Source organism: Allotabrizicola aquatica (SeqCode), assembly GCF_965194375.1.
Classification (GTDB): Bacteria; Pseudomonadota; Alphaproteobacteria; order Rhodobacterales; family Rhodobacteraceae; genus Tabrizicola_A; species Tabrizicola_A aquatica.
Genome location: NZ_CBDAEL010000012.1, coordinates 1 through 55,421, shown reverse-complemented (window position 1 = coordinate 55,421; position 55,421 = coordinate 1). Strand labels below are relative to the sequence as shown.

General features: G+C 62.8%; 57 protein-coding genes (1 of these 57 running past the window's edge). 33 read left to right on the top strand and 24 right to left on the bottom strand.

Annotated features, from left to right (window positions below):
* From AC72UB_RS12555 to AC72UB_RS12495, 13 genes are all read left to right on the top strand, one after another.
* On the top strand, positions 1 to 23 hold the end of the coding sequence (locus tag AC72UB_RS12555; RefSeq protein WP_463289629.1) for a Flp family type IVb pilin. It extends 175 nt beyond the left edge of the window; only the last 23 of its 198 coding nucleotides appear in the window; its start codon lies off the left edge, out of view; it ends in the stop codon at positions 21 to 23.
* Positions 24 to 200: 177 nt separating this feature from the next.
* On the top strand, positions 201 to 389 hold the full coding sequence (locus AC72UB_RS12550) for a hypothetical protein (RefSeq protein ID WP_463289628.1): 189 nt from the start codon (positions 201 to 203) through the stop codon (positions 387 to 389).
* A gap of 43 nt (positions 390 to 432) precedes the next feature.
* Entirely contained in the window at positions 433 to 1,269 is an 837-nt protein-coding gene (gene cpaB, locus AC72UB_RS12545) for a Flp pilus assembly protein CpaB (RefSeq protein WP_505190090.1), read from the top strand.
* Between the two features lie 203 nt (positions 1,270 to 1,472).
* The gene (locus tag AC72UB_RS12540) at positions 1,473 to 2,879 is read left to right on the top strand and encodes a type II and III secretion system protein family protein (protein ID WP_505190089.1); all 1,407 of its coding nucleotides are present in this window, start codon (positions 1,473 to 1,475) and stop codon (positions 2,877 to 2,879) included.
* Between the two features lie 5 nt (positions 2,880 to 2,884).
* On the top strand, positions 2,885 to 3,562 hold the full coding sequence (locus AC72UB_RS12535; protein ID WP_505190088.1) for an OmpA family protein: 678 nt from the start codon (positions 2,885 to 2,887) through the stop codon (positions 3,560 to 3,562).
* A gap of 218 nt (positions 3,563 to 3,780) precedes the next feature.
* Positions 3,781 to 5,049, top strand: a complete 1,269-nt coding sequence (locus AC72UB_RS12530) for a CpaE/TadZ family protein (RefSeq protein ID WP_505190087.1) — start codon at positions 3,781 to 3,783, stop codon at positions 5,047 to 5,049.
* Positions 5,050 to 5,073: 24 nt separating this feature from the next.
* Positions 5,074 to 6,540, top strand: a complete 1,467-nt coding sequence (locus tag AC72UB_RS12525) for a TadA family conjugal transfer-associated ATPase (protein ID WP_505190086.1) — start codon at positions 5,074 to 5,076, stop codon at positions 6,538 to 6,540.
* A gap of 12 nt (positions 6,541 to 6,552) precedes the next feature.
* Entirely contained in the window at positions 6,553 to 7,521 is a 969-nt protein-coding gene (locus AC72UB_RS12520) for a type II secretion system F family protein (RefSeq protein WP_463289622.1), read from the top strand.
* Between the two features lie 9 nt (positions 7,522 to 7,530).
* The gene (locus AC72UB_RS12515; RefSeq protein ID WP_463289621.1) at positions 7,531 to 8,514 is read left to right on the top strand and encodes a type II secretion system F family protein; all 984 of its coding nucleotides are present in this window, start codon (positions 7,531 to 7,533) and stop codon (positions 8,512 to 8,514) included.
* Positions 8,515 to 8,554: 40 nt separating this feature from the next.
* Positions 8,555 to 9,100 carry a tetratricopeptide repeat protein gene (locus tag AC72UB_RS12510; RefSeq protein ID WP_505190085.1) on the top strand — a complete coding sequence of 182 codons (546 nt, stop codon included), beginning with the start codon at positions 8,555 to 8,557 and terminating at the stop codon, positions 9,098 to 9,100.
* A gap of 52 nt (positions 9,101 to 9,152) precedes the next feature.
* Positions 9,153 to 10,001, top strand: coding sequence for a tetratricopeptide repeat protein (locus AC72UB_RS12505; RefSeq protein ID WP_505190084.1), 849 nt, complete (start codon positions 9,153 to 9,155; stop codon positions 9,999 to 10,001).
* A gap of 1 nt (position 10,002) precedes the next feature.
* A complete protein-coding gene (locus AC72UB_RS12500; RefSeq protein WP_505190083.1) occupies positions 10,003 to 10,515 on the top strand; it encodes a prepilin peptidase in 513 nt (170 codons plus the stop codon).
* 57 nt (positions 10,516 to 10,572) lie between these two features.
* Positions 10,573 to 11,898 carry a DUF8689 domain-containing protein gene (locus AC72UB_RS12495; RefSeq protein WP_505190082.1) on the top strand — a complete coding sequence of 442 codons (1,326 nt, stop codon included), beginning with the start codon at positions 10,573 to 10,575 and terminating at the stop codon, positions 11,896 to 11,898.
* Positions 11,899 to 11,985: 87 nt separating this feature from the next.
* Here the strand turns inward: AC72UB_RS12495 and AC72UB_RS12490 are convergent, their stop codons facing one another.
* The 3 genes from AC72UB_RS12490 to mgtE form a co-directional block, all read right to left on the bottom strand.
* Positions 11,986 to 12,537 (bottom strand): 5-formyltetrahydrofolate cyclo-ligase, encoded by a 552-nt coding sequence (locus AC72UB_RS12490; protein ID WP_505190081.1) that lies wholly within the window; start codon positions 12,535 to 12,537, stop codon positions 11,986 to 11,988.
* A gap of 104 nt (positions 12,538 to 12,641) precedes the next feature.
* Entirely contained in the window at positions 12,642 to 13,829 is a 1,188-nt protein-coding gene (locus tag AC72UB_RS12485; RefSeq protein WP_505190080.1) for an MFS transporter, read from the bottom strand.
* Positions 13,829 to 15,199, bottom strand: coding sequence for a magnesium transporter (mgtE, locus tag AC72UB_RS12480; RefSeq protein ID WP_505190079.1), 1,371 nt, complete (start codon positions 15,197 to 15,199; stop codon positions 13,829 to 13,831). The genes AC72UB_RS12485 and mgtE overlap by 1 nt, the downstream gene beginning before the upstream one ends.
* 130 nt (positions 15,200 to 15,329) lie before the next feature.
* Here mgtE and guaD point away from each other — a divergent pair, with 130 nt between their 5' ends.
* A complete protein-coding gene (gene guaD, locus AC72UB_RS12475; protein ID WP_505190078.1) occupies positions 15,330 to 16,613 on the top strand; it encodes a guanine deaminase in 1,284 nt (427 codons plus the stop codon).
* A gap of 164 nt (positions 16,614 to 16,777) precedes the next feature.
* On the opposite strand, the gene AC72UB_RS12470 is transcribed toward guaD, so the two are convergent.
* Positions 16,778 to 17,095, bottom strand: a complete 318-nt coding sequence (locus tag AC72UB_RS12470; RefSeq protein WP_463289612.1) for a hypothetical protein — start codon at positions 17,093 to 17,095, stop codon at positions 16,778 to 16,780.
* A 93-nt stretch (positions 17,096 to 17,188) separates the two neighbouring features.
* Here AC72UB_RS12470 and AC72UB_RS12465 point away from each other — a divergent pair, with 93 nt between their 5' ends.
* Positions 17,189 to 17,809: a GcrA family cell cycle regulator gene (locus tag AC72UB_RS12465; protein WP_505190077.1), complete on the top strand. Its 621-nt coding sequence runs from the start codon at positions 17,189 to 17,191 to the stop codon at positions 17,807 to 17,809.
* Between the two features lie 123 nt (positions 17,810 to 17,932).
* Here AC72UB_RS12465 and AC72UB_RS12460 read toward each other — a convergent pair whose 3' ends face one another.
* From AC72UB_RS12460 to AC72UB_RS12420, 9 genes are all read right to left on the bottom strand, one after another.
* Entirely contained in the window at positions 17,933 to 19,969 is a 2,037-nt protein-coding gene (locus AC72UB_RS12460) for an AsmA family protein (RefSeq protein ID WP_505190076.1), read from the bottom strand.
* A 119-nt stretch (positions 19,970 to 20,088) separates the two neighbouring features.
* Positions 20,089 to 21,171, bottom strand: a complete 1,083-nt coding sequence (gene mraY, locus AC72UB_RS12455; protein WP_463289608.1) for a phospho-N-acetylmuramoyl-pentapeptide-transferase — start codon at positions 21,169 to 21,171, stop codon at positions 20,089 to 20,091.
* Positions 21,171 to 22,607: a UDP-N-acetylmuramoyl-tripeptide--D-alanyl-D-alanine ligase gene (locus AC72UB_RS12450; protein WP_505190075.1), complete on the bottom strand. Its 1,437-nt coding sequence runs from the start codon at positions 22,605 to 22,607 to the stop codon at positions 21,171 to 21,173. The genes mraY and AC72UB_RS12450 overlap by 1 nt, the downstream gene beginning before the upstream one ends.
* On the bottom strand, positions 22,607 to 24,082 hold the full coding sequence (locus tag AC72UB_RS12445; protein WP_505190074.1) for a UDP-N-acetylmuramoyl-L-alanyl-D-glutamate--2,6-diaminopimelate ligase: 1,476 nt from the start codon (positions 24,080 to 24,082) through the stop codon (positions 22,607 to 22,609). The genes AC72UB_RS12450 and AC72UB_RS12445 overlap by 1 nt, the downstream gene beginning before the upstream one ends.
* 15 nt (positions 24,083 to 24,097) lie before the next feature.
* The gene (locus AC72UB_RS12440) at positions 24,098 to 25,888 is read right to left on the bottom strand and encodes a peptidoglycan D,D-transpeptidase FtsI family protein (protein WP_505190073.1); all 1,791 of its coding nucleotides are present in this window, start codon (positions 25,886 to 25,888) and stop codon (positions 24,098 to 24,100) included.
* On the bottom strand, positions 25,885 to 26,268 hold the full coding sequence (ftsL, locus tag AC72UB_RS12435; protein ID WP_505190072.1) for a cell division protein FtsL: 384 nt from the start codon (positions 26,266 to 26,268) through the stop codon (positions 25,885 to 25,887). The genes AC72UB_RS12440 and ftsL overlap by 4 nt, the downstream gene beginning before the upstream one ends.
* Before the next feature lies 1 nt (position 26,269).
* Positions 26,270 to 27,292 (bottom strand): 16S rRNA (cytosine(1402)-N(4))-methyltransferase RsmH, encoded by a 1,023-nt coding sequence (gene rsmH / locus AC72UB_RS12430; protein WP_505190071.1) that lies wholly within the window; start codon positions 27,290 to 27,292, stop codon positions 26,270 to 26,272.
* Positions 27,293 to 27,295: 3 nt separating this feature from the next.
* Positions 27,296 to 27,808 (bottom strand): division/cell wall cluster transcriptional repressor MraZ, encoded by a 513-nt coding sequence (locus AC72UB_RS12425; protein ID WP_463289602.1) that lies wholly within the window; start codon positions 27,806 to 27,808, stop codon positions 27,296 to 27,298.
* 676 nt (positions 27,809 to 28,484) lie between these two features.
* Positions 28,485 to 29,588, bottom strand: coding sequence for an Mrp/NBP35 family ATP-binding protein (locus tag AC72UB_RS12420; RefSeq protein ID WP_505190070.1), 1,104 nt, complete (start codon positions 29,586 to 29,588; stop codon positions 28,485 to 28,487).
* A gap of 293 nt (positions 29,589 to 29,881) precedes the next feature.
* Here AC72UB_RS12420 and AC72UB_RS12415 point away from each other — a divergent pair, with 293 nt between their 5' ends.
* Together AC72UB_RS12415 and AC72UB_RS12410 are read left to right on the top strand one after the other, a co-directional pair.
* On the top strand, positions 29,882 to 30,100 hold the full coding sequence (locus AC72UB_RS12415) for a DUF1127 domain-containing protein (protein ID WP_505190069.1): 219 nt from the start codon (positions 29,882 to 29,884) through the stop codon (positions 30,098 to 30,100).
* Between the two features lie 389 nt (positions 30,101 to 30,489).
* Entirely contained in the window at positions 30,490 to 31,632 is a 1,143-nt protein-coding gene (locus AC72UB_RS12410) for a benzoate/H(+) symporter BenE family transporter (RefSeq protein ID WP_505190068.1), read from the top strand.
* Between the two features lie 69 nt (positions 31,633 to 31,701).
* Here AC72UB_RS12410 and AC72UB_RS12405 read toward each other — a convergent pair whose 3' ends face one another.
* The 3 genes from AC72UB_RS12405 to AC72UB_RS12395 all read right to left on the bottom strand — a co-directional run bounded on the left by AC72UB_RS12405 (position 31,702) and on the right by AC72UB_RS12395 (position 34,427).
* A complete protein-coding gene (locus AC72UB_RS12405; protein ID WP_505190067.1) occupies positions 31,702 to 33,264 on the bottom strand; it encodes a trimethylamine methyltransferase family protein in 1,563 nt (520 codons plus the stop codon).
* A 114-nt stretch (positions 33,265 to 33,378) separates the two neighbouring features.
* Entirely contained in the window at positions 33,379 to 34,071 is a 693-nt protein-coding gene (locus AC72UB_RS12400) for an HAD family hydrolase (protein WP_505190066.1), read from the bottom strand.
* A 74-nt stretch (positions 34,072 to 34,145) separates the two neighbouring features.
* Positions 34,146 to 34,427, bottom strand: a complete 282-nt coding sequence (locus AC72UB_RS12395) for a DUF3572 domain-containing protein (protein ID WP_505190065.1) — start codon at positions 34,425 to 34,427, stop codon at positions 34,146 to 34,148.
* 138 nt (positions 34,428 to 34,565) lie between these two features.
* Here AC72UB_RS12395 and AC72UB_RS12390 point away from each other — a divergent pair, with 138 nt between their 5' ends.
* Positions 34,566 to 36,107, top strand: coding sequence for a diguanylate cyclase (locus AC72UB_RS12390; RefSeq protein ID WP_505190064.1), 1,542 nt, complete (start codon positions 34,566 to 34,568; stop codon positions 36,105 to 36,107).
* Here AC72UB_RS12390 and AC72UB_RS12385 read toward each other — a convergent pair.
* The 4 genes from AC72UB_RS12385 to AC72UB_RS12370 all read right to left on the bottom strand — a co-directional run bounded on the left by AC72UB_RS12385 (position 36,104) and on the right by AC72UB_RS12370 (position 38,263).
* Positions 36,104 to 36,583, bottom strand: a complete 480-nt coding sequence (locus tag AC72UB_RS12385; protein ID WP_505190063.1) for a periplasmic heavy metal sensor — start codon at positions 36,581 to 36,583, stop codon at positions 36,104 to 36,106. The genes AC72UB_RS12390 and AC72UB_RS12385 overlap by 4 nt on opposite strands.
* Before the next feature lie 71 nt (positions 36,584 to 36,654).
* Positions 36,655 to 37,011, bottom strand: a complete 357-nt coding sequence (locus tag AC72UB_RS12380; protein ID WP_505190062.1) for a dihydroorotate dehydrogenase — start codon at positions 37,009 to 37,011, stop codon at positions 36,655 to 36,657.
* A gap of 12 nt (positions 37,012 to 37,023) precedes the next feature.
* The gene (locus AC72UB_RS12375) at positions 37,024 to 37,638 is read right to left on the bottom strand and encodes an RNA polymerase sigma factor (RefSeq protein WP_505190061.1); all 615 of its coding nucleotides are present in this window, start codon (positions 37,636 to 37,638) and stop codon (positions 37,024 to 37,026) included.
* 76 nt (positions 37,639 to 37,714) lie between these two features.
* Positions 37,715 to 38,263, bottom strand: a complete 549-nt coding sequence (locus tag AC72UB_RS12370) for an EF-hand domain-containing protein (protein ID WP_505190060.1) — start codon at positions 38,261 to 38,263, stop codon at positions 37,715 to 37,717.
* 201 nt (positions 38,264 to 38,464) lie between these two features.
* On the opposite strand from AC72UB_RS12370, the gene AC72UB_RS12365 reads away from it, so the two are divergent.
* The 4 genes from AC72UB_RS12365 to AC72UB_RS12350 all read left to right on the top strand — a co-directional run bounded on the left by AC72UB_RS12365 (position 38,465) and on the right by AC72UB_RS12350 (position 41,599).
* Positions 38,465 to 38,881, top strand: a complete 417-nt coding sequence (locus tag AC72UB_RS12365; protein ID WP_463291562.1) for a DUF983 domain-containing protein — start codon at positions 38,465 to 38,467, stop codon at positions 38,879 to 38,881.
* The gene (locus tag AC72UB_RS12360) at positions 38,878 to 39,513 is read left to right on the top strand and encodes an NUDIX hydrolase (protein WP_505190059.1); all 636 of its coding nucleotides are present in this window, start codon (positions 38,878 to 38,880) and stop codon (positions 39,511 to 39,513) included. Before AC72UB_RS12365 ends, AC72UB_RS12360 begins: the two co-directional genes overlap by 4 nt.
* Before the next feature lie 73 nt (positions 39,514 to 39,586).
* Complete coding sequence (gene pepT / locus AC72UB_RS12355; protein WP_505190058.1) at positions 39,587 to 40,819, top strand: peptidase T; 1,233 nt, start codon at positions 39,587 to 39,589, stop codon at positions 40,817 to 40,819.
* 78 nt (positions 40,820 to 40,897) lie between these two features.
* A complete protein-coding gene (locus AC72UB_RS12350; protein ID WP_505190057.1) occupies positions 40,898 to 41,599 on the top strand; it encodes a class I SAM-dependent methyltransferase in 702 nt (233 codons plus the stop codon).
* A gap of 2 nt (positions 41,600 to 41,601) precedes the next feature.
* Here AC72UB_RS12350 and AC72UB_RS12345 read toward each other — a convergent pair whose 3' ends face one another.
* Positions 41,602 to 42,582 carry a glycosyltransferase family 2 protein gene (locus AC72UB_RS12345; RefSeq protein ID WP_505190056.1) on the bottom strand — a complete coding sequence of 327 codons (981 nt, stop codon included), beginning with the start codon at positions 42,580 to 42,582 and terminating at the stop codon, positions 41,602 to 41,604.
* A gap of 225 nt (positions 42,583 to 42,807) precedes the next feature.
* Here AC72UB_RS12345 and sucC point away from each other — a divergent pair, with 225 nt between their 5' ends.
* The 8 genes from sucC to AC72UB_RS12305 all read left to right on the top strand — a co-directional run bounded on the left by sucC (position 42,808) and on the right by AC72UB_RS12305 (position 51,850).
* Positions 42,808 to 44,001 carry an ADP-forming succinate--CoA ligase subunit beta gene (gene sucC / locus AC72UB_RS12340; RefSeq protein WP_505190055.1) on the top strand — a complete coding sequence of 398 codons (1,194 nt, stop codon included), beginning with the start codon at positions 42,808 to 42,810 and terminating at the stop codon, positions 43,999 to 44,001.
* A 74-nt stretch (positions 44,002 to 44,075) separates the two neighbouring features.
* Complete coding sequence (gene sucD, locus AC72UB_RS12335; protein WP_463291547.1) at positions 44,076 to 44,960, top strand: succinate--CoA ligase subunit alpha; 885 nt, start codon at positions 44,076 to 44,078, stop codon at positions 44,958 to 44,960.
* Positions 44,957 to 45,121 (top strand): hypothetical protein, encoded by a 165-nt coding sequence (locus AC72UB_RS12330; protein ID WP_505190054.1) that lies wholly within the window; start codon positions 44,957 to 44,959, stop codon positions 45,119 to 45,121. The genes sucD and AC72UB_RS12330 overlap by 4 nt, the downstream gene beginning before the upstream one ends.
* A 54-nt stretch (positions 45,122 to 45,175) precedes the next feature.
* The gene (locus tag AC72UB_RS12325) at positions 45,176 to 48,121 is read left to right on the top strand and encodes a 2-oxoglutarate dehydrogenase E1 component (protein ID WP_505190053.1); all 2,946 of its coding nucleotides are present in this window, start codon (positions 45,176 to 45,178) and stop codon (positions 48,119 to 48,121) included.
* 23 nt (positions 48,122 to 48,144) lie between these two features.
* On the top strand, positions 48,145 to 49,350 hold the full coding sequence (gene odhB, locus AC72UB_RS12320) for a 2-oxoglutarate dehydrogenase complex dihydrolipoyllysine-residue succinyltransferase (protein ID WP_505190052.1): 1,206 nt from the start codon (positions 48,145 to 48,147) through the stop codon (positions 49,348 to 49,350).
* A 172-nt stretch (positions 49,351 to 49,522) separates the two neighbouring features.
* Complete coding sequence (locus tag AC72UB_RS12315) at positions 49,523 to 49,918, top strand: MAPEG family protein (protein ID WP_505190051.1); 396 nt, start codon at positions 49,523 to 49,525, stop codon at positions 49,916 to 49,918.
* Positions 49,919 to 50,004: 86 nt separating this feature from the next.
* On the top strand, positions 50,005 to 51,393 hold the full coding sequence (gene lpdA, locus AC72UB_RS12310; protein ID WP_505190050.1) for a dihydrolipoyl dehydrogenase: 1,389 nt from the start codon (positions 50,005 to 50,007) through the stop codon (positions 51,391 to 51,393).
* Positions 51,386 to 51,850 carry a hypothetical protein gene (locus AC72UB_RS12305; RefSeq protein WP_505190049.1) on the top strand — a complete coding sequence of 155 codons (465 nt, stop codon included), beginning with the start codon at positions 51,386 to 51,388 and terminating at the stop codon, positions 51,848 to 51,850. The genes lpdA and AC72UB_RS12305 overlap by 8 nt, the downstream gene beginning before the upstream one ends.
* Positions 51,851 to 51,885: 35 nt before the next feature.
* On the opposite strand, the gene AC72UB_RS12300 is transcribed toward AC72UB_RS12305, so the two are convergent.
* Entirely contained in the window at positions 51,886 to 52,128 is a 243-nt protein-coding gene (locus tag AC72UB_RS12300; protein ID WP_505190048.1) for a CDGSH iron-sulfur domain-containing protein, read from the bottom strand.
* 280 nt (positions 52,129 to 52,408) lie between these two features.
* Between AC72UB_RS12300 and AC72UB_RS12295 the strand changes: the two genes are divergently transcribed.
* From AC72UB_RS12295 to AC72UB_RS12285, 3 genes are all read left to right on the top strand, one after another.
* Entirely contained in the window at positions 52,409 to 53,614 is a 1,206-nt protein-coding gene (locus AC72UB_RS12295; RefSeq protein WP_505190047.1) for a site-specific integrase, read from the top strand.
* 10 nt (positions 53,615 to 53,624) lie between these two features.
* Positions 53,625 to 54,032: a hypothetical protein gene (locus AC72UB_RS12290; protein WP_505190046.1), complete on the top strand. Its 408-nt coding sequence runs from the start codon at positions 53,625 to 53,627 to the stop codon at positions 54,030 to 54,032.
* 126 nt (positions 54,033 to 54,158) lie between these two features.
* Positions 54,159 to 54,776 (top strand): hypothetical protein, encoded by a 618-nt coding sequence (locus AC72UB_RS12285; RefSeq protein WP_505190045.1) that lies wholly within the window; start codon positions 54,159 to 54,161, stop codon positions 54,774 to 54,776.
* A 183-nt stretch (positions 54,777 to 54,959) separates the two neighbouring features.
* Here the strand turns inward: AC72UB_RS12285 and AC72UB_RS12280 are convergent, their stop codons facing one another.
* Positions 54,960 to 55,064 carry an H-NS family nucleoid-associated regulatory protein gene (locus AC72UB_RS12280; RefSeq protein WP_505190044.1) on the bottom strand — a complete coding sequence of 35 codons (105 nt, stop codon included), beginning with the start codon at positions 55,062 to 55,064 and terminating at the stop codon, positions 54,960 to 54,962.
* Positions 55,065 to 55,088: 24 nt separating this feature from the next.
* Positions 55,089 to 55,421 (bottom strand): transposase (locus AC72UB_RS12275; RefSeq protein ID WP_505189770.1); only part of this gene is annotated, 333 nt, incomplete at its 5' end.

The window sequence follows — 55,421 nt, the reverse complement described above, 5'->3', positions numbered from 1 at the left end:
CTGCGGGCTACGAAAACCAGTAATCTGATCCAATATCTCGATCAGTGCAGGCCGCGCCCCAAGCGCGGCCTGTTTCATTTGGCATGACAAGCCGCATTAATGTCATGGGATCGTTCCAGTTTCAGCCACAAAGCCACGCCACAAAGACGCGTGGGGGCTGCGTCGACGCACCAGCCCGTCAGTAAACACGGAGTGTAAAGATGGAACGGATTGCGAATTTCCTGCGCCGCGAAGACGGGGCGATTACAGTCGATTGGGTGGTCTTGTCGGCTGCGATCATCGGTCTGGGCATGGTTGTGCTGATCCCAATTGCCTATTCGACCGAAAGCTCGACCCAGCAAATTGCCGACGGCATCGAAAACCAGCCGGTCGGCTACGGCAACAACTGACCACGTCGGGCCCAATCGGTCCAGTTTCAAAGGGGTAAAGATTATGCGCGCGATGTTCGGACTGGTCCTTGTGGCGGGCGTCGGCTTGGCCGGGGCGGCGGTCTATATGGCCAAAGGGTATATTTCGAAAACCGAGACAGCCTTGCAAAAAGAGCTGGCGATCAAGGCGCAAACCGGCGGTCTGGTCGAGGTCTATGTGGTCAAGAAATCGGTCGACTATGGCGACCCCCTGACCAAAGACGACGTGCAGAAAAGCTATCTGCCGAAAAACACCCTGCCCGAGGCGACCTTTGGCGACATCGCGCTGCTCTTCCCCGAAGACAACAGCGAACCGCGCTATGTGCTGCGCCCGATGGAAAAGTTTGAGCCGATTCTCGCGATCAAGGTCACCGAACCGGGCGAACAGGCCGGGCTGACCGGCGCGTTGGAAAAGGGCATGCGCGCCTTCGCCATCAAGGTCGAAGCGGCGGATTTCCTGCAACCCGGCGACCGCGTCGACATCTACTGGACCGGCGCGACGGAAAGCTCTACGGGCGAAATCACCCGGCTCATTGAAAGCACGATGAAGATCATCGCGGTCGACCGCAACGGCAAGTCGCAGTCTTCGGACGGGTCCATCCAGAACCGCACCATGACCGTGGCCGCGACCCCCGAACAGGTGGCGCGTCTGGCCCAAGCCCAGGCCACCGGGCGTCTGGTGATGTCATTGGTCGGCGTGGGCGATGACACCGAAACTGGCAAGATCGAGGTGGACACCGGATCGATGCTCGGCATCACCGAAGCCGCCGCCCCCGTCGCGGTTGAGGCTGAAAAGGTCTGCACCATCCGCACCCGCAAAGGTGCCGACGTGGTCGAGATCCCAATCCCCTGCACCAATTAATGGCAAAATTGTGTTAATTTAGACACCACCTATAGGTACAATTGGCCACAAGGCACCACTTATAGCGTTATGTTGCAAGTTATCCACATAAGGAAGCTGCGATAAGCGTTTGATTGTTGCAAAAAAAAGGCAAACAAGGCATTGTTCCCTTCTGAACGGGCGGCAAAAGACCCGGCAGAGGCGTGGTCGAAAGGGCAGGTCACATGAGACTGTACAATTTAGTGACGGCAGGTTTGCTGGGAATTGCCTTGGCAACCACCCACCTCACGCCCGTGAACGCGCAAACGCTTCACGTCCTGAAAGGGTCAGAAAGCGCGCCGTTGAACGTGCCGATGAACCGCGCGGTGGTGGTGGAAAGCGACACACCTTTTGCCGAACTCTCAATCGCCAATCCGGGCATCGCCGATATCTCGACCCTGTCGGACAAATCGATTTATGTGCTGGGCAAAACCCCCGGCCGCACGACGCTCACTCTGCTATCCCCCGAAGGTCGGCTGATCTCGAACGTCGAGGTGCATGTCACCCCCGACATCGCGGAATTCAAGGAACGGCTAAAGCAAATCCTGCCCGGTGAGCCCATCGAAGTGCGCACCGCCAATGACGGCATCGTGCTGTCAGGCACCGTCTCCTCCACCGCCAAGCTCGACCGCGCGCTGGATCTGGCCAACCGCTATGCGCCCGAACGCGTCTCAAACCTCATGAGCGTGGGCGGCACCCAGCAGGTGATGCTGAAGGTGCGCTTTGCCGAAATGCAGCGGTCTGTGTCGAAAAGCCTGTCGGCCTCGCTTGGGGTCAGGGGCGGCAATACCGTGGGCGTCTCGGCGGGCGGCGGTCAACTTGCCGACAGCACCAAGCTGACCACGATTTTGGGCGACGGCACCATCAATTCCTCGAACGAGGCCGAAGGCCGCTTTGGCCTTGGCTTCTCGGCCGGGGCGCTGGAATTCGCCGTGCTGCTGGAAGCCCTTGAATCAAAAGGCGTTGTGCGTACGTTGGCTGAACCAAACCTGACCGCGCTTTCGGGGCAAGAGGCCAAGTTTCTGGCCGGTGGGGAATACCCGATCCCGGTCGCCTCAGGCGATGGCGCGATCACGGTGGAATACAAGCCCTTCGGGGTGGAGCTGAACTTTACCCCGATCGTGGTCGATGGTGACATCATCAACCTGACGATCAACGCGGCGGTCTCCTCGATTGACAGCACCACAACGCTGCAAACCGAAGGCTTTTCGATCAACGCCTTCAAACGCCGCGAAACCTCGACCACGGTTGAAATGCGCGACGGCGAAAGCTTTGCAATCGCGGGCCTTTTGCAAGACGATTTCCGCGATCTGAACGGTCAAGTGCCGTGGCTGGGCGATATCCCGATCATCGGCGCACTCTTCCGCTCGGCCGAATATCAGCGCGCCCAATCCGAACTGGTGATCATCGTCACCCCGCATTTGGTGACGCCGACCCGCGGCGAAGCGCTGGCCCTGCCCACCGACCGCGTGCGCCTGCCCACGGAAAAAGAACTGTTCTTGTTCGGCGATGTGGCTGGCAGGCAGAAGGGGGCCGCGGGCGAAGTGGCCCGGCAGGACTTTACCGGCTCTTACGGCTATGTGATGGAGTAAAGGGTATGCGCGCGAACACCACGCTTCTGGCAGGCGCTGCCCTGATCGCCCTAACCGCCTGCAACGACCCCGGTTTTGTAACCCGCGAGGCGGGCTATGAGGTGGATGAAGGCGGGTTCGGCAATGCCACCATGCAAAACTCTATGGTCATGATGGGGGCTTGGGATGCGACGATGGCCTTGGGCAACCGCTTTGCCCAAGAGGTTCCCACCACGATCAACTTCGCCTTCAACGCCTCAGACCTGACCGAAGAGGCCAAGGCCACGCTACGCCAGCAGGCCAATTTCATCCGCCAATTCCCCGAAGTGCGCTTCCGCGTCTATGGCCACACCGATCTGGTCGGATCCGAGGCCTATAACAAAGCGCTTGGCATGCGCCGCGCCAAAGCCGCCGTCGCTTATCTGTCCTCCCAAGGCATCGGCACCGCCCGGCTTGAGGCGGTGGTGTCGTTCGGTAAGACCCAGCCCGTGATTGCTACCCCCGGCCCCGAAGAGCGCAACCGCCGCACGGTGACCGAGGTAACCGGTTTCGTGAAGGGCAACCCAACGGTCATGAACGGCAAATATGCCGAGATTGTCTGGCGCAGCTACGTGAACACGTCGATGACCAACAGCCTTGCCGAACGGCCCCACCCGCGCACCACGGTTGTCGTCACACAGGTTGACCCAAGCTCGGGCGGCTGACGCCCCTTTGCCCCTCGGCCCGCCCCATTCGGCGGGCCGTTTCGTTTCCCACCTCCGGAAACAAACCGCCAAAAATCGCAGATTGACGATCTTTTGGCCCCAATCTCGCCCAACTCCACCTGCATCTTTCCTTCAGATCAAGGCCCGAAGTCCGACTCTGTCTGAGTCGTCCGGGCAAGGCCGCAGGGCCATGAGCCGCCTTTGGAAGGACTGTTGTGATGTCGAGTGTCGCCAATTTGCAACCGGATCCCGCGCCGATCCTGGCCTGCACCATCTCTCGGGATGTGCAGAACTTTGACCTTTTGATCGACGACATGGAACAAGAGCTGGGAGAAAACTGGGGCGATTTGGGCTTTGAAGATGCCCTGATCTTCTTGAACCAGCCTGAATCCGCCCAATTGAAATTCGTCGCCATCGCGGTCGACAGCGAAGATGAGACCGACCTCGCGCGGATCGGCGATGTCATTCGCACGGCCAAGGAAAAAGCGATCAAAGTGATCCTGATCGCCGATCAGGTCAGCCCGATCGCGCTGCATCAACTCTTGCGGCTTGGCGCCGATGATTTCGTGCCCTACCCGCTGCCCGAAGGCGCGCTGCACGAGGCAATTGCCCGCCAACCCGCCCCGCCCGCTGTGGCCGAACCGGTTGCCGCCCCGGCCCCGCAGGCCGAGGCGGGCGCACATCCCACCTTCAAGGCCAAGGGCGACCGTCACGGGGTGATCCTGCCGGTTCACGGCCTGGCCGGCGGCTCGGGGGCCTCGACCTTCGCGGTCAATCTGGCGTGGGAACTCGCCACTGCGTCCAAAACCGACGCCCCGCGCGTCTGCCTCTTGGATCTCGATTTCCAATATGGCTCGGCGGCGACCTATCTTGATCTGCCGCGCAAGGAACTCGTCTATGAATTCCTCTCTGATCTGGCCAATGCCAACAGCGAAACGCTGCTGCAGGCCATGGTGACCTTCAATGACAAGCTGCATGTGCTGACTGCGCCATCGGACATGCTGCCCTTGGACATCTTGGGCCCCGAGGACATCAGTCGGCTGATCGACATGGCGCAGGCCAATTTCGATTTCGTCGTCATCGACATGCCCAAGACCGTGGTGGCCTGGACCGAAACGGTCCTCAACGCGGCCCATGTCTATTTCGCCTTGCTCGAACTTGACCTGCGCTCGGCCCAGAACGTGCTGCGGATGCTGCGCGCGCTGAAAGCCGAAGGGCTGCCGCATGAAAAGCTGCGCTATGTGCTGAACCGCGCGCCAAAATTCACCGATCTCTCTGCCAAGAGCCGGGTGAAGCGCATGGCCGAAAGCCTCGACATCTCGCTTGAGGTGCAGCTGCCCGATGGCGGCACCCAAGTGACGCAGGCCAATGACCATGGCCTGCCGCTGCAAGAAAACGCAGGGAAGAACCCCTTGCGCAAAGAGATCGCGAAACTTGCCAAGTCGCTGATCGATATCAACAAATCCGCCGAAACCGGCAAGAGCTGACGCAAAGGTTACCTGGGGGAATAGATGTTTTCACGTTTCAAGAAGCCCGACGATGCGTCGGCACGGCCTGCCGTCATGGCCCCGGTCACAAGCGCAGGCCCTGCCGCCGCGCGCGCCGCACCCGCAACCGCCACGCAGGCGGCCTTGGCGGCCCGTCCGCTGCCCGCAGCACCCGCACCGCGCCCTCCGGCCGAGGTGGTGGCGGCTGACAAAGAGAAAAAGCGCAAGGACCGCCTGCAAGAGCTGAAGGTCGAGCTGCACAAGCGGCTTTTGGAAAACCTGAACCTTGCCGCGCTGGAACATGCCTCGGAAAACAACCTCAAGCAGGAAATCGGCGCCATCGCCAATGAAGCGCTGGAAGAAATGGCCGTGGTCCTGCCCAAGGACGACCGCGCCATTCTCCACCAAGAGCTTTATGACGAGGTCATGGGCCTTGGCCCCCTGGAGCCTTTGCTGAAAGATGAAACCGTCAACGACATTCTGGTCAACGGCCCGAACCGCATCTTCGTGGAACGCGGCGGCAAGCTGGAACTGACCGACATCACCTTCAAGGACGAACGCCACCTTCTGCGTATCATCGACAAGATCGTGTCGGCGGTGGGCCGCCGGGTGGACGAATCCAACCCCTATTGCGACGCGCGTCTGCAAGATGGCAGCCGTTTCAACGTGATGGTACCGCCGGTGGCGGTGGATGGCTCGCTTGTCTCGATCCGGAAATTCAAAAAGGAAAAGCTGGGCATCCCCGATCTGGTGCGCTTTGGCGCCTTCACCGACGAAATGGCGCTCTATCTTCAGGCCGCTGTGTCCACCCGGCTCAACGTCATCGTCTCGGGCGGCACGGGTTCGGGCAAAACCACCACGCTGAACGCACTGTCCTCCTTCATCGACAATAAGGAACGCGTGCTGACGATTGAGGACACCGCCGAATTGCAGCTGCAACAGGTGCATGTGGGCCGCATGGAAAGCCGTCCGCCGAACGTTGAAGGCAAGGGCGCTGTGACCCAGCGCGACTGTTTGCGCAACGCGCTGCGGATGCGTCCTGACCGTATCATCGTGGGCGAAACCCGCGGTGAAGAAGTGATCGACATGTTGCAGGCCATGAACACCGGCCACGACGGGTCGATGACCACAATCCACGCCAACAACGCCCGCGACGGCATCAGCCGCCTTGAAAACATGGTCGCCATGGCCGGGATTGAGATGCCGCTGAAAGCCGTGCGCGCCCAGATCGCAAGCGCCGTCAACCTGATCGTGCAGGCCAGCCGCCTGCAAGACGGCTCGCGCCGGATGGTGTCGATCACCGAAATCACCGGCATGGAAGGCGAGGTCATCTCGATGCAAGAGGTGTTCCGCTATGAACGCCTTGGGGTGGAACCGAACGGCAAGATCATCGGCCGCTTCAACGCCACCGGCGTGCGCAGCCACTATTCGGATCGCTTCCGCCAGTGGGGCTATGACCTGCCGGCCTCGATCTATGAACCCATCATTTAAGGGGGCAGGCCGATGACAATCTCCGCCGCACCGCTGATCTATATCCTGATCTTCGTCGCCGTGATCGCGCTGGTCGAAGGCGTCTATCTGACGGTTTTCGGCAAATCGATCAGCCTCAACAGCCGCATGTCGCGCCGTCTTGCGCTCTTGGAAAAGAACAACAACCGTGAAGAGGTGTTGGAACAACTGCGCAAGGAAATGTCTCAGCACATGTCCTCGCGCGGGATCCCGCTCTATTCGATCTTGGCCACCAAGGCGCAAAAGGCCAACATCGCCTTTTCGCCCAAGCAACTCATCATGATGATGGGCGTTCTGGGGGTGTTTTCCTATTTCGCGCTGACCCTTGGCACCGAGGCGGGCACCCCCGTCCGCATCATCATGGCCATCGCCATGGGGGTCGGGGGCATCTACTTTTGGGTCAACGGCAAGGCCAAAAAGCGCATGGCGCTTTTGGAAGAGCAACTGCCCGATGCGGTGGAACTGATGGTGCGCTCTTTGCGCGTGGGCCATCCGTTTTCCTCGGCCATCGGCATCGTGTCGAAAGAGGTGCCCGATCCCTTGGGCACCGAATTCGGCCTGATCGCCGACGAGGCCGCCTATGGCCGCGATGTGGCCGAAAGCCTCAAGGCCTTTGCCGAACGCATGGACAGTCAGGATCTGCGCTTTCTGGCCGTGGCCGTGACCATTCAGCAGCAATCGGGCGGCAATCTGGCCGAGATCCTCGAAGGTCTGGCCAAGGTGATCCGCGCGCGCTTCAAGCTCTTCCGCCGCGTCAAAGCCATCACCGCCGAGGCCAAATGGTCGGGCATGTTCCTCTCGGCTTTCCCCATCGGGGCGCTGGTGATGATCAACGTGGTCCAGCCGGACTATTTCGACGACGTCAAGGAAACCGCCGCCTTCATTCCGGCGGCGCTGGTGGTGGCAGTGTTCTTGGTCATCAACGTGATCTTCATGAAGATGATGGTCAACATCAAGGTCTAGGGGGCGACAATGCTGGACACCGTCAACACAATGCTGACCGACGCGCTAGGGCCTCTTGGCCCGCTTTTGGCGCTGGGGTTTCTCGGGGCCTTGCTGATCATCATCGCGCTGCCGGCGATGCTGAAAAAGGAAACCGACGGCTTCACCAAGCTCAAGGCGCAGGCCGAGATGATGAAGGCGACCAAAGGGTCGGGCGGGCCCGATTTGCGCACCCAGTCCAAGTCTGACAAGCTGGAACGCTTTTCCAGCTTTCTGGAACCGCAAGACGCCGAAACCATGTCGGCCTCGCGCCTGAAACTCTTGCGTGCAGGCTACCGCGCCAAGAACGCCGTGCGGATGTTCCACTTTTCCCAGTTCGCGCTTGGCATCGGCTTTCTCGTCTTGGGCGTGATCTACGCGATGGTCATGCAGGCCCAGCAGGAGGTTTCGACCCAATTCCTGATCCTCTCGACGCTGATCCCCGGGGCCGCAGGCTATTACCTGCCGCAATACTGGGTGCAGCGCCGCCTGCAGTCGCGGCAGGCCGAGATCATCTCAGGCTTTCCCGATGCGCTGGACATGATGCTCGTCTGCATCGAAGCGGGCCAGTCGCTCGACCAGTCGATCAACCGCGTCGCCAAGGAAAGCCGCGCCGGCTATCCCGCTTTGGCGGATGAGTTCGACATGGTCGCCCATGAGGTGAAGGCTGGCAAGGAACGCGTGAAGGTCTTGAAGGACATGTCCGAACGCGTCGGCGTGCCGGATGTGTCGTCCTTCGTCACCACTTTGGTGCAATCGGCCACCTTCGGCACCTCAATCGCCGAGGCGTTGCGGGTCTATTCCAACGAAATGCGCGACAAACGCGTGATGCGGGCCGAAGAGAAGGCAAACACCTTGCCGACCAAGCTGACCCTTGGCACAATGCTCTTCACGCTTCCGCCGCTTTTGATCATCCTGATCGGACCGTCGGTGCACGGTATTTCATCGACCCTGTCCATGGGGTCCGGTCCGTAACGAGGGGCTTTGGGTTTTGCGCCACTTGCCGGCTTTGGCCATGCTTATGCTTCTGGCCGCCTGTTCTTCGGGCGGCCTTGGCTTTCCGCAAGGCAGCGTCAACCGCCCCCCCGCCGCCAATGCCAACGCACAGGGCGTGGACGGGCTTTTGGTCGGCCACCGGCTGATGGAGGCGGGCGAGTTTGATCTTGCGCTCAAGGCCTATCTGCGCGCCGCCGCCGAACAAGGCATCAACGTCGATGTGCTCTCAGCCCTCGGCTCGGTCAATCTGAAACTCGACCGCCTGGGCCAAGCCGAACAGCTCCTCCGCCGCGCGGTTGAACTGGACCCCTCCTTTGTGCCCGCGCAAAACAACCTTGGCGTGGTCCTGATGGAGCGCGGCAAACTGGGCGAAGCGCGCGCCGTGTTCCAGCAGGCCTTCGCACTCGACAGTGGCCAAACGGACTCGATCCGCGAAAATCTGAAACTGGCTATCGCGCGAACCGAGCCAGATGTATATTCTGACCCCAATTACGGCCCGGCAGAGCCGAAATACAACCTGATGCGGCGTGGCACCGGCGAATACGTGCTTTTGACGCAGCTTTAGGCCCGGCCGGCGCCCCGTGACGTAGTATTTGAGCAGTCATAAAGGACGCAAAATGCGCCACCCGGTTTTTCTGACGTCTGCCCTAATGGGCAGCCTTGCCCTATCCGCCTGCAATCAGCCGCAAAACAGCGCCGAAGTGCAGCGCGCGATCAAATCGGTCAATGTGATCGATGAATCGAACCTCTCCGACATCATGCTCACAGTGGGCGACCCGAACGAGGCCGTCGCCTATTTCCAGAAAACCGCGTCCGAAAACCCGGACCGGATCGACCTGAAACGCGGTCTGGCCAAATCGCATGTGCGCGCTGGCCAAGCGGCGCAGGCGGTCACCGTCTGGGGCGAGGTGGTGGCCCATCCCGAAGGCACGCTTGATGATCGCGTCTCGCTCGCCGATGCGCTGATCCGCTCCAACGACTGGGACCGCGCCGCGGCCGAGTTGAACAAGATCCCCCCCACCCATGAAACCTATGAGCGTTACCGCCTTGAGGCGATGGTGGCCGACAGCAAGAAAGAATGGAAAAAGGCCGACAGTTTCTATGAAATCGCCGCGGGCCTAACCACAAAGCCCGCAGGCGTTCTGAACAACTGGGGCTTTTCCAAACTGTCGCGCAAGGAATTCGGCGCGGCGGAAAAACTCTTCACCCAAGCGCTGACCTATGACCCGGCCCTCTTCACCGCCAAGAACAACCTTGTGATGTCGAGGGGCGCACAGCGAAAATATGACATGCCAGTGATCGACATGACCCAAATCGAACGGGCCGAACTCTTGTACACCCTCGGCCTCACGGCGGTAAAGCAAGGCGACATCACCGTCGGCAAGGGTCTGTTGCAAAACGCCGTTGACACCCACCCCCAGCATTTCGAAGCCGCCGTGCGCAGCCTCGCAGCCTTGGAAAGCTAAGATGACCAGCCTCTCGCCGCTGGCCGCGCTGGCCTTTTTGATCCCCGCCCTGCCCATTGGCATTTGGGTGGCATGGTCTGACATGAAAACCATGAAGATCCCGAACAAGGCCGTCATGGCGCTTGGCGCGGGGTTCCTGATCATAGGGCTGGGGCTGGTTCTGACCGGCCTTTTGCCCTTCACCGCCTTTCTCTGGGCGCTGGCCTTGGGGCTGATCGTGCTGGTCGCAGGCTTTCTCGGCAACGCCGCCGGGCTTTTCGGCGCGGGCGACGCCAAGTTCGCCGCCGTCATGGCCCCCTTCTTCATCGGGGCCGATGCGCGCTTTGTGATGGGCCTTTTCGCCGCCTGCCTGCTGGGTGCCTTTGCCAGCCACCGGCTGGCTGCCCGCATCCCAACCTTTCGCGCCGCCACCGCCGATTGGGCCAGTTGGACCAACAAAGACTTTCCCATGGGTCTGGCGCTGGCGGGGACACTGATCTTCTATCTTTTGGCCGCACTCATGCCGCTTTTCTAGCGTTCCTTGGCAACACGGCCGGGTGATCCCCCGGCGAGAGTTGCACGAGGTCCGACCATGAACATGCAAGTGCCGCCCGCCGCCGCGACCGGGGTTCAACCGCCGCCGCAGCCGCGCTCGCTGGCCGAAACCGGCCTGTCGCTGGTGATGCTGCGCGACATCTTGTTGAAAACCATGTTCCGGATGAACCTTGATCTGGTGTCAGACCTGTCGCGGGTCATCTGCCTGCCCGTGCCCCTGACCCAAGAGCTGGTGGATATGGCGCGCGGCCAAAAGCTGTTGGAGGCGACGGGCACCCTGCACGCCACCTCGGGCAATGAGATGGGCTATCAGCTGACCGATGCCGGCAAGGCCCGCGCGCTCGATGCGCTGTCGCAGTCGGAATACTACGGCGCCCTGCCCGTGCCCTTGGCCGACTACTCGGCGCAGATGCGCCGCCAATCGGTGCGCGACATCAAGCTGACCCGCCCTGACCTTCTTAAGGGCATGGGCCATCTGATCCTGCCCGATGATCTGATCGACAATCTCGGTCCTGCTGTTTCAAGCGGCCGATCAATCCTGATGTATGGCCCGCCCGGCAACGGCAAATCGAGTATCTCGAACGGCATCCGCGCCGCCTTGGGCGACAAGATCTATGTGCCTCGCGCCATTGAATATTCCGGTCAAGTCATCACGGTCTATGACCCGATCGTCCATTCGGCGGCTGAGGCCGCGGTGGATGACCCGAACTCCCTGCGCCGCACCGGCAACCGCTTTGACAACCGCTATGTCTATTGTGAACGGCCCACGGTGATCACAGGGGGCGAACTGACGCTCGACATGCTGGATTTGAAATACAATCCCACCGCCCGCACCTATACCGCGCCCCTGCAACTCAAGGCCTCGGGCGGGATTTTCATCGTTGACGACCTTGGCCGTCAGGCCGAACCGCCACAAAAGCTGGTCAACCGCTGGATCGTGCCCTTGGAAGAGGGCCGCGACATCTTGCAACTGCAATCCGGCGAGAAATTCACCGTGCCCTTTGACACGCTGGTGATTTTCTCCACCAACTTTCACCCCAATGAAATCTTTGACGGCGCGGCCCTGCGGCGGATCTTCTTCAAGATCAAGATCGACGGGCCCAATCAGGAAATGTTCCTGAAGATTTTTGCCATGGTGGCGCGCAAAAAGAAAATGGCACTGGATGAGCGGTCCTTGGTGCATCTGCTGAAAACCAAATACCCCACCATCAACATGAACTTCGCCAATTATCAGCCGACCTTCCTGGTCGATCAGATGATCGCGGTCTGTGATTTCGAACGCATCCCCTATCAGATGACGCCCGAATTGATCGACAAGGCTTGGGGCAACATGTTCGTGCGGGACGAAAAGATCGCCAAGTGATCGAGGTTCTCGATCAGCATTCCTCGTCGACTTCGTCGCTCGTCATCGCCAACCGACGAGAAGGCGAAGCCGCCCGAGGAGGCGCGCTCAGAACGCCCGAACCCCACTTTCGGTCACGATGAAATCCAGCTTCTGATCGGTATCTTCGATCGGAACTTCCGGCATTTCCTGCGCATCAAAAGCAAAGCCCACGGCAATCGTCGGCCGCCTCGCCCGCAAACCCTCCAGCGTGCGGTCATAGAACCCGCCGCCATAGCCCAGCCGAAAGCCGCGCGCGTCAAAGGCCACCAAGGGCACGATCACCACCTCCGGCTCCACCCAAGCACCTTCCACCGGGATATAGGCCTTGAAGGCCCCCTCCTCCATGGCGCAGCCGGGGCTCCATTCCCGAAACTTCAGCGCCTGACCGGGGCCAAGGATCACCGGCACACCGACCGGGCCTTGATGGGCGGCCATGGCGGCCAAAGGGTCAATCTCGGTGCGCATCGGCATATAGCCAGCCAACACCTTGCCGCGATGGGCGGCCAGCACATCGGCCAAAATCTCGGCCGCCTGCCCCTGCCCGCGCTGAAACGCCGCCTTGCGCGCCGCAAAGGCAGCCGCACGGGCCTCGGCCTTCAGCTGCACCAGATCCGTCATCCCCGTTCTCCCGTCTTGCCCTGCCGCCAACATGCCGCAACACGCCGCGCGGCGCTGCACAAAAGCGTCGCCCCAAGCCCCATGAACGTCCCTCAAGGCGCCCCCTATACGCGCCCTTCGCGCAAGGCCCAGATCGCGGCGATTCCCAAGGCCGGGCCAAGCGCCAAGGCCGCCAGCACAGCCTGCCACCCCACCTCAGCCGCCAAAACCGGCGCAAGTTGCACCGTGCCGAAGGTCAGCAAGAACCCCAGCGCCGTTTGCAGCGTCATCAGGCTCCCGGCAAGTTCGGGCGGCGCCGCATCGGCCACCAGCGCCGAAAACTGCGCCGAATCCGGGATCACGGCTATGCCCCACAGCACAAACAGCCCCGCCGTCAGCCCCCATGGCCCCCCAAAACTGGCCGCCGTGGCCAGCCCCGCGAAAAGCGATGCCACAAGCGACCACAGCGCCACATTGGCCTTGCCGAAACGCCCCGCAACCCATCCGGCCCAAACCGCGCTCACCGCGCCAAGCCCGATCGCCGCAAATGTCACCCAAGTGGCCAACCCCTGCGCCTCCGCCTCGCCCATCCGCCCCGCGAATGAGGCCGCCGCCGCAACAGGCATCCACGCCCAAAGCGCATAAAGCTCCCACATATGGCCCAGATAGCCGCCATAAGCCCGCCGAATGCGCCGATCCGTCCAAGCCAGCGTGACAGCCCGCAGCGAAAAGCCCTGCGCCCGGGCATGATGCGGACCAAGCGCCACCGCCAGCACCACCACGCCCCCAATCAGCGCCCCGCCCGCGCTCAGATAGACTGTCACCCGCCAATCCGCCCCGCCAAGCCCGGCCAGCAGATGCGGCAAGGACGATCCCAAGGTCAGCGCCCCCACCAAAAGCCCCACCAGAAAGCCCCGGTCGCGCAGCCCCCAACCGGCGGCCATCTTCATGCCCACCGGGTAAACTCCGGCCAGCAAAAGCCCCGTCAACACCCGCAGCGCAATCGCCAGATCACCGCCCACCGGCAGCATGGGCAAGGCCGCATTGGCCGCCGCCGCCAGCACGGCGCAGGCTGCAAAAAGCGCCCTTGGGTCAAAGCGATCCGCCAGCCCCAAGACCGCCGACACCAGCGCCCCCCCGACAAAGCCAATCTGCACCCCGCTCGACAGAGCCGCCTGCCGCGCGGGCGAAATCGCCACCTCGGCCAGCATCCCCGGGATGGTGGCCGCCGAGATGAACCACACGCTCAGCACCAGAACCTGCGCCAGCATCAGGATCGCCATCGAGCCTGCCTTGCCCACCGCTTCGGTCATCAGGTCAACATCACCGTGGCCAAACCCAGAAAGGCAAAGAACCCGATCACATCGGTCAGCGTGATGACAAAGGTGCCCGACGACAGCGCCGGATCAAAACCCAAACGGTCGAGCGCCAAAGGCACCACAATCCCGGCCAGTGCCGCCACGATCAACGTGATGATCAGCGCCAGCCCAATCACCGCGCCGATCATCGGCGCACCAAACAGCGCATAGGCCGCGCCCGCCATCACAATGGCAAAGGCCATCCCGTTCAAAAGCCCCACCGCCAACTCCCGCCGCACCACGCGCCACGCATTGGCCCCGGTCAGATCGCGCGTCGCCAGCGCGCGCACCGCCACCGTCAGGGATTGCGTCGCCGCATTGCCCCCCATGGCGGCCACAATCGGCATCAGCGCGGCCAGAACGACCACCTGCGCAATGGTCGCCTCGAACTGCGCCACGACCAAGGCGGCAATATTCGCCGTGACCAGCGAAATCGCCAACCACGGCAGGCGCGCCTTCATCGTGTCCCAGACCCCATCCGCGATCGAGCTTTCGTCCCCCACCCCGGCCAAGCGCAGAAGGTCTTCCTCATGCTCTTCGTCCAAGACATTCATCGCGTCATCAATGGTGATGACCCCCACCAATCGTCCCCCAGCATCAACCACCGGGCAGGAAATCAGGTGATACTGGTTGAACATATAGGCCACATCGCCCTCGGGATCGGTGGCAGAAACGGTACGAAAGCTGTCCTCGATGATCGCGCGCAGCGCCACATCGCGCCGCGCTGACAAGACCCGGCCCAGGGTGACATAGCCCACCGGCTTCATCCGCGGGTCAACCAAGATCACATGGTAGAACTGATCGGGCAGATTTTCTGCCGCCCGCAGATAGTCAATCGCGTCGCCCACCGTCCAATGCTCTGGCGCGATCACCACCTCGCGCTGCATCAAGCGGCCCGCAGAGCCTTCGGGATAGGCCAGCGCCTGCTCCACCGCGACCCGGTCGGCAACCTCAAGCGCGTCAAGGATCTTTTCCTGCCCTTCAGGTTCCAGATCCTCAAGGATATCAACGACATCATCGGTGTCGAGCGTGCGAACCGCCTCGGCCACCACCGCATCGGGCAAGGCGTCGATCACCTCTTCGCGGATCGACCAATCCAGTTCCGACAGCACATCGCCATCAATCCCGCCCGACCAAAGCGCCAAAAGCGCGCGGCGGTCATGGGGATCCATCTGTTCCAAAAGGTCGGCAACATCAGCGGCATGCAACGGGGCCATCAGCCCGGTCAACCGGCCGGTGTCCCCCGCTTCCACGGCGTGCAGAATCGCGGCCACGCGGTCGGCGTGCACCTCATCCTCGTCCATGATGGCCAGATTCTCGTCCATCGGCGCACTCCCGCTTTCCAATGCTTAGCGAAACTGTTTTCGGCAAAACAGGGGGGCATTTGAAATTTACCGAATTGGCTTAAGCCTCTAGGGTGCTCCGGTTGGCACAAGCCGACTGCACGGGGGCATCATGGCCGATCTGATTCTGGGACAAGTCCTGACCTTCACCGCGGATCCCTTTGCTATGGGGCCAAAAGCCGCGCGCCACATCACCCATGGCGCCGTGCTGGTCGAGGCTGGCCGTATCCGCGCCGTCGGCGAAGCAGATGCGCTGAAAACCGCCCATCCCACCGCAAAGATCACCGATTACGGCCGCCATCTCATCTCGGCGGGCTTCATCGACGCCCATGTGCATTACCCGCAAACCGCCATCATCGCCTCTTGGGGCAAACGGCTGATCGACTGGCTGAACAGCTACACCTTCCCCGAGGAAATGCGCTTTGCCGACCCCGCCTACGCAAGCGCGGTGGCCGATCGCTACTGCGATCTGACGCTGGCGCACGGCACCACCAGCTTTTGCAGCTATGCCACCATTCACCCGGCCAGCGTCGATGCGATCTTCACCGCTGCCCAAACGCGGGGGCAGCGGATCTGGACCGGCAAAACCTGCATGGACCGCAACGCGCCCGAAGGCCTGCGCGACACCGCGCAATCGGCCTATGACGACAGCAAGGCCCTTCTGACCACATGGCACGGGGTCGACCGGCTGTCCTATGTCATCACCCCGCGCTTTTCGCCCACCTCAACGCCCGAGCAACTCAACGCCCTCGGCGCGCTTTGGGCCGAACACCCCGATTGCCTGATGCAAACCCACCTCTCGGAACAAATGGACGAGATCGCTTGGGTCAAATCCCTGTTCCCAACCGCCCGCGATTACCTTGACACCTATGAAGCCCACGGCCTTCTGGGCAAGGGCGGGCTTTACGGCCATGCCATCTGGCTGACCGACCGCGAAAAGGCCCGCCTGCGCGAGATGGACGCAAGCCTGATTCATTGCCCGACCTCGAACACCTTCATCGGATCGGGGCTTTTCGACATGGGCGGGCTCAAGGCCGCGGGCCACCGCATCGGCCTTGCCACCGACACCGGGGGCGGCTCGTCATTTTCCATGCTGCGCACCATGGCGGCCGCCTACGAGGTCGGTCAGTTGCGCGGCCGCGCGCTGCATCCGGCCGAACTGTGGTGGCTGGCCACCGCCGGCAGCGCCCAAAGCCTGCACGCCGAGGACCGCATCGGCACGATCGCGCCGGGGATGGAGGCCGATCTCGTCATCGTCGATCTCGCCTCAACCCCCGCCATCGAACAGGCCACCCACCGGGCCGAGGATATCTGGCAGGCGATTTTCCCCACCATCATGATGGGCGATGACCGGGCGATCCATGCCACTTGGGTGAACGGCAGACCGACGCGCTAAAAACGGGGGCGCTTCGCCCCCCGCGCGGCCTTGTTCCAAGGCCGCTCCCCCCCGAGAGTATTTGGAAAGGCGCAAATCCAAGAGCTCAGCACCCAAGGATTTGCGCCTTTCCAAATACTCATCTTGCCTTACGGCGCGCGCCGGACCGGCGACGAGGAGCAAGCCTACTCCTCGATTTCCCAGCCATCGGGCCAGAAATCAAACGGCAGCACCTCCTCGGTGCCCGCTTTTTCCCAATCCCAAATCGCCTCGGCAGTGATCGGAATCGCGGTCGGCGTGCGCGCCTCGATCTGGTCGGCATCGTGGCGCGTGACAAAACCGCGCGCGCGCAACGCCTTTTCGGCGGCCGCCCATTGCGGCTTTAGCTCTTCGGCCAGGAAGTAGAACACCACCACCGCCTCTTTCGGCACCTTGACGCCCCGAACCCCCTGTTTGAAGGTCTGGAAGGTCTCTGCCTTCTGTGTTTGCCAATCATGACTCATCGTCGGCCCTTTCGGCGCTTGATTCCCGCCCCCTTGCCTTGTATCGGATAGCGTCCTGAATAGAATGGCCGAAATGGCATTGGCGAGGTGAAGATGTCCTGGACCGACGAACGCGTTGAAACGCTCAAGCGGATGTGGGCCGAAGGCCAGTCGGCCAGCCAGATCGCCAAAGAGCTGGGCGGGGTCACCCGCAATGCCGTGATCGGCAAGGTGCATCGGTTGGGCCTGTCCAATCGCGCCGGCGAAGGGGCGGCGGCGTCGGATGACACCGATCAACCCAGCCCCGCCCGCAGCGAGCCATCCAGCCCAAAGCCCGCCGAACCTGCCGCCGCCAAACCCGCCGCCGCGCCGAAACCGGCACCCGAGCGTGCAGCCCCGCAGGCGGCCCCGGCCGCTCCGGCCTCTGGCGCAACCGTCACCCCCCTGCCGATCCGCAAGGCGATCATACCCGCAGGCCAGCCGCTGCCGCCGCAGCCTTCGGCCAATGAGATCAGCCCCGAGGCGCTGGCTTCGGTGCGCGAGGTGGAAAAGCGCGCCAAGAAGCTGACGCTGATGGAACTGACCGAACGCACCTGCAAATGGCCAATCGGCGACCCCGCGACCGAGGATTTTTGGTTCTGCGGCCTGCCCTCCGTGGCTGGCAAACCCTATTGCGAGGCCCATGTTGGCGTCGCCTTCCAGCCGATGAGCGCACGGCGCGACCGTCGCCGCTAAGGCCTTAGCCGCCATTGATCTGTGAAAAGGACGGCTCCTTGGGGCCGTCCTTTTTTCTTGCAACCAGCGCGGCAGAGGCCACAAGGCTCAGGTTTTCACCCACGTCCAATCAGACAGCCCCGCTCAATTGCCGCCCAGCAGCTTTTCCAAGGCCCGCGCCGCCTCATCGGTCAGCGCCTCTTCGCCGCGCCGCTTGACGGCCTCCTCCAGCGTTTCGCCCTCGCCCTGCACCACGCCCAGCTCGGCTTCCAGCTTGGCCCGCGCTTGGGCCTCAACCTCTGCGGCCTTGGCGCGGGCTTCCGCCTCCAGCTCAGCCGCGCGCGCCTTGGCCGCCGCCTCCAGCGCCTTGGCCTCTTCTTCCAACTGCTCGCGCGCCAAAGCTTCCAGATCAAGGCTGATCTTGGGGTTGGCCCATGACCCCCGGATCAAGATCGGCGCGGTGATCCCGGCCTCCCCCACCACATCCGTCAGCGCCGTCGCCCGCAGCCGATAGTTGATCGTGCGTGCGCCAAGGCCCAAGCGGCCCTCGCCCGTGACCTTCGCAAAGGGGGCGTCCAGCACCAGATCGTCGTTCGCAAGCTCGCCCCCAGCGATGGTGAAACTGGCGGTCAGCGCGTCAAAGATCGTCTTTTGCCCCTCACCGACAAAGCCGGTGTCCAGCGTGCGCAGCATGCCGCCAATATCCAGCCCCAAGATCTCGCCACGCCCCACGGCAAGGCTGCCCGATCCTTCCAGCCCCTGCATGATCGCATCCACCGATGCGCCCGATCCCAGAAACTTCAGCCGCAGATCGCCCGTGCCAACCAGCCGCTCATAACCCGCAAGATCGGCCATCAAGGCCTGCAAGGCGAGCCCCTTGAAGGCCAGATCGCCGCCCACCGACAGGCCCTGGCGCCCGTTGACCACGAACTGGCCGCTGATCTCGCCGTCATAGGCCTTGGCGCGGGCCAGATCAAAGACCGCGCGGGACCGATCAATCGTCAGAAGCAGCGCGGTGGGGCCAAAGGTGGCAAGGCCAAGATTGACGCCATCAGCCTTCAAGGACACCTCAGCATCCAGCGCCGACAGGGCCGAAACATCGATACGGTCCTTGGGCCAGCCCTCGGACTGCATCCCCCCACCCGCACCGCCCCCGCTTTGCCCCAGCGCCGCTTGCAGGTCGAGCGCGCCAGCCACCACCTTGGCCACCAGCTTGGGCCGGTCCTCGCCTTGGGTCAGATCGGCATCGACCGCCAGCACCGTCTCATCCAGCCGCAGCGTGCCCCCGCGCAGATGCACCGATCCGGCATCAGTCAGCGTGAGCCCGCCCTGAACTGTGACACCGCCCGCCCCCAAGCCTTTGGGCAAATCCGGTGCCGCAGCGCCTGCGAGGGCGGCAACCTCGGTCAACCGCCCCAGATCAGCCTGCACATCGCCCTTGGCCGCCATCGGCTTCCAGCCCGCCTGCCCCTCAAAGCGGCCCGACGCCTCGCCCGCCTCAAAGGCCAGCGTCACCGGGCCCAGCTTGCCATCCAAAAAGGCGCGGAACTGGCCCAAGGTCAGATCGGCGGCAAAGGCCTGTCCCTGCAGCACGGCAGACAGCACCACCTGCACCGGACCTTCAAAGTCCGGGATCGCGGTTTCTACGGACAGATCCTGCAGATCGACCCGCGTGCCCGTGCCATGATCGACAAACACCAGCCGCCCCCCCGACATCGAGGCGCGACCGAGCGTAAAGGGCGCGCCAACGCCCGGCGTTGTCGTGCTGACCGACCCGCCACTTGCGCCGCCAAAGACCCAATTCTCCCGCCCATCGCGGGCGCGCTCCAAAAGAAGCTCAGGCGCCAGAGCGGTGACAGCGGTGATCTTGGCCTCCCCGCCGATCAGCGCTGCCATATCCACGGCAATCTCTAGCGCCTCGGCCTGAAACATCGGGCCCAGATCGGACCAGTCCGCGTTCGAGATCGACACCTTGCCGGTCTTGACCCCCAGCACCGGCCAAACCGTTGGCCGAACCGACCCTTCGATCAGCAGCTCTCGCCCGGTCAGCGTCTTGAATTGTCCAACCACCAGCCCCGCTATGCGTTCAGACGGGATCAGGAACAAAGCCCCTGCGGCCAAGACGGCCAAAGTCACCAGCGCAAGGACAAGGGCAACGACGCTGCGAACAATCCAACGCATGGGGCCTCCGGGGCGCAACTGATACTGCGCCCGAGTCTACGGCCGTTCCGCAACGAGGCAAGCTGCAACCCCAAGCCCGGCAAGCTTTCGCCAGTCGGGGGCCGACAGCGCCTTTTGGCTTAGCGCACCTTCAGCGTCGCCAGCCCGATCATCGCCAAAATCAGGCTGATAATCCAAAACCGGATCACGATCTGCGGCTCAGCCCAGCCCTTCTTTTCAAAGTGGTGGTGGATCGGTGCCATCAAGAACACGCGACGCCCCGTGCGCTTGAAATACAAAACCTGAATGATGACGCTCAGCGCCTCAACCACAAAGAGGCCGCCCACGATGCCCAGCACGATCTCGTGCTTGGTGCAGACCGCAATGGCCCCCAAGGCCCCGCCAAGCGCCAGCGCGCCCGTGTCGCCCATGAACACCGCCGCAGGGGGCGCGTTGTACCACAAGAACCCCAAGCCCGCGCCGAAAAGGGCAGAGGCAAAGATCAAAAGCTCGCCCGTGCCGGGCACGAAATGGACGCCGAGATATTCCGAGAAGTTATAGTTGCCGACCACATAGGCAATCACCCCCAGCGTGGCACCCGCAATCATCACCGGCATGATCGCCAGCCCGTCCAACCCGTCCGTCAGGTTCACCGCATTGGCGGCCCCCACGATCACGAACATGCCAAAGGGAATGAAGAACACCGACAGGTTGATCAGCACATCCTTGAAGAACGGCAGCGCCAGCTGGTTGGTCAAGGCCACCGGATGAAAGCTGGCCGCCGCATAGCTCGCAAGCGCGGCAATCACCAACCCTGCCGCCATCCGCACCTTGCCCGAGACCCCCGCCGTGGTTTGCTTGGTCACCTTGGCATAGTCATCGGCAAAGCCGATAAGGCCAAAAGCCAGCGTCACCAAAAGGGTGATCCAGACGTAAGGATTGTCCAACCGCGCCCAAAGCAGCGTTGAGAACACCAGCGCCGACAGGATCAAAAGCCCCCCCATCGTCGGCGTGCCCACCTTGGCCAAATGGCTTTGCGGCCCGTCATCGCGGATCGGCTGGCCCTTGCCCTGCTTGCGGCGCAAAAGGTCGATCAGCGGGCGGCCAAACAGGAAACCAAAGATCAGCGCCGTGGCAAAGGCCATGCCCGCGCGGAAGGTGATATAGCGAAACAGGTTAAAGACGTCGCCGCCGTCAGAAAACTCGGTCAGCCAATACAACATTATGCGTCTCCCTGTGCGGCCGCGGCTGGTTGCCCCAATTTGCGCAAAGCGTCAACCATGAGTGACACCTTGATGCCCTTTGATCCCTTGACCAAAATGATGTCGCCTGCGTCGATCAAGTGGCGCGCACGCGGCACAAGCTCGGCCGCCGTGGCCACCCAATCGCCCCGCTGGCCGCGCGGCAGGGCGGCGTGCAGCGCCTTCATGCGCGGCCCGACGCAGTGGATCAGGTCAATGGCCGCCAAACCCGGCGTTTCGGCAATCGCGGCATGCAGCGCGGCCTCGGTCGGCCCCAGTTCCAGCATATCGCCCAAAATCGCAATCCGGCGACCCTTGGCGCGCGATCCGATCCCGTCTTGCGGCCGCGCGTTGACCAAAACCTCAAGGCTTGCCGCCATCGAGGCGGGATTGGCGTTGAAGGCATCGTCAATCAACTCGAACCCGGTTTCCTCCACCAGATCCAGCATGATCCGCTCGCGCACACCGCGCCCGGCCGGAGGCTGCCAGCGGCCCAGATCGGTCGCCGAAATCACCGGATCAAGGCCCAAGGCATCCGCCACCGCCAGCACAGCCAGTCCATTGGCCGCAAAATGCCGCCCCGGCGACATCACCTTATAAAGCACCGGCTGGCCCTGCCGCGTGGCGCGCACCACTGTGCTGTCATCGCCAATCTGCACCGAGACCATCCGATAATCCGCCGCTTCGGCGGCCCCAAAGGTCAGGCACCGCACCTGCGCCGCCTTGGCCTTGGCGCAAAGGATCGGGCTTGTCACCACATCAGCCTGCAAGATCGCGACGCCATCGGGCTGCAAGCCCTCAATGATCGAGGCCTTTTCATGGGCAATGCCCTCAACGCTCTCAAAGGCTTCCAGATGCGCCGGGGCGACCGTGGTCACCACCACCACATCCGGCCGCGCCATGCGCGACAGGGGCGCAATCTCACCCGGATGGTTCATACCAATCTCGATCACCGCGAAATCCGCCTCGCGCGGCAGGCGCGCCAGCGTCAAAGGCACGCCCCAATGGTTGTTGTAACTCGCCTCAGCCGCATGGACCCGGCCTTGGCCCCCAAGGACCACCCGCAGCATCTCTTTGGTCGAGGTCTTGCCGACCGACCCGGTCACCCCCACCACCCGCGCCTTGGCCCGCGCCCGCGCGGCCCGGCCCAGATCCTCCAGCGCCTTCAACACATCCGGCACGACGAGAAGCGGAGCGCCCGAGGAGAGCCCGTCAGGCACCCGGCTGACCAACGCCGCCGCCGCCCCTTTTTCCAGCGCTTGGCCCACAAAGTCATGCCCGTCGCGCACATCTTTCAACGCCACGAACAGATCGCCGGGCTGCAAGGTCCGCGTGTCAATCGACACGCCCCCCGCCGCCCAAGGCCCAGTTGTCCGGCCCCCGGTCGCAGCCACCGCCTCGTCTGAGGTCCACAGCATCAGATCACCCCATCCAAGGCCGCCACCGCAATGCTGGCCTGTTCCACATCGTCAAACGGATAGACCTGCCCCATGATGGTCTGGCCCGTCTCATGCCCCTTGCCCGCAATCAGCAAAGCATCCCCCGGCCCCAAAGCATCCACCCCGCGCAAAATCGCCTCAGCCCGATCGCCTACCTCATTCGCCTCCGGGCACGCGGCCAAAATGGCCGCCCGAATGGCGGAAGGCTCTTCCGAGCGCGGATTGTCGTCGGTGACATACAGCACATCGGCGTGCGCGCGCGCGGCAGCGCCCATCAGGGGGCGCTTGGTGGTGTCGCGGTCGCCGCCTGCGCCAAAGACAATGACAATCCGGCCCAGCACATGCGGGCGCAGCGCCTTCAGTGCGGTCTCGATCGCATCAGGGGTATGGGCGTAGTCAACATAGACCGCCGCCCCATTCTTGCGCTTGGCGGCCAGTTGCATCCGGCCCCGCACGCCTGTCAGACTGGACAGCGCGCGGAACACATCGCCGGGCGCCGCCCCCGCCCCAATCACCAGACCCGCCGCCACCAGCACGTTTTCCGCCTGAAACCCACCGACAAGGTTCAGATGCACCTGATAGGGCTGACCCTGCCAGTCAAAGCGCAAATCTTGACCGGTCGCATCATAGCGCTGGCCCCGGATCCGCAGGTCCGCCCCTTCTTCATGGCCGATCGTCAGCGTCCGGATGCCACGCGCGGCGCAAAGATCCGCCATCGCCGCCCCACCTGCGCCATTCAGATTGATGACCGCCACCCCATCCTCGGGCAACAGGCGGCTGAACAGCCCCGCCTTGGCCTCGGCATAGGCTGCCATCGTGTGGTGATAATCCAGATGATCCTGCGTCAGGTTGGTGAACCCCGCCGCGCGCAGACGCACACCGTCCATCCGGCGCTGATCCAGCCCATGGGACGAGGCTTCCATCGCCGCATGCGTCACCCCCGCCGCCGCCGCATCGGCCAGCATGGCATGCAGCGTGATCGGGTCCGGGGTGGTATGGCTGGACGGGGCCTCCCACGCGCCTTCAACGCCCGTGGTGCCAATGTTGATCGCAGCATGGCCAAGGGCTGCCCATATCTGACGGGCAAAGGTGGCGACCGAGGTCTTGCCATTGGTCCCGGTCACCGCGACCATGGTCGCGGGCTGCGCGCCAAACCACAGCGCTGCCGCATAGGCCAAAGCCTCGCGCGGGTCATCCGCAATTACAAGTGCAGCGTCAGCCCCCTCGAGCGCCTCGGCGGCAAGCTTCGCCCCCGCCGCATCGGTCAGAATGGCCGCCGCGCCCATTCGCAGGGCGGGGCCGATAAACTCAGCCCCATGCATCCGCGCCCCGGGAAGGGCGGCAAACAATGTGCCCGAACGCACCGCGCGGCTGTCAACCGTCAGACCAGAAAGCACAGGATCCCGGCCACCGCGCGCGGTCAGCCCAAGTTCCGATAAATGCTTTCCCGCCATGCCCTGACCCCAGATCTATTGATTGACGGCTGTTAACCCATCAAGGGCTGGGGCTGCAATGGCTGGGCGCAGGCCAAGCAAGGGCGCACTCCGCCGCACGATTTCCGCCGCCACCGGCACAGCCGTCCAACCGGCTGTGCGGCGCACTTCGGGGCCGGTGCGGTCAATCGGCTCGTCCAGCGTCACCAAAAGCACGTATTTCGGCGCCTCAGTTGGGAAGACCGAGGCGAAGGTCGTGATCACCTTATCCTCATAATACCCGCCCCCGCGCATCGGCTTGTCGGCGGTGCCGGTTTTGCCGCCAATGGCGTATTCATCCATCTTCGCCATTGAGGCCGTGCCATTGGTCACCACCCGGCGCAGCATGATGATCGAATCCAACGCTGCCTGTTCAGACAGCACGCGCGGGCCGATCATCACCTCGTTGCGGTGCAATAGGGTCGGCGTCACCTTGATGCCGCCATTGGCAATCGTCGCATAGGCCGCGGCAAGGTTCAGCGGGCTTGAGGACATGCCATGCCCAAAGCTTGCCGTCACCGTCACCACATCGGGCCATTTCTTGGGTACCAAAGGCCGCGCGCCCGGCGCTTCGACCAGTTCCACCGGCGACGGGTCCAACAGGCCCAAGGCCTTGTAAAACGCCTTTTGCCGCTCAGCCCCAATCATTAAGGCGATATGTCCGGTGCCGATGTTCGACGACACTTCCATCACCTCGGCCACGGTTTTGGTCGGGCCATATTTCTTGTTGTCAAACTCCGAGAACCGCTTTCTGCCCACGCTGAGGCTTTGGGTGTCCACCGGGGTATCAGGGGTCACCAAACCCAGATCCATCGCCTGCGCGGCGGCAAAGATCTTGAAGGTCGAGCCCAGCTCATACACCCCCTGCACCGCACGGTTGAACAATACACTATCGCCCGGCTCGGCCTTGGGGTCGGCCAAGGGGTTCGGACGGTCATTCGGGTCAAACGACGGATAAGACGCCATGGCCGCAATCTCACCGGTGCGCACATCCATCAAGATCACCGCGCCGCCCTTGGCCTCATACTGGCGCACGCCAGTTTCCAGCACCTCTTCCACCGTGGCCTGCACGCTGAGATCAATCGAAAGCTCCAACGGCGTCCCCGCCTGTGCCGGGTCACGCAGCCGCGCATCCAGCGCCTTTTCAATCCCCGCCGTGCCGATCACCTCGGCGCTGTCCACGCCCTCGGCCCCGAACGAGGCCCCGCCAAGGATATGGGCAGCCAACGGGCCATTGGGATAAAGCCGCATCTCGCGCGGGCCAAACAACAGACCCGGCTCGCCGATATTGTGCACCGCCTGCATCTGTTCCGGCGACATCACCTTGCGCACCCAAAGGAAACTGCGGCCATCGGTAAAGCGGCGCTCCAAGGTGGCGGCGTCCAATTCCGGGAAGATCGCCGCCAACTCGCGTGCAGCGCGGGCGGGGTCGATCAGGTCTTTGGTCTGAGCATACAGCGCATGGGTCAGCATATTGGTGGCCAAAACCCGGCCATTGCGATCCACGATGTCAGCCCGGCCTTGGGCGATGTTGTTCGTCGCCCCCGCGCTGCGCGGCTCCATCGGTTCCGAGGCGGCCAACATGCCCATCCGCGCGCCGACCACCGTGAAGGCCGAGAAAAAGCACATACACAGAAACAACAGCCGCAATTGCGCCCGCCCACGGGCGCGCTCGCGCAGCGCCTCATTGCGTTCGCGCAGATTGTCACGCTCGATGGCCTCAGGACTGCCGCCGGTGGCGCGGGCATGCAGGATGCGGGCAAGGGGGCGAAGGGGCGTGCGGATCATGGGCTTTGCACCTCGGGGTCAGCATTTAGGGTGCCGGAAACATCAACGGGGGCCTCAATGGCCAGATCAGACACGCTGTCGGCCAAGGCAGGCGGCGGTGGATAGGCCACTTCGGTGCCACGACCAAACTGGTGCGGCTCCATCGGCATCAGCCCCAACCGATCAAAGTTCAACACCGCCAGATCGCGCAGCCGCTCGGGCCGGTTCAAATGGGCCCACTCGGCACGCTGGATCGCCAGAGACTCATGCAACGTGGCAATTTCATCTTGCAGATCAGCCACATCGCGCAGCGCGCTTTGGGTCGTGTAATTCTCGCGGTAAGCCCAAAAGCCAAGGCCCAAGACGGCAAGGAAGGACAGAACATAAAGAAGCGGGCGCATGTCAGCGGCGTCCTTTCTTCGGCAGGGTCAGTTGCGGCACACCCAGATCGGCGGGATCGACCGCCCGCGCCGGGGCCTCGGTGCGGATGGCCACGCGCAGCTTGGCGCTGCGGGAACGCGGGTTTTGCGCCAGCTCCGCCTCATCCGGCCCCACCGCGCGGCGGGTGACCAGCGCAAAGCGCGCCGTGGTATCAGCGCGGGCGGGCGCATAGCGGTTGGTGTTGGATTCGTTGCCCGAGGCCAGCTGCAAGAACCGCTTCACAATGCGGTCCTCAAGGCTGTGAAAGGTCACAACCGCCAGCTTGCCACCAGGCTTCAGCGCGCGCTCTGCCGCCATAAGCCCTTCGGCCAGTTCGGAAAACTCGGTGTTCACCGCGATGCGGATCGCTTGAAAGCTGCGCGTCGCGGGGTGGCTTTGCCCCGGCTTCGGGCGCGGCAGGCATTTCGACACGATCTCAGCCAGTTGCAGCGTGGTGGTGATCGGCGCCAGCGTCCGCGCCGCCACAATGGCCCGCGCGATGCGGCGTGAGGCGTGTTCTTCACCATAATGATAGAGAATATCGGCCAGCACCGCTTCATCGGCCGTATTGACCAGATCGGCAGCCGAAGGGCCATCTTGGCTCATCCGCATGTCCAAGGGGCCGTCCTTTTGGAACGAAAACCCGCGCTCGGCCAGATCAAGCTGCATCGAGGACACGCCCAGATCCAAGACGATGCCATCCAGCGCCTCATCGGAATAGCGATCCAGCTCCGAGAAATTGCCCGCCACCAGCCGAAGCCGATCACCATAATCACCCGCCCAAGCCTGCGCCATCTGCAAGGCCAAAGGGTCGCGGTCCACGCCAATCACACAAGACGCGCCAGCGGCCAACAGGCCCTTGCTATAGCCGCCCGCGCCAAAGGTGCCATCCAGCCAGATGCCCTGCACAGGGGCAACAGCCGCCAAAAGAGGGGTGAGAAGAACCGGAATATGCGGGGCGCGGTCAGGAAAAGCGCTGTCTGGCAGGGCTGCGCTGTGGGTCATACCTTACCCGCTCCGCGTCGCACGCCCCACAAGGGCCAAGGGATCAACGCCGTCATCATCGTCATCTTCGGCAAGCTCCGCCTCATAGACTTCGCGGCGATAGAGCTTAAAGCGGTTGGTGAACCCGGCAAAGGCAGCCTCGCCGCCGCCCACCAGATCGTCGCCCGCAAAGCCCATTTTCTCGCGCACCTTGACCGGCAGAACGATGCGGCCATCAGGCTCAACCTCGATCATCACTGACCGGCTGATCAGGTCCCGCTCGGCGCGGTCGCGCTCAGGGCTGCCCAGCTCCATCGCTTCGATCTTGGCGGCCAGCGCATCTGCGCCCACGCGCGAATAGCACTCCACGAACCGGCGGTTCTTGCCACCGTAGACCATGTAAACGCGTGCGCGGGGGTTTTGGTCGGAGACGGGGTCTTCAGCTTCCAGAATGCGGCGAAAGGCCGCCGGGATCGACACCCGGGCCTTGGCATCTACCTTTTGGTAGAATTCGCCTCTGAACGCCTCGCTCGTCATTGGCCTTGCGGCTCCGTTGTTGGGGCGCGAGCCCCGGAAATAGAAAAGGCGGATCGGGTTGCTGCCACTACCCGATCCGCCCACTGTCCCATCGCTGGGCGTCCTACGCGCTTGCCACCTGGGGGAGATGTCTGCTCGCTCGCGCGCCGGATCTCTTTGTCTCAATCGACGAAGGCGGTTGCCTGTATGAGCCTGTCTTTTTTCGCCTTGTTCGGGGTCTTGCGCCGCCCCTCGCGTTTTTTTGACCGCTTCGTCTTTCGATGCACAAGGGATGCCATGGGAATTCATGGGATGCAATGGAAAACTTTGGATAGCGATGGGCATATCTTGTGCAGATAAGGGTCGGAAAACAGGATTTTGTGGCGCAAAGGCCGCAAGCCCTGCAACAGGTTGACCTCACAGGATGGTGAACCGCTATATATAGGGGCAAGACACTGCGGGACTCCCACCCACGAAATCCCAAGTTTTTTTCATTGCCACTGGCAACGATCTGGACATAAAGGGAACATCGCGCCAGCAGCTTGCCGCACAGCCTTAAGAAACCAGCGTTTCCTCAAGTTTTCCCGTGAAATCCCGTAAGGTGATTCGCCGCAAACCCGGTGAACCGGGCAAAATCCCGCGCCATCCCATCCAAAAGAGACGCCCCCAGCCGCCGCAAAACCGGGCGCTTATGGCCTCAGGCCACGCCTTGCGCGATCAGCGTGCGGGCAATGCGGGCATAGGCCTCGGCCGCAGGCCCCTCATCGGCCGCCACAGGCCGCCCGGCATCACCGGCCAAACGAACCTCCAGCGCCAGAGGCAACTCACCGAGCAGCGGCACACCCAGCCGCTTGGCCTCGGCCGCCACCCCGCCATGGCCAAAGAGATGCTCTTCATGGCCGCAGTTCGGGCAGACATAGGTCGACATGTTCTCGATCAACCCCAGGATTGGGGTCTTCAGCTTTTGGAACATGTCGATCGCCTTCTTGGCATCCAGCATCGCCACATCCTGCGGCGTCGACACCACCACCGCGCCCGACAGCTTGGTGCGCTGGCCCAGCGTCAGCTGAATATCCCCCGTCCCCGGCGGCAGGTCGATGATCAGCACATCCAACTCACCCCAAAGCACCTGCCCCAACAGCTGCTGCAAGGCCCCCATGATCATCGGGCCACGCCACACCACGGCCTCGTCGTCCTTCAGCATCAGCCCCAAAGACATCATGGTGACGCCGTGGGCCTGCACCGGCTCGATCAGCTTGCCATCAGGCGAGGCGGGGCGTTTGTTCACCCCCATCATGCGCGGCTGGCTCGGACCATAGATGTCGGCATCCAAAAGCCCCACCCGGCGGCCTTGACGCGCCAGCGCCACGGCAAGGTTCGACGATACGGTGGATTTGCCCACCCCGCCCTTGCCCGACCCCACGACGATGATATTGGCAATCCCCGCAATCGGCTGCGGCCCGCCCTGATGCGGCGTCGGGTGCTGGCCGATCTTCAGGCTGGGCGGTTGCCCCTCAGGCCCGGGCGCCGGGGCCTTGGGCGCGGGCCGCCCCGCCGGACCATGCGCCGTCATCACGATCTGCACCGAGCTTGCCCCCGCCGCGCGCAGCGCCGCCTCGGCGGCCGCCTGCACCGGACCCAACGCCCGCGCATCCTCGGCCGAGGCCGCTTCCAGCACGAATCGCACCGCCTCGCCCTCAACGCTCAGCGCCCGAACAAGGTCCCGGCTGACAAGATCGCCCCCGCCGGGGCAAGAGACCCCCGCCAGAACCCGGTTCACCGTCGCCAGATCAAGTGCCATCTCCGCCCCCGCGTTTTTCGCTCATCGCCCGTCATTTCAGCACAGTTGTGTGCTTTGAGGCAAAGGGCAAGAGTGCGTTGACCAAATGCTCAAATTTTCAGCGAAGATGTTGTAAAGTTTATCATTTTCGTGACGCCGAGTCATGCGCTTGCTGCATGGCAGCATTGCGCAGGTGGGTAATTGTGCAGCCGCAGCATTTACCCCATGTTTGCACTAACACAAAGAGGACGGCGCAGATGCAAACCGCAGATGCGATGAAACCGCCCCCAAGAGCAAAAGGAATTGAGGCCATCATGGCATATGTGAATTCATCTGTTCGTCCCGTTGGTTGGGCCCTTCGCGATCTGGTGCAGCACCAGATGCACAAGCTGCAAAAGCTCACGCAGCGTCACCGAGTCTATCTTCAGACGGTGACCGAATTGAACGCCCTGACCGACCGTGAACTGGCCGATCTGGGTCTGCACCGCCTGATGATCCCGGCGGTGGCCAAGGATGCCGCTTACGGCAAATAAGATCACACGGGCCCCATCCAGCTTGGGGCCTCCAGAATAGACGCGGCGCCAAGACCCTTTCGATCCGACCGCCCGTTTCACAGCTTCGACCGGTCCTCTCCTCCTCCCTTGGGCCGATCGGATCAGCGGCACCCCCTTCTCCTCCTCCCTCGGGGGTGCCGCACCCGAATATCGCTTGGGCCCTCCCCTTCCCTCGGGGCCCGGCGGCAGGGCGGTGGTTTGACCCTCGTTGAACCCCGTCACCTCATCCGCTGGCCCTCCTCATCCCTTGGGCCAAACGGACACGCGGCGGCCTCTCTCCTCCTCCCTCGGGGTCGCCGCATCTCATCCCCCCAGCCTTGCATCCCCCCAAAGACCCCGCGATAGTCGCCCCGAATTCAGGAGCGTTCATGCGGGCATCCGTCATTTCTTCAGCCCTCGTGGCGGCGCTTGTCGGCTATGGCTCGACCATCGCGCTGGTGCTGTCGGCGGCAACCGCCGTCGGGGCCAGCCCCGAACAAACCGCAAGCTGGGTGCTGGCGGTCTGCCTGGCCAAGGCCATCGGATCCGCGCTTTTGTCGATCACCACAAAGGTGCCGGTGGTGCTGGCTTGGTCCACACCCGGTGCAGCCCTGATCGCCGCCACCCAAGGCGTGACCCTGGCCGAGGCGGTGGCCGCCTTTGTGCTGGCCGGGCTCTTGATCGCGCTGACCGGCGTCATCAAGCCCTTGGGCCGGGCCGTAGCGCTGATCCCCGACGGGGTCGCGGCGGGCATGCTGGCTGGGGTCCTCTTGCCCTTTTGCCTCAAAGGTGCCGGGGCCGCCCAAGCCCTGCCCGCCCTCGTCTTGCCGATGATCGCGGTCTTTGTGCTGGTGCGGCTGAAGAACCCCGCGCTGGCGGTTCTGGCGGCCCTTGGTCTGGGTCTGGCCATGGCCTTCACGCTTGGCGGCGCGGTCTTTCCGCCACTGACGCTGCCCGCCCCCAACCTGACCTTCATCGCGCCAGAGCTGCGACTTGACGTGCTTTTAGGCCTAGGGCTGCCGCTCTATCTCGTCACCATGGCCTCGCAAAACCTGCCCGGCTTTGCCACGCTGCGCGCCCATGGCTATGCGCCCCCCGTGCAGGCGGGACTGGTCGCAACCGGGCTTTTATCGGCAATCTCCGGGCTATTTGGCGCGCACACCACCTCCATGGCGGCCATTACGGCGGCCATCTGCATGGGACCGGACACCCACCCCGATGCCGCCCAGCGCTGGAAAGCAGGCGTGGTCTATGCCGGGTTTTGGGCCGCACTTGGCCTCTTCAGCCCCGCCATTCTGGCGCTCTTGGCCGCCCTGCCGCCCGCACTGATGGTGGCCTTGGTGGCGCTCGCGCTTCTTGGCCCGCTGATGGGCGCGCTCAGCGGGGCCTTCGCCGCCCCTGAGGCGCGCTTTGCTGCCACCGTCACACTGGTGGTCACCGCGAGCGGCGTCGCCGCCTTTGGCATTGGCGCAGCCTTTTGGGGGCTTTTGGCCGGATTGGGCCTGCAGGCGCTGGAAAAAGCGCGGCGCTAACCTCTCGTCGCAGGGCGGGTCGCGCGTCGAGATACCCCCGACGAGAAGACGAAGTCGCCCGAGGAGGGATCAGAAGTCCGTCGGCGCGCCGCCCTCTTGCTTGCGCTTGGCGACAAAGCGTTTCAGCTCTTCCTGATGATCGCCATTCATCTCCGGCGCCTCAAACTCAGCCATGATCTGCTTATAGATCCGATGCGCCCGCTCGGGCGTCCACAGCGCGCCATCGGCTTGCCAGGCCTCATAATTGCGCCAATCGCTGACGAAGGGCTGGTAGAACGCCGTCTGATAGCGGTCTTGCGTGTGCTGGCAGCCAAAGTAATGCCCGCCCGCCCCCACTTCGCGAATGGCATCAATCGCGATGTCATCCTCGGTCGTCGCCCAGATCGGCTCTTCGAAATAGCGCTGGATCATCTGCAGGACTTCGCAGTCCATGATGAACTTCTCGGGCGAGGCGATCAGCCCCCCTTCGAGCCAACCCGCCGCGTGATAGACCATATTGGTGCGGCTTTGCACCGCCGCCCAAAGGCTGTTCGAGGTTTCCCACATCGCCTGCCCATCCGGCACGTTGGCCGCACAGACCCCCGACGAGCGCAGGGGCAGCTTATAATGGCGCACCATCTGGCCCGTCATCTGCGTTGCCCGCATGTATTCCGGCGTGCCAAAGGCCGGCGCACCTGATTTCATATCGACGTTCGAGGTGAAGGTGCCCAGCGCGATCGGGCAGCCGGGGTTGACATATTGCAGCAAGGCCGCCGCCGCCAAACCTTCCGCCATCGACAGCGTCACCGCGCCCGACATCGTGACAGGCGCCATCGCTCCGGCCAGCGTAAAGGGCGTGATCACCACCGGCTGGCCACGCCGCGCCAGACGCAAGGCCCCGTCCAGCATCGGGAAGTCATGCTTCAACGGGCTGACCGAGTTGATGTTGGTGTACATCCGGGGCTTGGCGTCAAATTCGTCATGGCTCAGACCGCCCGCGATGCGGACCATCTCCATCACATCCTCAACCCGTTCAGCCCCCAAGCTATAAGCGTGGCACACCTTGTCGGTCAGCGTCAGCTTTTCATACAGGCAATCCAGATGGCGCACGCTTGCGTGAATATCCACCGGCTCCACCGGATAGCCGCCGGCAATATGAATGCAGTTGAAATACTGCGTCAGCTTCATGAATTCCTTGAACGTCTCAAAATCGCCCGAGCGTTTGCCGCGCTCCATGTCCCAAGCGTTGGGCGGCGATGAGACGTTGACGAACAGCATGTGCTTGCCGCCCATGATCACTTCGCGCTCGGGGTTGCGCGGGGTGATGGTAAAGGTCTCGGGCGCATGACCGATCATTTCCATGACGAAATCTTCGTCCATACGCACATTGGTGCCGTTCACAAGGCAGCCCGCCTGCTTCAGCAAAGACACCGCCTCGGGGTTCAGAAACTCAATCCCGATGTCACGCAGGATGCGCATCGTGCCCTTGTGAACCGCTTGCACGCCATCGGCGTCCATCGGCTCGATGGGGCGGTCGGGGTTGACCGGGATACGCCACGGCATCTGATCGATAACGGCCGAGCCTGCCCGAATCTTATTGCCCGCCCGTCCCCCGGCGCGGCTGCGCTTGCGTGCTGCGGTATCATCGGTCATCTTCGGCTCCATCGTGACAGCCCGCCTTTGGGCTTTTGGCCAAGATGAACGAAAGCCTTGCGCGGCGCGAACCAAATTACCGACACAATTTGTCGTTTTTGCATCAAGCGCAGGTTATGACCGGCGCTGTTCGTCTATCCACGCCGCTAGATGGCTGATATCGGGCAAGACCACATCGGCATGGGGCGCCAATTCGCCCGCCTCGGCAATGCCGGTCAGCACAGCCGCGCGCTTCATCCCCGCGTCCCGGCCCGCGTGCAGATCATGCAGGCTGTCGCCCACCATCACCGACCGCGCAGGGTCCACCCCGACCCGGCCTGCAAAGGCCAAAAGCTGGCCCGGCGCAGGCTTGCCGCCCCAGCCAGAATCGCAGCCCGCAACGAAATCAAAGAGGTCGAGCACCCCGGCCCCCGCCAAATGCGCGCGCGCCGGGGCCTCGGTGTCATTGGTGGCAAGGCCGAGCTTCAACCCCCGCGCCTTCAGCGCCTCAAAGACCGGGCGCAAGGGGGCCGCCGGGGCCTGCGGGGCGGCGGCAGAGAGCTCAGACAAACTGTCCAAAAGCTGGCCCTTGTCCATCCGCGGCACAAACCCATGCATGATATCAACAAGTTCCGGCGTGGTTGACGCAATCACCGGGCTATCCTTGGCAAAGACCCCCGCCGCCACATCATAGCCCAAGCGCCGCGCCAGCAGGGCGCGATCGGCCCCATGACCCGCCAGATGGTCAATCGCCCGCGCCGTCCAGCCGCCCCATGTGGCGCGAAAGTCAAAAAGCGTGCCGTCCTTGTCGAAAATCGCCGCGTCCATCGTCAGACTGTCCTTGTTGCGGCCGCATCAGCGGCCCTTGCGTGATCGGGCGCCAAGATGGCGCGACGGGCGCGTCAGGTCCAGTGCGGATCACGCCCGCCCGGCAGGCCGTGACGCGCCTCGCCCAGCGCCGTGGGTGGCAGGCCCAGATCTTTGGTGCAGGCCAGAACCCGGTCATCGGTTTCCAAAAGGTAATCCACCAGCGCCGCCAGAAACACCGGATCGCGCGCCAGATGCGCCAGATCCCCCGGCGCGGCCCCCGAGGCGGACAGGAACCCGCCCAGCTCTTCGGGTTGCGACAGCAACCAACCCAGCGCCTGCAGGGCAAGGGTTTCAGCGGCTTCTTGCCGGTTCATGGCGTTTTCCCCCGAGTTTTCCACATGTTTTCATAAATCATCCCCACATCAATTACCCTTTTGGAAAGGTTCGGAAAGGATTTCTTAACCAGTTGATCCGCATTGTGAGACCAGTCAGGCGGAACTGGACAAAAGGCAATGGGCGGCAAAATTCTCATCGTCGATGATGTGGCGACCAATCGCATCGTCATGAAGGTCAAGCTGACCGCGGCCGGCTATCTGCCCGTCGTGGCAGCGGATGGGACCAGCTGCCTCGCCTTGGCCAAAGCGCAGGCCCCAGCCCTGATCCTTCTGGACTGCAATCTGCCCGATATGCCCGGGACCGAAGTTTTGCGCCAGCTGCGCGCCGATCCGCAGACCCGACGCGTGCCGGTTGTGGTGTTGTCCGCCCGTCAGGGCCCGGCGGGCCGCATTGCGGCGTTTCAGGCCGGGGCCGACGATTTCTTGGTCAAACCCATTGATGACCAAACGCTTTTGGCGCGCATCCGCAGCCTCATGCGCGCAGATGGGGCGCTTTCAGGCCTCAGCATGGGGTTTGATCCCATCGCTGAGGCAGCTGATCTTGACCTCACCGATCTCGGGTTCGCCGATCTCGGGCGGCCCGATCTTGGCTTTGCCGACCTTGACCTACCCCTCCGCACTCCCAGCCTACCCTCGCCCAGCCCACCTTTACCCATCATGTCCGGCCTTGCCGAAGCGCCCGCGCCCTTCCAGCCGACGGACAGCACAGCCGCCCTTCCCGGCACCATCGCTCTTGTGATGCAGCGGCCCGAAACCGCCCTGTTCCTGCGCCGCAATCTGGCCAGCAAACTTACCAGCCGCGTCATCAGCCTCACGGCTGAGGCGGCGCTCGCCAATGCCTTGGCCGAAGGCCCCACCCCCGATCTCTTCGTGATTGAGGCTGACCTTCCGTTGCAAGGCGGCGGCCTGCGCCTGATGTCAGACCTGCGCAGCCGCGCGGCGACGCGCGACGCGCGCTTTGCCCTTTACCGCACCACGCCCGAAGATGCCTCGGCCGCCATGGCCTTTGACCTTGGGGCTGATGACCTGATCGATGCCGATACCGCAGCGCAGGAAATCGCACTGCGTCTCCAGCGGCTTTTGTCGCTCAAGCAGCAGGCAGACCGGCTGCGCCTGTCGGTCAACGACCGTCTGCGCCTCGCGATGATTGACCCGCTCACCGGACTGCACAACCGCCGCTACGGTCTGGCCCGCATGCAGGCGATTGCTGAGGCGGCCCAGACCAGCGGGGCCATCTTCGCCGTTCTGGTGGCCGACATTGACCAGTTCAAATCGGTCAATGACCGTTTCGGCCATGCCGTGGGCGATGCGGTCTTGGTCCAAGTGGCCGAACGCCTGCGCCAAAACCTGCGGGCGGGCGATCTTCTGGCGCGGATCGGCGGGGAAGAGTTTCTCATCGCCCTGCCCGACATCGCCTTGGCTGAAGCGCGCTCCATCGCTGAGCGGCTGTGCAGCATGATGTCAGACGCCCCCTTTGACATCGGCCAAGGGCGCGCCCTTCCCGTCACCCTCTCCATCGGCCTTGCCATCTCGGAAGGAGGGTGCGCCCGGGCGCATCTGGACAGCGTGACCGAAATCGTCGACCGGGCCGACCGGGCCTTGATGCGCTCCAAGGCGGCGGGCCGCAATCAGGTGACCATCGGGCGCAGCGCCGCTTAATCGGCGGCCTTGCGCCCGTCCTTGGCCCGCACCAGTCCAGCCTCCAGCCGGTCAGCAAAACCGCGCCGCGCTTCGGGCGACATCTGGGCGATCCGCTCTTGCAACACCTCTTGCCCAAGGCGCAACTGGCGTTCCATCCGGCCCTGCTGATCGGCCATCCGGGCGGCAAAAGCCACCGCGTCAAACGGTTCAGCCCGCAGCAGCGCCACCAAGCCTTCCAGATCGGCGCGCTGCACCCGCCGCGCCTCGCGAATGTCAGGGGCGCGTTCAAAAAGGCTGTCGCGCATCGCCCGCCGATCCTCGCGGCTCAGCGCCTCGGTAAAGGGGCCAAATCCCAGATCGCGCACCATCCCCCCGCGCATCCCATGCCCATCGCGCAGCATCGCCCCGGCAAACACCCCCACAACCGCAAGGTTCACCCCCAGCGAAATCGCCAAAGCGATCCGCACCCCGCGCCCCGACTTGGAAGGCGGCACGGGCGGCTCACCTGGTTTCGCAGTCTGGCTTTTCGCAGTCTGGCTTTGCCCAGTCTGGCTTTGCCCAGTCATCACGGCACCTCGTCCAAAAGGGCATCAAGGCCCGGCATCATCTCGATCTCAGTCATCTCAATCCCCAAGGCCGCGCCCAGAAACGCCGTCTCCACCGGGGCGGCAAAGCCGATGTAAAGGCCCCCAAGCGTCGCGGCCACCATCCCCGCCATGGCCCCACCACCGCCAAGCCCTGCGCGCAGCCAGTCCCAAAGGCCCACCCGCGCCGGGCTTGGCGCGCGCAGCGGCACGCGGCTCGCGGCGTCGGCCTGATGAGCCAGCGCATCGGCCAGCACCCGTTCCGACAGACCCAGCGGCGGCGCGGGCACGGCCACCCGCGCGGCGGCGAAAAGATCCTCAACGGTGTCTTTGGTCATCCTGCCTTCTCCTCATTCCAAGCCCAGCGCCGACTTGCGGTCAGCCAAGGCGGCGGTCAACGCGCGTTTGCCCCGCGCGGTCAGGCTTTCAACCGCCTCAACCCCCACAGCCATAATCTCGGCAATCTCGGGATTGGTCAGCCCCTCAATATGGCGCAAGACCACCGCCTGCCGCTGACGATCCGGCAGCGTGGCCAACCCGGCCTCCAGCGCCCCCATCCGCTCGCGTTGCATCAGCGCGGCTTCGGTATCGCCCCGCGCATCGGCAGGCTCGGCCACCAGATCCAAGGCCTCGGTCGGACGGCGGCGCGCCTTGCGCTGACGGTCAGTGCACAGGTTCAGCGTCACGCGGTAAAGCCAACTGGAGAGTTGCGCCTCACCGCTGCGCCACTCGCCGGCCGCGCGCCACATCCGCAGCATCGCCTCCTGCGCCACATCCTCCGCCTCGGCCCGGTCTCCCAAAAGCCGCGCAGCAAAACCGTAAACCCGCCCCAAATGCCGCCCGGTCAAGACCCGCGCCGCCTCGGCATCGCCGCGCGCATAAAGGATCAGCAGCGCATCATCCGAAAGGGCCTCAAGCCCAGATCGGCTGTCAAACGCAGGCGCGGTGTCGCGGGGCATGCTCATCTGGCCTTTAGCATTAGCGGCTTGGCTGGGCGGGCGCAAACCCGCCCAGCCTTTTCCGGTTTAGTTCTGTTCCGGCTTAGTTGTTGTCGCTCATCCAGCCCCAAAAGCCGCCACCCTCTTTGCCGTGGCCCATCCCGTGACCCTTGCCATGACCACGATCCTGACCCCGATGCTCGGCCATGCGGGCCTGCACCGCGTCCATCTCGTCTTTCGAAATGGTCCCGTCCGCGTTGTCATCCATCTTGTCGAACATCCGTCCTATCATCGGCATGGCCTCCATCTCGGCCGCGCTGACAAAGCCATCGGCATCGGTGTCAATCTGCGCCATCATGGCTTTGGCGCGTTCGGCCTTGCGCCCGGCTTCTGCCGCCTCGCGCATCGCGATCAGCTCCTCAGCCGACAGCTTGCCATCCTTATCGGCATCCGCCTGCGTGAACCGGGCCGCATGGCGGGCCGCCAACTCCTCCTTGGTGATCTGGCCATCCTTATCGACGTCCAACTCCTCAAAGCTCGGCATCCCCATCATGCCCCCCATCGGGCCACGCTCTGCCACAGCGGCGGTCGAGATCGTGGCCCCCATCAGGGCGATCACCAATACAGCGGCGGGTTTGAAATTGCGGGTCATATCTTGCGCTCCAGTCGTTCCGGGGCCTGCGTGCCTGCCTGCCCCTCATGACCCTCAAACGTCGCCGCTCCGGCTTTCCGTCGCAGATTTTTTGCAGGCCCGCGCAAACCCCTTGCGACAAAGCCGCCCGACCGGGAATTGCCGCTTCAACTTTCCCCCGATGCGGCGCTATATCTGGCCCCAACCAACCGCGAGACCCCGATGACCCACGCCGCCACCCCCGAGCTTGACGCCGAAGAGCGCCCCTTCTGGCCCGCCGTGCGGCGCGGCTGGCACCGGCGCTGCCCTGACTGCGGCCAAGGCCCGATGATGCGCGGCTATCTCACCGTCCGCGACAGCTGCCCGGTCTGCGGCTGCGAATTGCACCACCACCGCGCCGATGACGGGCCGGCCTACGTGACCATCCTCATTGTCGGCCACATCCTCGCCCCCCTCATCCTTTTCGTCTATTCCCACTGGCGGCCCGAGCCTTGGACGATGGTCGCCATGTTCTCGACCGGCACCGTGGCCCTCTCACTCTTTCTCCTGCCCCGCCTGAAAGGCGCCTTCGTGGCCCTGCAATGGTCCAAGAAGATGCACGGCTTTGGCAACGGCGATCCGCAAGACGACCCCCAATGACCGCCACGACCGCCCCCCAAGCCCCGGCCGATCCCGCCGCCGAGCCGATCCGCCCGGCCGCCACCGTGATCCTGTGGCGCGACGGCGCACAGGGGCGTGAGATTCTCATGGGCCAACGCGGCGCAGGGGCTGTGTTCATGCCCTCGAAATACGTGTTTCCCGGCGGCGGCGTGGACCCGGACGATCACCACGGCCCCGATCCACTGCTGCACGCCACCTGCCAGGCCAGCCTCGCGCGCGATTGCCCCGAAGGCGCCCCCTCTCCCGCGACCCTCGCCCGCGCCGCCCTGCGCGAGTTGCACGAAGAAACCGGCCTGCGCCCCGACCCCGCCCATCCCTTGCGCTTCGTGTTTCGCGCCATCACCCCCCCCGGCCGCTCCCGCCGCTTTGATGCGCGCTTCTTTCTGGTCCCGGCCCAAGGGGTCATGGGCGATGCCGAGACCTTCCGCGATGCCACGGACGAGCTGTCCCATCTCCACTGGATCGGCTTGGCAGAGGCCCGCGCCCTCGATCTGCCTTTCATCACCGAGGTGGTCTTGGCCGAGATCACCGCGCTTCTTTCCGGGGCCGATCAACCGGGCGTGCCCTTCTTCGACAATTACGGCCCCATCCCCACCTTCCGCAGGCTTTGAACCCCGGCTGACATTGGGTTGACACTGGCCGCTTGCCCGGCCCAACTGGCGCGCAAAAATCAAAGGCGCGCCCATGTCCGACATGCACACAGAACTCGAAACCCGCCTCACCCGCTATTGCGCCATCGACAGCCAGTCTGATGCAGCCAGCCGATCCGCGCCCTCCACCCAGATCCAACTCGATATGGCCCGCCTTCTGGTGCAGGAACTGACCGAGATTGGTGCCGCCGACATCACCCTCACCGACTACGGCACCGTGCTCGCCACCCTGCCCGCCACCGCCCCCGGCCCCACCATCGGCTTTCTCGCCCATGTCGACACCGCACCGCAGTTCAACGCCACCGGCGTCAAACCCCGCGTGATCCGCGGCTACAACGGCGGCGCCATCACCTACCCCGATGACCCGACGCTGACACTCACCCCCGAAATCTCCCCCGAACTGGCCCATAAACAAGGCCATGACATCGTCACCGCCTCCGGCCTCACCCTCCTTGGCGCCGACGACAAGGCCGGTGTGGCCATCCTGATGACCGCCGCCCGCCACCTGCTGGCCAACCCGCACATCCCCCACGGCAAGATCCGCCTCGCCTTCACCCCCGATGAAGAAATCGGCCGCGGTGTCGATAAACGCCTGCCCGCCGATCTGGGCGTCGACTTCGCCTATACCTTCGACGGCGGCAAACTGGGCGAGATCGAATACGAAAGCTTCTCCGCCGATGGCGCGACCGTCCAGATCAAGGGCGTCTCGATCCACCCGGGCCTCGCCAAAGGCAAAATGGTCAACGCCATTCACCTTGCCGCCAAGATCATCGCCGCCCTGCCCCAACACACGATGCTGCCCGAACTGACCGAAGGGCGCGAAGGCTTCATCCACGCCACCGATATGTCCGGCGGCTCGTCACAGATGACGCTGCACTTCATCCTGCGTGACTTTGAACGCGAGGGGCTGGCTGCAAAGGGCGACATCCTGCGCGCCGTCTGCGCCGCCGTCGCTGCCACCGAACCCCGCGCCGAGATCACCTGCACCATCACCCCGCAATACCGCAACATGCGCTACTGGCTCGAAACCAACATGGCCCCCGTCGACCTCGCCCGCGACGCCGCCCGCGCCCTTGGCCTTGAACCCGTCTCGGTCCCCATTCGCGGCGGCACCGATGGCTCGCGGCTCACCGAAATGGGCGTGCCCTGCCCGAACCTCTTCACCGGCATGCAGGAAATCCACGGGCCTTTGGAATGGGTCTCGGTGCAAGATATGGCGGTGGCCACCGATCTAATGCTCACCCTCGTGCAAAAAGCCGCCCGCTGATTTCATCTTGGCCCAAATACTCCAGGGGTCCGGGGGCAGCGCCCCCGGGGCCAGCCCCAAACCCACCATAGGCCCACCATGACCCGCGAAGAGCGCCCGAATGGCGACGATGAGCGCCCCATCTCGCCCTACCATGCCCCCGGCTTTTACGCCGACGCCCTCGCACGCGGCCGCCACCGCGACATCGTCGGCGGCCGGTGGGAGGAGACGGGGCTGATCCAGATGCAGCTTCTCCTGCACGCAGGGTTGGAGCCGCACCACCACTTCCTTGACATCGGGGCAGGCTCGCTCCGGCTCGGCTGCCGCCTCGTGCCCTATCTCATGCCCAACCACTACTGGGCAACCGACCTTTCCGGCGCACTCCTCCAGCGCGGCTATGAGGTGGAACTGGCCGACAAAACCCGCCTTTCCCCCGATCACCTGATCGAGGATGCCAATTTCGACTTTCCCGGCCTGCCCGACCACATCACCCACGCGATGGCCTTCGCGGTCTTCACGCACCTACCACTGCCGATGCTGGCCCACGGCCTCGCACAGGTCCACGCCCGCTTTCCCGCGCTTGATTGGCTGATGTTCACCGTCTTCATCGCCCCCGACGACCGCTTTGCCAGCCCGGTCCGCCAACCCGACGGCGTCGTCACCCACCCCGACCGCGCGCCGTGGCATCACCGCATGTCCGATGTTTTGCAAACAGCCCGCGCCGCAGGCTTTGACCCCACGCCCTTGCCCACCGAACTGCCGCGCGGCCAGTGGCTTATTCAGGCCCATCCCCTGCGCTAGGATCAGCCCTCAAACCCGATGCTGGCCAAAAACTCCGCCTGCCGCGCCCGCAAGATCGCGTCAAACCCCGCGACCCCCAGATCCAGCGCCAACCCGCCAAGATTGGGCCGAAACGCCGCCTCCTCGATCAGCCCGAGCGCCGTCAGCGATGCCATCTGATCCGGCCGCAAGGTTTTCAGCCCCACCAACAGCGCGCGGAAAAACTCTGGATCCCCCACGTGCTCCTTCATCGCCGTCAATTGCGCCATCCGCCCCGACTTGTGGCGCGGCGGGCCGGGCAAGGGCTTTTCATGCGCCCGGCGCAACAGCTTTAACAGATAGTGAAACTCGGTCAGCCCGTCGAAATGCAAAAGCCGCGTCGACACAATCGGCCAGGACGGCACATCGCCCTGCGGCTGATGGATGTTCAGCTTGTAGCCGCGCCCGGTCCGCACCACGCCCTTGCCATTGGGATGCCCCGTCAGCCCCCGGTCCAGAAACGCCTCCACCGGATGATAGATCGCCTCCAACCGCCGCGGCTCCTCCACGATCGGCTGACGAAACACCCCGTCAAAGAGGCCCCTCTGCGCCACCCCCGCCAGCATCACCCGCTCCGACACCCGCAGCCGCAGATGATCCCGCGCGCCCGGCACCTCGGCCAATTCCGCAGCCATCGCGCGGCCATCGCGAATGAACTCATCCGCATCGCAATGCACCAGCCAATCGGCCCGGCAAGCCGCATAGGCGATATTGGCGTTGATGATCTGGCGGCGGGTATGCAGATAAGGCCGCGTGCCGTTGTTATGCGCGGCCCAATGGTCCTTGTTGCAGCGCGTCAGCTTGCAACCCTTCATGTCCCGGATCAGCGCCACCGTCTCGGGGTCGGGCTTGTCCAAAAACAGATGCACCTCACGCGCACCCTCATTCAGATGATGCGCCACGAAAGCGGCCACCAAAGGGGCAGGCTCATCCACCGTCGCCACCACGGCCCAACTGGCACTCATCGACATTCTCCACACGGCCTGACCCTACGCTAATTCAGCCAAAGCCCCCTTGCAATCAAGGCATGCAACCAAGGCGTGCGGCCCCGCTTGCGCTAACTGTGATCACAAGATTTTTTCATGTGATCACAAATGTCGCTTTTCCCGCCTCAACCCGCGATTCCCGTTTTGAGCAAGCCTGTTTTCATGCCATGACCGCCCAAATTCATCTGAAACGGGGGCCCGCCCATGAATATCCACGAATATCAGGCCAAGGCGCTCTTGCGCAGCTATGGCATCCCGGTGTCCGACGGCCGGGCCGTCATGAAGGCCGAAGAGGCCAAGACCGCCGCAGGTGAGCTGGATGGCCCGCTGTGGGTCGTCAAGGCGCAGATCCACGCCGGTGGGCGCGGCAAGGGCCATTTTGTGGAACCCGAAGCGGGCGAAAAGGGCGGCGTGCGTCTGGCCCGTTCGGTCGGTGAAGCCGCCGAGTTTGCCCGCCAAATGCTGGGCCGCACCCTCGTCACCATCCAGACCGGCGCGGCTGGCAAGGTGGTGAACCGCATCTACATCGAAGACGGCAGCGACATCGACCGCGAGTTTTACCTCGCCCTCCTGATCGACCGCAAAACCAGCCGCATCTCCATCGTCTCCTCCACCGAAGGCGGGATGAGCATCGAGGATGTCGCCCATGACACCCCCGAAAAGATCCTGACCTTCGACATCGACCCGGCCACCGGCTACCAAGATTTCCACGGCCGCCGCGTCGCCTTTGGCCTTGGCCTCGAAGGCGCGCAGGTCAAGCAATGCGTCAGCATCGTCCGCAACCTCTATCGGCTCTTTGTCGAAAAAGACATGGACATGATCGAGATCAACCCCTTCTGCGTGCTGAAAGACGGCTCATTGAAGCTTCTCGACGCCAAGATGGGCTTTGACGGCAACGCCATCTACCGCCACCCCGACATCGCCGCCCTGCGCGACGAAACCGAGGAAGACCCCAAAGAACTCGCCGCCTCGAAGTTCGATCTGAACTACATCGCGCTGGACGGCGAAATCGGCTGCATGGTCAACGGCGCAGGCCTTGCCATGGCCACGATGGACATCATCAAACTGTACGGCGCGGAACCGGCCAACTTCCTTGACGTTGGCGGCGGTGCCACCAAGGAAAAGGTGACCGAGGCCTTCAAGATCATCACCTCTGACCCCAACGTCAAAGGCATCCTCGTCAACATCTTCGGCGGCATCATGCGCTGCGACGTCATCGCCGAAGGCGTGATCGCAGCCGTCAAAGAAGTGGGCCTTCAGGTGCCGCTGGTCGTCCGCCTCGAGGGCACCAACGTCGAGTTGGGCAAGGAAATCATCCGCAATTCCGGTCTGAACGTCATCGCAGGCGACAACCTCGCCGATGCGGCGCAAAAGATCGTCAAGGCGGTCAAAGGCTAACCCGTGGGGCGGGGCTGACCTCGCCTACGTTCCCACACTTGGCGGGGCCAGCCCCGCTCTTCGGAGACACAACAATGTCCGTTCTCGTCGACAAGCACACCAAGGTCATCTGCCAAGGCTTCACCGGCAGCCAAGGCACCTTCCACTCGGAACAGGCCATCGCCTATGGCACTCAGATGGTCGGCGGCGTCACCCCCGGCAAAGGGGGCACCACCCACCTGAACCTGCCCGTGTTCGACTCTGTCCATGACGCCATGGCCCGCACCGGCGCCAATGCCTCCGTCATCTACGTCCCGCCACCCTTCGCCGCCGACAGCATCCTTGAGGCGATCGACGCCGAAATGCCGCTGATCGTCTGCATCACCGAAGGCATCCCGGTTCTGGACATGATGAAGGTCAAGCGCGCCCTTCTGAATTCCAAATCCCGCCTGATCGGCCCGAACTGCCCCGGTGTGATCACACCGGACGCCTGCAAGATCGGCATCATGCCCGGCCACATCCACCGCCGCGGCTCGGTCGGTGTCGTGTCGCGCTCGGGCACGCTGACCTATGAGGCCGTGAAGCAGACCTCGGACCTTGGCCTTGGCCAGTCCACCGCCGTCGGCATCGGCGGTGACCCGATCAAGGGCACCGAGCACATCGACGTGCTTGAGATGTTCCTGGCCGACCCCGAGACGCATTCGATCATCATGATCGGCGAAATCGGTGGTAGCGCCGAGGAAGAGGCCGCCGAATTCCTCGCGTCTGAAAAGAAAAAGGGCCGCTGGAAGCCCACCGCAGGCTTTATCGCCGGGCGCACCGCACCGAAGGGCCGCCGCATGGGCCACGCGGGCGCCATCGTCGCCGGTGGCAAGGGCGACGCGGAATCCAAGATCGAAGCGATGAAATCCGCTGGCATCATCGTGGCCGACAGCCCCGCCCACTTGGGCGAGGCGGTGATGAAGGCCATCGGCAAATGATCCGCGCCGGGCAAGACAGCGAAGCGGCGGCGCAGGGGGATCGGGCCATCTGGTCCTTCGCGCTCCTCTTGGCCGTGCTCGCCGCGGGCTTTGGGCTGGCGCTCAGCCAAGCCGAGGTCGCGCCGGGCCTTGTCCACGCCCTGTCAACCATTCTGAACTAAGGCGGCAGGGACACCCCCGCCGCCGACCGCATCTGGCCCTCAAGGGAGGAAACCATGACCGAACAGACCCCAAACTCCGGCTTCCACGCCTCGTCTTCCCTGAACGGGGCCAATGCCGATTACGTGGATCAACTCGCCGCGCGCCACGCCGCCGACCCCTCCTCGGTTGATGCGGGCTGGGCCGAGTTCTTCCGCGCCCTTGGCGACAGCGACATGGAGGCCAAGCGCGCCGCCGCAGGCCCGTCTTGGGCCCGCGCCGACTGGCCGCCCGTGCCCACCGATGACCTGACCGCCGCCCTCACCGGCGAATGGCCGGTCGAAGCCAAGGCCGCCAGCAAAAAGATCGTTGAGAAGGCCGCCGAAACCGGCGTCGCCCTGACCCAAGATCAGATCCAGCGCGCTGTCTTGGACAGCATCCGCGCCATCATGATCATCCGCGCCTACCGCATCCGCGGCCATCTGGCCGCCGATCTGGACCCCTTGGGCATGACCGATCGCGGCAGCCACCCGGAACTTGACCCCGCCTCTTACGGCTTTGCCGAAGCCGACATGGACCGCCCAATCTTCATCGACAACGTGCTGGGGCTGGAAACCGCCTCGATGCGCCAGATCGTCGAGATCGTCAAACGCACCTATTGCGGCACCTTTGCCCTGCAATACATGCACATCTCTGACCCCGAGCAGGCCTCGTGGCTGAAAGAGCGCATCGAAGGCTACGGCAAAGAAATCGCCTTCACCCGCGAAGGCCGCCGCGCCATCCTGAACAAGCTGGTTGAGGCTGAGGGCTACGAAAAATTCCTCCATGTCAAATACATGGGAACCAAGCGCTTTGGTCTGGACGGCGGTGAGGCGCTGATCCCCGCGATGGAAGCCATCATCAAGGTCGGCGGCGCGCATGGCGTGAAAGATGTCATCATCGGCATGCCGCACCGGGGCCGTCTGAACATCTTGGCCAACGTGATGCAAAAGCCCTACAAGGCGATCTTCCACGAATTCCAAGGTGGCTCGTATAAGCCCGAAGATGTGGATGGCTCGGGCGATGTGAAGTACCACCTCGGCGCGTCGTCTGACCGCACCTTTGACGCCAACACCGTCCACCTGTCGCTCACCGCGAACCCCTCACACCTTGAGGCGGTCAACCCGGTTGTCTTGGGTAAGGTTCGCGCCAAGCAAGACCAGCTGGGCGACACCGACCGCTATCAGGTGCTGCCAATCCTTCTGCACGGCGATGCGGCCTTCGCAGGCCAAGGCGTCGTGGCCGAATGCTTCCAGCTTTCGGGCATCAAGGGCCACCGCACCGGCGGCTGTATCCATATCGTGGTGAACAACCAAATCGGCTTCACCACCGCCCCCGCCTTCAGCCGCACCTCGCCCTACCCCACCGACATCGCCCTCATGGTCGAAGCGCCGATCTTCCACGTCAACGGCGACGACCCCGAGGCTGTGGTGCATGCCGCCAAGGTCGCCACCGAATTCCGCCAGAAATTCCACAAGGACGTGGTCCTCGACATCTTCTGCTACCGCCGCTTTGGTCACAACGAAGGCGACGAGCCGATGTTCACCAACCCGGCCATGTACAACCGCATCCGCAAGCAGAAAACCACGCTGCAACTTTACACCGAACGTCTGGTGAAAGACGGGCTGATCCCCGAAGGCGAGATCGAGGATATGAAGGCCGCCTTCCAGGCCCGCCTGAACGAAGAGTTTGAGGCTGGCAAGAACTACAAGCCCAACAAGGCCGACTGGCTGGATGGGCGCTGGAAGAACCTGCAAACCAAAGACCTTGAGAATTACGAGCGCGGCGAAACCTGGATCAAGGCAGACACCTTTGCCGAAATCGGCGCAGCACTCACCCGCGTTCCGGAAGGCTTTGACATCCACAAGACGGTCACCCGCCAGCTGGAAGCCAAGAAAGAGATGTTCGCCAAAGGCGACGGCTTTGACTGGGCCACGGCTGAGGCGATGGCTTTCGGCTCGCTTGCTGTCGAAGGTTTCCCAGTGCGTCTTGCTGGCCAAGACTGCACCCGTGGCACCTTCTCACAGCGCCATTCGGGCTGGGTCAATCAGGTGACCGAGGAACGTCATTACCCCCTGAACCACATCCGCCCCGGCCAAGCCAAATACGAAGTCATCGACTCGGCCCTGTCGGAATACGCGGTCTTGGGCTTTGAATACGGCTACTCGCTGGCCGAACCCAATGGCCTGACCCTCTGGGAAGCCCAGTTCGGCGATTTCGCCAACGGCGCGCAGATCATGTTCGACCAGTTCGTCAACTCGGGCGAATCGAAATGGCTGCGGATGTCGGGCCTCGTCGTCCTTCTGCCGCATGGCTTTGAAGGCCAAGGTCCGGAACACTCCTCGGCCCGACTGGAGCGGTTCCTGCAACTGTCGGCAGAAGAAAACTGGATCGTGGCCAATTGCACCACGCCCGCCAACTACTTCCACATCCTGCGCCGCCAGCTGCACCGCTCATTCCGCAAGCCGCTGATCCTGATGACGCCGAAATCGCTTTTGCGTCACCCGATGGCCATCTCGAAGACCGCCGATTTCCTCGACGGCTCCACCTTCCACCGCGTGCTGTGGGATGATGCCGAAAAGGGCAACTCCAAGCTGACCCTCAAGGCCGACGACAAGATCAAACGCGTCGTGCTCTGCTCAGGCAAGGTCTACTATGACCTGCTGGCCGAACGCGACGCGCGCGGCCAAGACGACACCTACCTCATGCGTCTGGAACAGATCTACCCGATGCCGACCAAAGCGCTGAAGGCAGAGCTTACCCGCTTCAAAGGGGCGGACTGGGTCTGGTGTCAGGAAGAGCCGAAGAACCAAGGCGCATGGTCCTTCGTGGAGCCCGAATTGGAAGCCATCCTCACCGAGATTGGCGCCAAGAAAACCCGCTTTGCCTATGCCGGCCGCAAGGCCAGCGCCTCGCCCGCCACGGGTCTGGCCAGCCGTCACAAATATGAACAGGAAACCCTCGTGAAGGAGGCTCTGGGCTGATCGCCCGGAGGTAGGAGAAGATCATGACCGATGTTATGGTGCCCAGCCTGGGCGAAAGCGTTTCTGAGGCCACCGTCTCGACCTGGTTCAAAAAGGTCGGCGATACGGTGAAACAGGACGAGATGCTGTGCGAACTTGAAACCGACAAAGTCTCGGTCGAGGTTCCCTCGCCGGTCTCCGGCGTCCTGACCGAAATCCTCGCCCCCGAAGGCGCGACCGTGGACGCCAAGGCGCGCCTCGCCATCGTGGCCGAAGGTGCCGCCGGGGCCGCCCCCGCAGCCCCCGCCGCCAAGGTTGAGGCCCCGAAAGCTGCCCCCGCCCCCGCCGCCAAGGCCGTCGAAAACGCCCCCGCGGCGAAAAAGGCCATGGCCGAAGCGGGCCTCTCGCCCGATCAGGTCCAAGGCTCGGGCCGCGATGGCCGCGTGATGAAAGAGGACGTGGCCCGCGCCGCCGCCTCGGTCACCGCTGCAGCCAGCGCCACCCCCGCCCCCGCCGCCATCCCGCGCGCGCCTGTCCCGGCCGATGACGCCGCCCGCGAAGAGCGCGTCAAGATGACCCGGCTGCGCGCCACCATCGCCCGCCGCCTCAAAGACGCGCAGAATACGGCGGCCATGCTCACCACCTATAACGAGGTGGACATGTCCGGCATCATGTCTTTGCGCAACGAATACAAAGACATCTTCGAAAAGAAACACGGCGTGAAGCTGGGTTTCATGTCCTTCTTCGTCAAGGCCTGCAACCACGCCCTGAAAGAAATCCCGGAAGTGAACGCCGAGATTGACGGACAAGACGTGGTCTACAAGAACTACGTCCACATGGGCGTCGCCGTCGGCACCCCCAACGGTCTTGTGGTCCCCGTCCTGCGTGATGCCGACCAAATGGGCTTTGCCGCCATCGAAAAGAAAATCGCCGAACTGGGCCTCCGCGCCCGCGACGGCAAACTCTCGATGGCCGAGATGCAGGGCGGCTCCTTCACCATCTCGAACGGCGGGGTCTACGGCTCGCTCATGTCCTCGCCCATCCTGAACCCGCCGCAATCGGGCATCTTGGGCATGCACAAGATCCAAGACCGCCCGGTGGTGGTGAACGGCCAAATCGTCATCCGCCCGATGATGTATCTGGCGCTGAGCTATGACCACCGCATCGTCGACGGCAAAGGTGCCGTGACCTTCCTCGTGCGCGTCAAAGAGGCGCTCGAGGATCCGCGTCGGTTGTTGATGGATCTCTGATCCCCCCACCCCCACCCCCATCCCCTCCCCACAACGGGGGAGGGGAACCGCCCCTTTGGCCAAGGCCCGCGCCCATGTTCACCCATGCCACAGCTTGCCATCCGACCACCTCCCCTCCCCCTCGTGGGGAGGGGCTGGGGGTGGGGGGCCATCAAAGCGACAAAGGCCGCCCATGACCCCCGAACTCACCGTCCTCACCCTCGCCGCCCTCCTGCAGGTCGTCCAATTCGCCCTCTTCGCCATCCCGGCGAACCGTGAACTTGGCGTGGGCTACACCTCCAGCGCCCGCGACCGCGCGCCCTCGCGGCAAATGTCCCCCGTGACGGGCCGCCTGCAACGCGCGATGAACAACCATTTCGAAGGGCTAATCCTCTTCACCATCGCCGTGCTGGTCGTGACACTGGCCAACCAGTCCACCCCAATCACCCAAACCGCGGCCTATGCCTATCTGATCGCCCGCATCGCCTATATCCCCGCCTATGCCTTTGGCTGGCGGCCTTGGCGCTCACTGATCTGGTTCGTGGGCTTTCTCGCCACCCTTGTTATGCTCATCGCCGCCCTTATCTAACCCTCAACGCACCCGACCGCGTCGGCACGCATGCCATACGCAAACCAGACGCAGGCCAGACGCGAAAACTTAAAGGAAACAACCCCATGGCAGACTTTGACGTCATCATCCTCGGCGCGGGCCCCGGCGGCTATGTGTCGGCCATCCGCTGCGCCCAGTTGGGCCTGAAAACCGCCGTTGTCGAAGGCCGCGACACCTTGGGCGGCACCTGCCTGAATGTCGGATGCATCCCGTCAAAGGCCCTGCTGAACGCGACCCACCACCTGCATGAAGTCCATGAAAACTTTGAGAAAATGGGATTGATGGGGTCAAAGACCACTGTCGATTGGGCCAAGATGCTGGGCTACAAACAAGACGTGGTGAACGGCAACACCAAGGGCATCGAGTTTTTGTTCAAAAAGAACAAGGTAACCTGGCTCAAAGGCTGGGGCAGCATCCCCGCCCCCGGTCAAGTCAAGGTCGGCGCCGATGTTCACACCGCAAAAAGCATCGTGATTGCAACGGGTTCCGAGGCCTCCTCCCTCCCCGGCGTCACCGTTGACGAGAAGATCGTCGTCACCTCCACCGGCGCGTTGGAGCTGGCCGCGATCCCGAAATCCATGGTCGTCATCGGCGCGGGTGTGATCGGTCTTGAAATGGGCTCGGTCTATGCCCGGCTTGGCACGCAGGTGACGGTCGTCGAATACCTTGACGCCATCACCCCCGGCATGGATGCCGAAGTGGCCAAGACTTTCCAGAAAATCCTGACAAATCAGGGTCTTAAGTTCGTTCTCGGTGCCGCCGTGCAAAAGGTTGATGCAGGCAAGAAGGGCGCGAAAGTGACCTATAAGCTCCGCAAAGACGACTCTGAAGTCACGCTGGACGCCGATGTCGTCCTCGTCGCCACGGGCCGCAAACCCTATACGGCGGGCCTCGGGCTCGAAGCACTTGGGGTCGAGATGCTGCCGCGCGGGCAGGTGAAAACCGACGCGCATTTCCAGACCAATATCAAGGGCTTGTATGCCATCGGCGACGCGATTGTCGGCCCGATGCTGGCGCACAAGGCCGAAGACGAAGGCATGGCCGTGGCCGAAATCATGGCGGGCAAGCACGGCCACGTTAACTATTCGGTCATTCCTGGTGTGGTATACACCTCCCCGGAAGTGGCATCCGTGGGGGCAACCGAAGAACAGCTGAAAGAACAGGGCCGCGCCTATAAGGTCGGCAAGTTCCCCTTCATGGGCAACGCCCGCGCCAAGGCCGTGTTTCAGGCCGACGGCTTTGTAAAGATCCTTGCCGATGCGGCGACTGACCGTATCTTGGGCGCCCATATCATCGGCCCCGGTGCCGGCGATCTGATTCATGAGGTCTGCGTCGCCATGGAGTTCGGCGCATCTGCACAAGATCTTGCGATGACCTGCCACGCGCACCCGACATATAGTGAGGCGGTTCGCGAAGCCGCCCTTGCCTGCGGCGACGGGGCAATCCATGCCTGAGGGGCTGACACCAGATCAGGCCGCCTTCTGGGCGGCCTTTCTGGCCAGCCCCGCCGCGCCCCCTGATGCGGACGCGCGGTTTCATTCGGTCTTTGCCATCGGTTCCGGCAGCGACGCGGGCGCGACCCTGATCCTGTCGGGCGTCAAAACCGCGACGTCCTCCCTGCCCTCCGAATTTCAGGACATCGCCCCACCCATCCCCGGCAGCCTGTCGCTCCTCACCGGCGCGGGCGGCCGCCCGATGGGCATCGTTGAGACGCTGTCCATGGCACCCCTGACCCTCAGCCAGATGGACGAAGCCTTTTCAGCCGCCTATGCCGAATGGCCCAACCACACTGGCTTTGTTCAGGGAATGATTGAATGGTATCAAAGCGTTGATCCCGGCTTTACCGCCGAGACCCCGCTTCTGGCTGAGCGTTTTCGGGTGATCTGGCCCACGCCCAAAAGCCCCGCCTAACGCCAGGCTAGGGTGAGATCATCCGCAAGACGCCGTCACAGCCCCTTGTGCGACCCATCACAAAACGCCCCGTTCTTCGACTGCTTGCAGCCGCACAAAAACGCAGTCTTGGCCTCTTCCGCCGTCACTTTGGTCGGCACGAACGAGGTGCCCTTGTGGCTGCCATCGCAAAACGGCTGGTTCTTCGATTCGCCACAGGCACACCAGAAATAGGCTTTGCCCGCCTCCATCTCCACCTTGTAGGGGGCTTTCTGGGCGATCTTCGGCACGTCGGTCATGGGCTGATCCTTTCAAGGGTTGGCTGACGCCAGAATGTGCAGCGATCGCCCGACAAGGCAAGCCCACCCCCTGTGCGCCGATGAAAAGATACCCGGCGCAAACGCACATACAAAAACAGCGCCCGAAGGCGCTGCGTTTTGTCGTCCAAAGTCTGGTTGGTGGAGCCAGGGAGGATCGAACTCCCAACCTCTTGAATGCCATTAGTCTACGTACATATATGTTTCAATATGTTAAAGCATGGTTTATAACATGGGTTTATAACTTTCTGTTTGAGCCGCCATGTCAAAAGCTCCATCCGCCATCCGCCTCTACCAAGGTCTCTCGATTTACAGAGTTGAGAACTCGACCAAGTGGTACGTCAGGGTCTGGGATCGTAAGCGCAAGAAATACATCGTAAAATCCACGGGTGAGGATAGCGCTGTCAAGGCGAAAGCACTTGCGCAGGAACTGGCTCTATCGCTTCTGAAGGCCGAAAAGCCCGTTGAAAAGGAGTTCACCTTTTTCAACTTTGCCTTGAAACTTCTCCATCGGTCCCGTCTTCAACAAACGTCTGGTGATCGCAGCAAGGGTTACGTCAAGGCACTTCACTGGGCTATCCAAAACGAGGACTGGGGGTTGTTGAGGTTCTTCGGCGAGAAGGATGTGCGACAGATACGGACGCAAACGTATCAGGAGTACATGGCTGACCTTGCGAAACGTCGCCCTGACATGACGGCATCAACCCGCAATACCCTGATGGCGACTCTGCGAAACGTCCTGAAGATTGCTAGGGACGAAGGCGTAATTGACGCTGTTCCAGAAACACCCCGTTCTCGGGTGAAGGACAATCCAAGACCGTTCTTCAGGTTTCATCCTCTCGTGGCGAAGGATGATGACAACTATCAAAAGCTGCTGCGGCAGGTGAAGGAGATGGCGGACCAGCGGATTGAGGTCAGAGGCATTGTGATCACAGACGAGCTATACGACCTTGTCTTGTTCCTCACTCATTCCTTCGTCAGACCTATCACGTCTGAGCTATATGCGATCAAGCACAGTGACATCACAATCGCCAACGACCCGAGGCGCTTGATCGTCACCGTTCGAGACGGAAAGACAGGCTACAGGTCCGCAAACACGATGGAAGCGGCTGTGTCGGTTTATCAGAGGATTAAAAACCGCCACCCTAATGCTCAGCCTGACGATTACCTGTTCTTCCCTGATTATAAGAACAGGATCACAGTTGCGAACATCGTACAGCGACAGTTTCGGCAGGTGCTAAAGGACGGCAATATTCAGATCGACGAAGCGACGGGCAAAACGCACACGCTCTATTCCTTGCGCCATACTGCCATCTGTATGAGGATCATCAACAGCGAGGGGCGGGTGAACATCTTCAACCTCGCCAAGAACGCTGGGACGTCGGTCGATCAGATCGAACGCTTCTACGCACGGTTCCTACCGTTGTCGAAGGAGATGGCGAGGAACCTGCAAAGCTTTGGGGAGTAGGGGGAACAACTTGGTTGAACAACCCAAGACGAAGCAGGTCATCAAGTACAGGACGGCGCTAACTTGGGGCATCGCACCGCTGCCCGAGACGACATACGAGCTGAGCACTGACGGCATCGAAGACAAGGTTCGGATTCTCGAAACGGCTGAACAAACCAAGACGGTCAAAACGCTTAGGGTGCCGAATGGCAGCTACAACCGTTGGCTGGAAATTCTAATCGCCACGAGTGACCAGAAATCTCTGGGTCAAACGTTCGGATCCTTCATGGATGGCAGCTCAGAAGATCTTTGGTTTGTAAACAAGGGCAAGAAGGTACACCTCAAGTGGACGGTGGAGCCTCCTGAAGATCAAACGGCTATCAAGGACTTCATAAAGTGGCTTCACGGAGTGAAACTTAACAGCGGGGACGAGGATTGAGGCTCAGTGACAACGAAACTGCGATCCACTTATTGAACATCTTGATAAAAACTTGAGGCAACATTGAGCACAGCACATTATCTTTGGAGCCGTTGGTGCGAGGCTCAGAACTTATTGGCGGACTCAGTGCCGCTGTTCGACTGCGACGACGGCAGCAGGGTTCGCACAAGGCGGATTGGAAGTTCAAATCCAAGACCTGTGCTGTGCCGTCACCCCGAGATGGATGACCTTATGCTGCGGCAAACAGCCATCCTGATCGAAGACTGGAAATCCAAGCAAAATCAATATGACGGCATCATCTACATGATGTTTGTACCACAAACCAACGGTGAAATCCTACCGCTATACATCGGCAAAGCTGAGACGCTGGGCAAAGGGGATGGCAACCTCTCGGCAAATCTAGTCCGCATCGACAAGGATCGTTCAAAGTTCGCTCGGTGGGGCGATAACTATCAATACCATATCGGCGACCTCAGCGCTGCGACTTTGGTGGGGCATCCTGTTGACAAGATCAGCCCGAAGTATTCCCGTTGGGCGGCGGACTTGTTTGACGAAGTTCCGTCAGAAAGTCCTAGGCTAAGGGCTGATGTGCGTTTCTGGGTCAAAGCATGGAAGACCACAGACATCGGCATCTGGTCGGAGATGAGCCCAACAAGGCTGACATTTCTGGAATATCTGTTGATCGGCGTGGCAAGTTCTGTCTTTGGGGATCGGCTGCTGAATGCTGAGGGACGCAATCGTTAAAGACTGCCCGTTCAGCATCAAACCCGTCATCTGGCTTGAAGACCGTCGGACAATCGGTGGGATTTCGGTTGATTGGATTGAACGGTACTACGCAGGGTTCCTGCCGCTCCCAAAGGAGACGGTGAAGAAACTGCAAAGCTTTGAAGAGTAGTAAGCGGGTCCCAGTAAGGACCCGCTACAAGGTCAGATTGCGAGATCGCTCAGCGATTTCCCAGCAGCATGGGCTTCTGCGACCCACTTCGGCTTACGCCCACGACCCGTCCAAGTAATGCTTGAGCTACTCCCCAACTCTTGGACAGCTTTCCGGGTTGTTTAAGCTACTGCCTGCACCTGCTGATCGGTTTCAATGCGGTTAAAGTAGACCACGGCGGGCGGTTGGCCGCCATGGGCAGTGTGAGGGCGTTGGTGGTTGTAGAAGGTGATCCAGCGCCCGATGCCGACCCGTGCCTGCGATCCGGTTTCCCAGGCGTGCAGATAGACGCATTCATACTTCAGGGACCGCCACAGGCGCTCGATGAAGATGTTGTCGATGCAGCGCCCTTTGCCGTCCATAGAGATCCGGGTGCCAACCCGTTTCAGCCTGTCAGTCCAGACGAAGGACGTGAACTGGCTGCCCTGATCCGTGTTCATGATCTCGGGCGGGCC

Excerpts from the sequence above, each read along its gene's own strand:
- AC72UB_RS12400 (WP_505190066.1), bottom strand. The coding sequence starts at position 34,071 with ATGGACGCGGCGATTTTCGACAAGGACGGCACGCTTTTTGACTTTCGC.
- AC72UB_RS12390 (WP_505190064.1), top strand. The coding sequence starts at position 34,566 with ATGGGCGGCAAAATTCTCATCGTCGATGATGTGGCGACCAATCGCATC.
- guaD (WP_505190078.1), top strand. The coding sequence starts at position 15,330 with ATGGCCGATCTGATTCTGGGACAAGTCCTGACCTTCACCGCGGATCCC.
- odhB (WP_505190052.1), top strand. The coding sequence starts at position 48,145 with ATGACCGATGTTATGGTGCCCAGCCTGGGCGAAAGCGTTTCTGAGGCC.
- AC72UB_RS12470 (WP_463289612.1), bottom strand. The coding sequence starts at position 17,095 with ATGAGTCATGATTGGCAAACACAGAAGGCAGAGACCTTCCAGACCTTC.
- AC72UB_RS12540 (WP_505190089.1), top strand. The coding sequence starts at position 1,473 with ATGAGACTGTACAATTTAGTGACGGCAGGTTTGCTGGGAATTGCCTTG.
- AC72UB_RS12305 (WP_505190049.1), top strand. The coding sequence starts at position 51,386 with ATGCCTGAGGGGCTGACACCAGATCAGGCCGCCTTCTGGGCGGCCTTT.
- ftsL (WP_505190072.1), bottom strand. The coding sequence starts at position 26,268 with ATGCGCCCGCTTCTTTATGTTCTGTCCTTCCTTGCCGTCTTGGGCCTT.
- AC72UB_RS12295 (WP_505190047.1), top strand. The coding sequence starts at position 52,409 with ATGTCAAAAGCTCCATCCGCCATCCGCCTCTACCAAGGTCTCTCGATT.
- AC72UB_RS12495 (WP_505190082.1), top strand. The coding sequence starts at position 10,573 with ATGAACATGCAAGTGCCGCCCGCCGCCGCGACCGGGGTTCAACCGCCG.
- rsmH (WP_505190071.1), bottom strand. The coding sequence starts at position 27,292 with ATGACCCACAGCGCAGCCCTGCCAGACAGCGCTTTTCCTGACCGCGCC.
- AC72UB_RS12345 (WP_505190056.1), bottom strand. The coding sequence starts at position 42,582 with ATGAGTGCCAGTTGGGCCGTGGTGGCGACGGTGGATGAGCCTGCCCCT.
- AC72UB_RS12485 (WP_505190080.1), bottom strand. The coding sequence starts at position 13,829 with ATGACCGAAGCGGTGGGCAAGGCAGGCTCGATGGCGATCCTGATGCTG.
- AC72UB_RS12415 (WP_505190069.1), top strand. The coding sequence starts at position 29,882 with ATGGCATATGTGAATTCATCTGTTCGTCCCGTTGGTTGGGCCCTTCGC.
- lpdA (WP_505190050.1), top strand. The coding sequence starts at position 50,005 with ATGGCAGACTTTGACGTCATCATCCTCGGCGCGGGCCCCGGCGGCTAT.
- AC72UB_RS12330 (WP_505190054.1), top strand. The coding sequence starts at position 44,957 with ATGATCCGCGCCGGGCAAGACAGCGAAGCGGCGGCGCAGGGGGATCGG.
- AC72UB_RS12365 (WP_463291562.1), top strand. The coding sequence starts at position 38,465 with ATGACCCACGCCGCCACCCCCGAGCTTGACGCCGAAGAGCGCCCCTTC.
- AC72UB_RS12505 (WP_505190084.1), top strand. The coding sequence starts at position 9,153 with ATGCGCCACCCGGTTTTTCTGACGTCTGCCCTAATGGGCAGCCTTGCC.
- AC72UB_RS12510 (WP_505190085.1), top strand. The coding sequence starts at position 8,555 with ATGCTTATGCTTCTGGCCGCCTGTTCTTCGGGCGGCCTTGGCTTTCCG.
- AC72UB_RS12425 (WP_463289602.1), bottom strand. The coding sequence starts at position 27,808 with ATGACGAGCGAGGCGTTCAGAGGCGAATTCTACCAAAAGGTAGATGCC.
- mraY (WP_463289608.1), bottom strand. The coding sequence starts at position 21,171 with ATGTTGTATTGGCTGACCGAGTTTTCTGACGGCGGCGACGTCTTTAAC.
- AC72UB_RS12380 (WP_505190062.1), bottom strand. The coding sequence starts at position 37,011 with ATGACCAAAGACACCGTTGAGGATCTTTTCGCCGCCGCGCGGGTGGCC.
- mgtE (WP_505190079.1), bottom strand. The coding sequence starts at position 15,199 with ATGGACGAGAATCTGGCCATCATGGACGAGGATGAGGTGCACGCCGAC.
- sucC (WP_505190055.1), top strand. The coding sequence starts at position 42,808 with ATGAATATCCACGAATATCAGGCCAAGGCGCTCTTGCGCAGCTATGGC.
- AC72UB_RS12300 (WP_505190048.1), bottom strand. The coding sequence starts at position 52,128 with ATGACCGACGTGCCGAAGATCGCCCAGAAAGCCCCCTACAAGGTGGAG.
- AC72UB_RS12490 (WP_505190081.1), bottom strand. The coding sequence starts at position 12,537 with ATGACGGATCTGGTGCAGCTGAAGGCCGAGGCCCGTGCGGCTGCCTTT.
- AC72UB_RS12515 (WP_463289621.1), top strand. The coding sequence starts at position 7,531 with ATGCTGGACACCGTCAACACAATGCTGACCGACGCGCTAGGGCCTCTT.
- AC72UB_RS12520 (WP_463289622.1), top strand. The coding sequence starts at position 6,553 with ATGACAATCTCCGCCGCACCGCTGATCTATATCCTGATCTTCGTCGCC.
- AC72UB_RS12465 (WP_505190077.1), top strand. The coding sequence starts at position 17,189 with ATGTCCTGGACCGACGAACGCGTTGAAACGCTCAAGCGGATGTGGGCC.
- AC72UB_RS12440 (WP_505190073.1), bottom strand. The coding sequence starts at position 25,888 with ATGATCCGCACGCCCCTTCGCCCCCTTGCCCGCATCCTGCATGCCCGC.
- AC72UB_RS12445 (WP_505190074.1), bottom strand. The coding sequence starts at position 24,082 with ATGGCGGGAAAGCATTTATCGGAACTTGGGCTGACCGCGCGCGGTGGC.
- AC72UB_RS12360 (WP_505190059.1), top strand. The coding sequence starts at position 38,878 with ATGACCGCCACGACCGCCCCCCAAGCCCCGGCCGATCCCGCCGCCGAG.
- AC72UB_RS12410 (WP_505190068.1), top strand. The coding sequence starts at position 30,490 with ATGCGGGCATCCGTCATTTCTTCAGCCCTCGTGGCGGCGCTTGTCGGC.
- AC72UB_RS12450 (WP_505190075.1), bottom strand. The coding sequence starts at position 22,607 with ATGCTGTGGACCTCAGACGAGGCGGTGGCTGCGACCGGGGGCCGGACA.
- AC72UB_RS12315 (WP_505190051.1), top strand. The coding sequence starts at position 49,523 with ATGACCCCCGAACTCACCGTCCTCACCCTCGCCGCCCTCCTGCAGGTC.
- AC72UB_RS12525 (WP_505190086.1), top strand. The coding sequence starts at position 5,074 with ATGTTTTCACGTTTCAAGAAGCCCGACGATGCGTCGGCACGGCCTGCC.
- AC72UB_RS12535 (WP_505190088.1), top strand. The coding sequence starts at position 2,885 with ATGCGCGCGAACACCACGCTTCTGGCAGGCGCTGCCCTGATCGCCCTA.
- AC72UB_RS12460 (WP_505190076.1), bottom strand. The coding sequence starts at position 19,969 with ATGCGTTGGATTGTTCGCAGCGTCGTTGCCCTTGTCCTTGCGCTGGTG.
- AC72UB_RS12405 (WP_505190067.1), bottom strand. The coding sequence starts at position 33,264 with ATGACCGATGATACCGCAGCACGCAAGCGCAGCCGCGCCGGGGGACGG.
- AC72UB_RS12530 (WP_505190087.1), top strand. The coding sequence starts at position 3,781 with ATGTCGAGTGTCGCCAATTTGCAACCGGATCCCGCGCCGATCCTGGCC.
- cpaB (WP_505190090.1), top strand. The coding sequence starts at position 433 with ATGCGCGCGATGTTCGGACTGGTCCTTGTGGCGGGCGTCGGCTTGGCC.
- pepT (WP_505190058.1), top strand. The coding sequence starts at position 39,587 with ATGTCCGACATGCACACAGAACTCGAAACCCGCCTCACCCGCTATTGC.
- AC72UB_RS12325 (WP_505190053.1), top strand. The coding sequence starts at position 45,176 with ATGACCGAACAGACCCCAAACTCCGGCTTCCACGCCTCGTCTTCCCTG.
- AC72UB_RS12420 (WP_505190070.1), bottom strand. The coding sequence starts at position 29,588 with ATGGCACTTGATCTGGCGACGGTGAACCGGGTTCTGGCGGGGGTCTCT.
- sucD (WP_463291547.1), top strand. The coding sequence starts at position 44,076 with ATGTCCGTTCTCGTCGACAAGCACACCAAGGTCATCTGCCAAGGCTTC.
- AC72UB_RS12350 (WP_505190057.1), top strand. The coding sequence starts at position 40,898 with ATGACCCGCGAAGAGCGCCCGAATGGCGACGATGAGCGCCCCATCTCG.
- AC72UB_RS12375 (WP_505190061.1), bottom strand. The coding sequence starts at position 37,638 with ATGAGCATGCCCCGCGACACCGCGCCTGCGTTTGACAGCCGATCTGGG.
- AC72UB_RS12395 (WP_505190065.1), bottom strand. The coding sequence starts at position 34,427 with ATGAACCGGCAAGAAGCCGCTGAAACCCTTGCCCTGCAGGCGCTGGGT.
- AC72UB_RS12500 (WP_505190083.1), top strand. The coding sequence starts at position 10,003 with ATGACCAGCCTCTCGCCGCTGGCCGCGCTGGCCTTTTTGATCCCCGCC.
- AC72UB_RS12550 (WP_463289628.1), top strand. The coding sequence starts at position 201 with ATGGAACGGATTGCGAATTTCCTGCGCCGCGAAGACGGGGCGATTACA.
- AC72UB_RS12370 (WP_505190060.1), bottom strand. The coding sequence starts at position 38,263 with ATGACCCGCAATTTCAAACCCGCCGCTGTATTGGTGATCGCCCTGATG.